The organism is Streptomyces sp. NPDC051940 (assembly GCF_040680895.1).
In the GTDB taxonomy this organism is placed as follows: Bacteria; Actinomycetota; Actinomycetes; order Streptomycetales; family Streptomycetaceae; genus Streptomyces.
In genome coordinates this window covers 113,319-169,961 of record NZ_JBFAXR010000003.1, presented here as the reverse complement: position 1 = coordinate 169,961, position 56,643 = coordinate 113,319, and the positions used below count along the sequence as shown (strand labels likewise).

The window sequence follows — 56,643 nt, the reverse complement described above, 5'->3', positions numbered from 1 at the left end:
CGCCGCGCTGACGCGCCGACAGGTGCTGCAGGGCGGCGGCGAACGCCAACCGCAGACTGCTGCGGTCGACCGCGGCAGCGGCCGGATCACCCGCGTCCAGCAACGCGTCCGGCAACGGCTGCAGCCAGACGGCGTTCTCGCCCCGCACCAGTGGCCCGAGCGGGTCGGAGGCCGCCACCAGCCCCGACGGCAGCGGCCGGCGGCCGCGGACGTCCAAGGCCGTCAGGCAGACGTTCGTCGCGATCCGGTACAGCCAGGTGCGCAGAGAGGCGCGCGTCTCGTCGTACTGCTCCCGTGCCCGCCACGCCCTCAGGAACGTGTCCTGGACCAGGTCCTCCGCGTCATGGGCCGAGCCGAGCATCCGGTAGCAGTACGCCAGCAGCTCCGTCCGGAACGGCTCGAGCAGCCGATCGAAATTCCCGACCTCCGCCGACATGCCCCCGCCCTCCGACACTCCACCCGCGGCCACTATAACCAGCGCCCAGGCGGGCGGCCGGTCCCCCCTTCGCCGTAACTGAGCGACGGCGAGGGAGAGTTAGGGTCTGCCCTCGGGGCGACTGATCCACTCCAGGACGCACCGCCCCGGGCTGACCGCACGTCCCGGACCCCGCGTCTCGGGATCCGGGGGTTCGGGACGTAACCTGCCGGTCGGCGTCGTAGGCACGCGATCGTGGTTGGCCATGACGGCGGCCCGGGGTCTAGGCAGGGAGCGCAGAGCATGAAGATCTTCATCTCCTCCGACATGGAGGGCACGGCGGGCGTCGTGGACTGGGACCAGTGCCGGCCCGGTGCGGGCGACTACGAGCACTACCGCGGTCTACTGCAGCGCGAGGTCAACGCGGCGATCACCGGCGCGCAGGCCGGCGGAGCGCGGCGGTTCCTCGTGAACGACTCGCACGGCCGGATGGCCAATCTGCGCCCCGAGCAGCTCGCCGGCCGGGCCCGGTACCTGTCCGGGCGGCACAAGCCGCTGTACATGATGCAGGGTCTGGACGAGACCTTCGACGGGGTCTTCTTCGTCTCCTACCACGGCTCGATGTCGTGCCCGGGGGCGGCGCTGTCGCACACCTACAACCCCCTGGCCATCAGCGAGGTGCGGCTGAACGGCGTGATCGCCGGGGAGAGCGGCATCAACTCCCTGGCCGCCCTGGGAGTGGGTGTCCCGGTCGTACTCATCACCGGCGACCGCGCCACCGCCGAGGAGATGAGGCCGTACAGCCCGGGCGTCGCCACCGCGGTGGTGAAGGAGTCCCTCAACCGCTTCGCCGCCGACAGCCTGCACCCCGACGACGCCTGCGCCGTCATCGAGCAGGCCGCGCGCACGGCGGTGGAGACCCTGGAGCACGCCCGGCCGCCGCAGATCACCCTCCCGGCCACCCTGACGGTCCGCTTCCGCAACCCCGACCTCGCGGAGATGGCACACTGGATCGAGGGCGTGGAACGCGACAGCGACGAGGCGACGGTCGTCCATCTGACGGACGAGGACCCGCTGCGGCTGTTCCGCCGGTTCGTCACGGTGGTGGTGCTGACGCGGGGCATCGCGGAGTAGCGGGGCCTCGGGGACCCCCCGTCGGAGGCCGTGCAGGTGGCACGCGGCTGCCGCCAGCTGGTGTTTTGTCATTCGGTGAGCATGTGGGGCGGGTTCGACCGGGCAATCTGACGCTTCATCAGATCCGTCGTTTCGGCTGTCTTGACTTCTTTCACCCGGCGATCGTCAATGGCCGCCCGTGGGCACAGCCGGACCCGTGAGCCGCTGTGCCCCCACCCGCAGGAGGGGGCGAACATGGCAATCCCGCGTTCACCGGGGCGCAGACGCACCGGCCGGCGACGCCGTTGGACCGCGGTGCTGGGGGTGGTCGCCCTTCCGCTTGCCGGGGGTGGGCTCCTCGCCCCCTCCGCCGCCGCGTACGGGACCGCGTCGGTGGCGGTCGACTTCCCGACGCACTGCGTACCGCCGGCCATCGCCGGTCTCCCGCCCATCGACGGCACCACGACCGCCGAGATCACCGTCGACGACCCCGCGCCCGAGGTGGGCGACACCGTCACGGTGACGTACAAGGTGCTCAGCCCGGCGGCCGGCAATCCGGTCGACGTCGCGCTGCCCGCCGACATCATGACGCCCACCGGCACGGTCACGCTGACCGGGGCCCAGACCGGCTCCCTCACCGTCGCCGGCCCGAGGAAGAACGCGCCGGTGCCGGGCCTCGGGGCGTTCCCGCCGTTCGAGATGACCGGCACCTTCACGGTCACCGCGCCGGGCGAGATCAGGCTGTCGCCCGGCGACTACAACATCCACACCAGCTACCTCCTCGAGCTGGACACCCCGTGCACGGTGACCGACCCGCCCGCCCCCGTCTCCGGGACGGTCACCGCGACGGACGGCGGGGACCCGGTCAACACCCGGGCCATCACCCTCAGCGCCGCCTTCGGGAAGGCCGGAGAGCGCGTGACCGTCACGGGCGCCGGCTTCAGCCCGGGTGCCGACGTCACGGTGGCCGGCTGGAACGGCGCCGTGCCGACGGCGGACCGCATCACCGCCAAGTCCACGTCCACGGGCACCTTCACCTTCCGGCCCCGGATCAACGACCCGGCGACCGTCGGCATCGTCGCGTTCGAGGGCACGGCCTGGGATCCGGCGAAGGGTGCGGGCCCGGCCGCGTACCGCCTCATCGCCGAAGTGCCGCCGCTGAGCCAGCGCGTCGACGCGTCCGTCACGGACGGCGCCCTGTCCATGACCCAGGCCGGGGACACCGTCACGTTCTCGCCGGTCGACTTCGGCACCGGCGGCCCGTCCACGGGCGGTCTGCGGACGGTCACCGTCAAGGACTACCGCGGCGGTACGACGGGGTGGTCCCTGACCGGCAGCGTCACCGACTTCGCCGGGCCGGGCACGGCAAGCATCGACGCCGGGAGGCTGAGCTGGACACCGGCCTGCGCGGCCGCGCCGGGCAGCCCCAGCGTATGCGTGCCGGGGTCGCCCGGGCCGGTCGGCGGCTCGGGGGCGACTCTGGCGTCGGCCGCCGACGGGCCCTTCACGGGCGGGGAGTTCACGGTCGACGCCGGTCTGTCGGTGGACGTGCCGCGGTTCACGCCGCCCGGCGCGTACTCCGCGGTGCTGACGCTCACCCTGGCCTGACGGCGTACCGCTCCGGCGCCGGAGCAGCCCGTCGTGGGGCTCCGGCGCCACAGCGTCACCGCACGCCGCGCCTACTGGGCGAAGGTGAGTGCCGCGGCGGTCAGATAGCCCACGACGGTGGCCAGGCCCGCGAGCCGGCCGCCATGGCGGAAGGACTCCGGCATCATCGAGTCGGTCAGCATGGTCAGCACCGCCCCCGCCGCGAACGCCTCCGCGTACACCCCCTGCGCCGGCAACTGGTCCGCGAACACATAGCCGACGCCCGCGGTGGCGGCGCAGCCGACCGTCAGCCAGGTCCACATCGTGAAGACGGTGCGCCCGCTGTACCCGGCCGCCCGGAGGCTGGCCGTGCCGGCGATCCCCTGGGGGATGTTGGAGACGGCGATGGCGACGAGGAAGGCCAGGTTGACGGCGCCGCCGAGGGCGAGTCCCAGACCGAGGATGAAGGCCTCGGGTACGCCGTCGAGCAGGGCGCCCAGGAACATCGCCGCGCCGGAACCGCCCGCGGAGGCGTCCGCGATGCGCTGCCGGTCGGTGCCGCCGCGGCGGTCGATCACGGCGTCGCAGACCAGGTACACCGCGGCGCCCAGCAGCACCCCGGCCCCGATCTTCAGGCCGTCGCCGAAGTTCGACGCCGGGATCAGTTCGTACGCCACGGCGCTGAGCAGGGTGCCGGCGCCGAACGCCATGACCAGGCCGGTGGCCCGGGCAGCGCCGGCCATGGGCTTGGCGAGGGCCTGCCCCAGATACAGCGTGGCGGAGGACACCGCACCCCAGAAGACCGCCTGCCACACGCTCATGAGCCCCCTCGCCAGGCGGCCCAGCGCGCCGCAACGCGATCACGCTAGGTCCCGCGTACAACTCCCCCGCAGGACCACACCGGTCAACCGCGCGACATCACCGCATCCGGCGAAACGAGCGATCGCCGGACGATACGACAAGGGCGAAGGGCGTCGACCCGGCAGCGCGAACCGCCTCGCGCGGTAGCCTCGCCGGTCGACCGGCCGGGGAACCCCGCGAGTCGCGATCAGTTCCGCGGCCTTCGGCGGTCGTACTGTCGATAGCCCTGACCGAGGAGGAGGCCCAATGCGCAGCGTGACCTATTCGATGAACGTCTCACTGGACGGCTACATCGTCGGACCGGACGGCGACTTCAACTGGTCGGAGCCCGACGACGACGTCTTCCGTTTCTGGATCGAGGAGATCCGGGGGGTCGGCGTCCACGTGATGGGGCGGCGGCTGTACGAGACGATGCTGTACTGGGAGACCGCCGCCCAGGATCCCGGGCTCGACGACGCGCAGCGCGAGTGGATCTCGTTGTGGAACCCGCTGCCCAAGGTGGTGTTCTCCCGCACGCTGGCGGCGGTGCAGGGCAGCGCCCGCCTCGCGTCCGGCGGACTGGCGGAGGAGATCGAGCGGTTGCGGGCCGAGCCGGGAGAGGGCGAGATCGCGATCGGCGGCGCGACGCTCGCCGCCGAGGCGTCCGCACTTGGTCTGATCGACGAGTACCGGACCGTCGTGTATCCGGTGCTGGTCGGCGGTGGCATTCCGTACTTCCCGCGGGATGAGCGCCGGGTGGATCTCGCCCTCGTGGAGACCCGGGCTCTGACGTCGCAGGTCGCGTACCTCCGCTACCGCGTGGCGCGCTGACTGATCGCCACGCTCGCGGTCCGGCGGGGGCTGGAGCGGAGCCTCGCCCCGTCCAGCCCCCGTCCGGCGTGAGCGCCGGTGGCCCGCGCGCGTGAGCACCGGCCGCCGGATCAGACGCGGTCGGCGGCGATCAGGAGGTACTGGAAGGACCCGTCCCGGTACGAGTTGATGAACGCCTCCTCGATCCCGGTGACCAGGGACGACGTGGCCCTCAGCTCCCAGTAGGGCAGGGTCGCGGCGGTCAGGTCGACGACCGCGTTCGGCACGAGGCGGTTGTCGGCCATGGCGCGCAGGTACTCGCGGCGGGAGTGGATGTTGCACTCGAAGTGCGCGTTGATCTGGGAGACCCACTTCGAGGGCTGGCCGTAACGCGGGTTCCAGCAGCCGGTGATGGTCACGTAGCGGCCGCCGGCCCGCAGGATCCGGGAGTGCTCCGCGAAGAGGTCGGGCAGATCGACGTACATGCTCGACTCGTTGTTCCACGACGCGGCGGCCTGCCCCGTCCCGAAGGGCATGTCGAGCATGTTGCACACGCGGGCCCGGACGCGGTCCTCGATCCGCAGGTCGCGGGCGCGGCCGTTGGCGAAGTCGGCCTGCTTGGCGGAGAGGGTGACGCCCTCGACTGAGCAGCCGAACCGCTGGTGCGCCATGACCATCGAGCCGCCCCGGCCGCAGCCCGCGTCCACGACCGTGTCGCCGGCGCCGACGGCGCCCAGATGGTCCAGGAGGACCTCGGCCTGCGCCGATTCGAGGCGGTGCAGTTCGGCGATCAGCCTCTTCTCGTACTCGCTGTCGGAGGCCGCGCCCAGGGCCGCGCGGTCCACGTCGCCGATGCCGTAGTGATGGTGGTAGAGCCCGTCGACGTCGCCGAGCCGCAGGTTCACGGGCCTGGCCTCCTGGTCCCAGTAGCGGGCGATGTCCCCCTGGTAGGGCGACGCCGGGGCGGGGACCACGGCGGAGGCGTTGCGGGCGGTGGTGGGCTCGGCGATGGCGGCGTGCTCGGTGGTGCTCACAGAAAGATCCGTCCTTACCAGAAGTCGGGCAGGCTGTAGCGGTAGGTGTTGGTCCGGTGCCAGTAGTGGTTGCCGTCGAGCCATACGGCCACTCCCCGCAGGAAGCGCAGCACGGCCGGGGCGGGGCAGGCGGCGGCCAGGGCGGCGGCCTCGGCTTCGAACCCGTGCATCAGCTCGTTGTGGACCTCGACGGCCTTCAGGTACGCCTCCCGGTCGGAGAGGCCCTCGCGGTCGGCGATCACCACGGGCAGGTTCAGGTGCCGGCCGGGACCGGCCAGCTCCTTGGTGTAGGAGTACAGGTCGTTGACGATGGTGGTGGCGTTGCCGGCGAGGGCGATGACCCGCTGCATGGCCGGCTGGGCCTGCAGGTCCGCGGGGAGTTCGTAGCCGCCGACGGTGTCGGTGATGGTGGGACAGGGGCGGAAGTTGTTGAACTGGCGCATCGCCAGGTACTCCCACACCTCGGGCATGTGGTCCGTCTGCGCCCAGGCGGCCTCCGCGAGGTAGCCGAGGTGCAGCCGGGCCATGTCGTGCCGGTACCGGTCCGCCTGGGAGGGGGTGGCCGCGTGGAGGAAGTACGCCATGGCGGAGCTGTACGCGCGCCGGGGGGCGTCCGACCGGAGCGACCCGGCCCACGCGGGCTCGTACTCCTGCGTGGTGTGCAGCGGATCGAGAGCCGTGTGCGCCAGCAGGAGCCGGCCGCCGAGGCCGACGGGCGATCCGCCGTGGTCCTCGCAGTAGCGGTCGTCCAGCACGTTCTCGGCGACCATCAGCCGGGCGGCGATCATCAGGTGGTCGTCGGTGGGGGCGTCCGGATGGCAGGCGACCATGTAGCGGCCGACAGAGAAGCCGTCGAACTGGTCCTCCCACTCCGGGGGATACGCCTGGACCTCGTCGACCGCCCAGGTCTTGATCCTGCGGCCGACCTCCGCGACCCGGGCCGGGTCGGGTTCCGCCACCGGGTGGTGGTAGAGGCCCGGGACCGGGTCGCCCGGCTCGGGTGCGCCGGGCTCCTCGACCGGCGGACGGGCCCGCGGGGCCAGGTGCAGGCTTGCCGTGCCGAGGCCGGTGGGGCCGGACAGGAGCTGGGCGAGGGCCTGGGCAGGCTGCCGCTGCTCGGCGGGGTCCTGCGCGATGAGTTCGTCTGGCTCGGGCATCCCTGGCTCTCCCCTAGTCGCGCCTGCGGGCGATCTGCACGTTCTCCAGTACGCCGAGCGCGTCCGGGACCAGGATGGCGGCGGAGTAGTAGGTGCTGACCAGGTACGAGGTGATCGCCTGCTCGCTGATGCCCATGAAGCGCACCGACAGCCCCGGCTCGTACTCGTCGGGCAGCCCGGTCCGGCGCAGGCCGACGACGCCCTCGTTGTCCTCGCCGGTGCGCATGGCGAGGATCGAACTGGTGCTGTCCCTGCCGATGGGGATCTTGTTGCAGGGCAGGATGGGGACCCCCCGCCAGGCCGGGACCTGCTGTCCGCCGAGGTCGACGTGGGCCGGATAGAGCCCGCGGGCGTTGAACTCCCGGCCGATCGCCGCGATCGTCCGGGGGTGGGCGAGGAAGACCTTGGTGCCGCGGCGCCGGCAGAGCAGCTCGTCCAGGTCGTCCGGGGTGGGCGGGCCGGAGTGGGTCTGGATCCGCTGTTTGAACGCGGCGTTGTGGAGCAGACCGAACTCCCGGTTGTTGACCAGCTCGTGCTCCTGGCGCTCGCGCAGCGCCTCGACGGTGAGCCTGAGCTGCTCCTCGGTCTGGTTCATCGGCTCGCTGTAGAGGTCCGCGACCCTGGTGTGGACGCGCAGCACGGTCTGCGCGACGGAGAGTTCGTACTCGCGCGGATGGAGCTCGTAGTCCACGAACGTGCTCGGCAGCTCCACTTCTCCGGCGTGGCCGGCGGACATCGCGATGTCCGCCTCGCCGTGGCGGTTCTGCCGGGGGCGGGGCACCGAGCGGAGCTGTTCGAGGTGCGCCTGGAGGCCGGGTGCGGCGGCCAGTACGGCGGCGAAGTCGGCGCGGGACAGGGTGAGCTGGGTGCCGGCGGTCTCGGCGACGGCGGTGTGGTCGTAGACGGCGTCGGCGTCCATCAGGGCGCTCTCACCGAACCGGTCGCCGTCGGCGAGTACCGGGCCGTGGACCTCCTCGCCGTACTTGCCGGCGGCGGTCTGGCCGATCCGGCCGTGGGCGATCAGATGGATCTGCTCGGCGGGCGCGCCGCGCTCGGCCAGCACCTCGCCGGCGCGGAAGTCGCGCTGGACGCACCGGTCGGCGATCGCGGTCAGCACCTCGAGGTCGTCGAAGCCGCGCAGCAGGGCCAGTTCGCCGAGTTCCCGGGGGATGACCCGGACGCGTCCGCCGTCCTGGACGAACTCGACGACCCCGTCTCCGACGGTGTGGGTCAGCCGGCGGTTCACCCGGTAGGTGCCTCCGCCGACCTCCACCCAGGGCAGTGCCCGCAGCAGCCACCGGGAGGACTTCCCCTGCATCTGCGGGGCGGACTTGGTCGTGGTGGCGAGGTTGCGGGCGGCCGCGGTGTCGAGGCTGGACTGACGGGTCGGGTCCGGCGGCGCTGCCGGGCTGGTCTCAGCGGTCATCGGGCGGGCTCTCCTTCGCGAGGGTGCAGAGGACAGCATTGGCCGGTGCGCCCCGTTCAACGCGTACGGAGGCCGGAGTTACCCCGATGAAGTGAGCCTGACGGCGCCGTGTTTAGCCCGGCCCGCGGCGGGCTGTCATCCCTGTCCGCCCCCCTCGTCCGGTGCCGCGTCCGGTGCGCCGGAGGCCGCGTCGTCCCGCAGTCCGCCGAGCTTGTCGGGATTGCGCACGATGTACACGTCGGAGACCTGCTCGCCGTCCGGGGTCAGGTCCATCACCATGACCGCGATCGGCGCGTCGTCGGCGAACACCACCGCCGACGGGTCCCCGTTGACCGTGCGGTACCGCACCTCGAAGCCCTCCCGGCGGCGACCCGCGTAGCCCGTGAGTATCCGCGTCACCTTCTCGCGGCCGCGCACCGGGCGCAGCGCCGTGCCGCGGGCCTTGCCGCCGCCGTCGGTCCACACCGTCACGTCGGGCGCGAGGATCCGCATCAGCGCCTCGACGTCACCGCCCAGCGCGGCCTCCACGAACCGCCGCGTGGCCTCCTCCTGCACCCGGGGATGGGCCGGGTAGCGCGGGCGGCGCGCGTGCACGTGGCCGCGGGCGCGGTGCGCGAGCTGGCGGACCGCGGCGGGGGTGCGGCCCAGCATCCCGGCGATCTCCGGGTGCGTGTAGCCGAACACCTCGTTGAGCACGAACACCGCCCGCTCCAGCGGGGTCAGGGTCTCCAGGATCACCAGCAGCGCCATCCCCACCGACTCGCCGCGCAGGGCCGGCTCGGCGGCGTCCGGCGCCTCGTCGGTCGCCAGCGGCTCGGGCAGCCACGGACCGACGTACGACTCCCGGCGGCGGCGCACGGCGGCCTGCCGGGCCAGGGCGTGGTTGACGGCGATCCGCACCAGGTAGGCGCGCGGATTGGTGATCGTCCCGGGCCGCCGCCCGGCCCAGGACAGCCACGTCTCCTGCAGGACGTCCTCGGTGTCGGCGACGCTGCCGAGCATGTTGTAGACGATCGAGAACAGCAGCTCCCGATGGCCCAGGAAGACCTCGGTCGGCTCTGACGTCTCCGGCGCCGGGCTGTCCGGCATGGCATCCCTCCGGTCGTTCGCTTCGCACCGCCACGGGCGGCGGCTGACTCTCCGTACGGCGGCGCCGGGCGGCGTCACCGGCCGCTCCCGCACTCACGAGCAAGAGCGATCCGATCTCCGGAGTGTGACGTCGTGGGCCGCCGTGTGGTCCATGTCTCATCCGCCGCGGCCGCTGTCACACCCCGGACCGTCCCGTCGCTCCTGGGTTCCGTAAGCCCGGGCACACCACCAGTGGCCCGGCCGGATCCGGAGAGAAGACGCATGCTGAACAGACTGAGGCGGCTCCACGGCAACCCCTGGGCGATCCTGATCGCCCTGTCGCTGGGGTTCTTCATGACCCTGCTGGACCTCACGATCGTGAACATCGCGATCCCCGACATGACCGAGGACCTCGACGCCTCCCTGGACGAGATCCTCTGGGTCGTCAACGCCTACACCCTCGCCCTCGCCGTACTGATGATCACCGCGGGCCGCCTCGGCGACCTGCGCGGCAAGCGGAACCTGTTCACCGCCGGAGTGGCGCTGTTCACGCTGGCCAGCCTGGCCTGCGGGCTGGCGCAGGACGCGACCCAGCTGATCGCGTTCCGGGCGGTGCAGGGCCTCGGCGCGGCCCTGCTGATGCCGCAGACGCTCTCGATCATCGCGGACGTCTTCCCGCCGGACAAGCGCGGCAAGGCCATGGGCGTCTGGGGCGCCGTCGCCGGCATCTCGGGGGCGCTCGGCCCGATCATCGGCGGAGCCCTCATCAACTCGCTCGACTGGCGGTGGATCTTCTACGTGAACCTGCCGCTGGGCGCCCTCGTCCTGCTGCTCGCCGTGCTGATCATCCCGGGCGGTCAGCGCCCGGTGCGCCACCGCCTCGACCTGCCGAGCACGGCCGTCGCCTCCGCCGCGCTGTTCTGCCTAGCGTACGCCCTGATCGAGGGGGAGCGCTACGACTGGAACGGCTGGATCTGGGCGCTGCTGGGCGCGGCCGCGCTGCTGCTGGCCGGCTTCCTCGGCTACGAGCGCAGCCGGCAGGACAACGAACCCCTCCTCCCCCTGTCACTGTTCAGGGACCGCAACTTCAGCGTCATCAACTTCGTCGGTGTGACCGTGTCGTTCGGCATCGTCGGCATGCTGCTGCCGCTGACCATCTATCTGCAGTCCGTGCTGGGCTTCAGCGCGCTGAAGTCCGGCCTCGTGCTGCTTCCCATGGCACTCGGCTCGATGGTGACGGCCGGTCCCGCGGGCGCGCTCACGGACCGGATCGGCGGCAAGTACATCCTGATGGGCGGGCTGCTGGCCTGGGCCGCGGGACTGTGGTGGATCGTGCTGGCCGCCGAGGCCGGCTCCACCTGGACGGACGTCGCCCCCGGGCTCGGGCTGGTCGGACTGGGCGCCGGCTGCACGTTCGTACCCATGGCCACCGAGGTCATGCGCCATGTGCCGGCGCGGCTGTCGGGCGCCGCGTCCGGCGTCAACAACTCCCTCCGGCAGGTCGGTTCGGTGGTGGCCGGCGCCGTCATCGGCGCGGTGCTGCAGTCCGGGCTGGCCTCCGCCGGGGGCGCGCCGGACGGTCAGGACTTCGTGGACGCCATGGGCCCGACGATCGGCGTCGCGATCGGCGTCGTCCTCGCCGGCGCCGCCGCCTGCCTGTTCGTCAGGCGCCACACCGGGCCGCCGGCCGACGCGCACGGCCTGCCGGTGGCCGAACCGGAGCACGTATGACGGCCGGCGCACAGCCACTTGGCGACGGCTCACCCTCCCCCGCACCCCACAGGAGCACCCACATGCCCGAGATCGACTTCACGATGATGTACGTCACCCACGACGCCTTCCGCCGCGATCTGGACCGCCTGCTCTCCGCGGCCCTGACCGGCACCGCCTACACCCCCCGGGTCCGGGCGGGCTGGGAGAACTTCAGGGCCCAGCTGCTGCTGCACCACACCGTCGAGGACACGGCCCTGTGGCCGCGGGTCGAGGCCCGGCTCGGCGGCGCGGCGGAGGGTCTGCAGCTGCTGGCCGAGATGGAGGAGGAGCACGGCCGGCTCGACCCGCTGCTGGCCGTCGTCGACGACGCGTTGCGCAACGGCGCGCCCCTGCTGGTGGAGCAGGTCCAGGCGCTGCGCGAGACGCTGGTGCTGCACCTGGAGCACGAGGAGCAGAGCGCCCTGCCGCTGATCCAGGACGTGCTGCCGCCCGCCGACTGGCGCGCGTTCGGCGCCGCCATGCGCGAGGCGCAGGGCATGAAGGGGGCGGCGGTGTACGTGCCGTGGATCGTGGACGGTATGGGAGGCGACGACCGCAACCGGTTCCTGGACCGGATGCCGATGCCGGTACGCGTACTCAACAGGCTGCTGTGGGAACCCCGCTACCACCGGCGGGGGATGTGGCACGCGCCGGCGGTCTGAGGGTGGCGCACCGAGCGCACCGAGCGCACCGGGCGCGCCGGGCGCACCGGCGTGCTGTCGCGCGGCCCGGTGACGCACCGGGGCCGACGTGCCCCGGGCGCGGTGCCGGCGGCACCGCGCCCGGGGCTCGTCCGGTCTCCTCCGGTCAGGCTTCCTTGGCCGCGACCGGGACGTCCTCGGCCGGGTGGCCGTCGGGCGCCTCGTGGGCGGCAGCGGCCGGAAGGCGCTGGGGCAGCCTCGCCGCGATCACGATCGTCAGCACCGAGAGGGCGGCCGCGGCCCCGAAGCCCAGCTTCATCCCGCTCACCTGGGCGGGGACCGCCGCGACGCCGTCCGCGATCAGGCCGCTCGTACGGGACGACATCACGGTCACCACCAGCGCCGTGCCGAACGCCGCCGCGACCTGCTGCAGCGTGCCGAGCATCGAGCTGCCGTGGGCGTACAGCTGCGGGGGCAGCGCGCCCATGCCGAGCGTGAAGATCGGGGTGAACATCGCCGCCAGGCCCACCATCAGCAGCACGTGCAGGCCCAGGATCTGCCAGTACGGCGTCGTCATCGAGATCTGGCTGTACCCGGCGAGGGAGAGCGTGATCGCGACCGAGCCGGGCAGCACCAGCAGCCGGCTGCCGAACCGGTCGAACGCCTTGCCCACGGACGGGCCCAGCAGGCCCATCGCCAGACCGCCCGGCATGACCAGCAGACCGGTCTCCAGCGGGCTGAGGCCGCGAATGTTCTGCAGGTACAGCGGCAGCAGGATCATCGAGCCGAGCATCGTCAGGAACCCGATGGCCATCACGGCCAGGGACAGGGTGAAGGTGGCGTGCCGCAGCGTGCGCAGGTCCATCAGCGGCGTGCCGGTGCGCTGCAGCCTCAGCTGGCGGAACACGAAGACGCCGATGGCCGCGACGCCGGCGACCGCGATGCCGATGCCGAGCCCCCGCCGGTCGCTGTCGCCGACCAGGCTCAGGCCGTACACCAGTCCGCCGAAGCCGAGGGTCGCCACGCCGACGCTGAACCAGTCGATGGACGTGACGTGCGGTTCGCCGATGTCCTCCAGCTTGCGGAGCCCGAAGACGGTCACCGCCGCCGCGATCGGCAGGACGACGGCGAACAGCAGCCGCCAGGAGCCGGCCTGCAGGATGATGCCCGACACGGCGGGGCCGAGCGCGGGCGCGACGGACATCGCCAGGGTGACGTTGCCCATCACCCGGCCGCGGTCCTGTTCGGGTACGACGGTCATCAGCGTGGTCATCAGCAGGGGCATCATCACGGCCGTGCCGCCGGCCTGCACGATGCGCCCGGCCAGCAGCACCGCGAAGGTCGGCGCGAGGGCCGACAGGACGGTGCCCGCGAGGAACGTGCCCATCGCGATCGCGTAGGCGCGGCGGGTGGTCACCCGCTGCAGGAACCAGCCTGTCACCGGGATCACGGCGGCCATCGTGAGCATGAACGCGGTGGACACCCACTGCGCGGACTGCTCGGTGACGTGCAACGACTCCATCAGCCGCGGGATCGCGTTGATCATGATGGTCTCGTTGAGGATGACCACGAAGGTGGCGAGCACGAGCAGCCGCACCACCATCGGTGTGCGGCCAGTCCGCACGGCCGGACGGTCGGGTATCGCAGCTGACATGTTCCTACCTCGCTGAAGGGTTGCGGTCGGTTGCACCGGGTGAGACCGGCGGGCGCACCGGAAATCATCGGCCGCGCCGAGTGTTCCTCACGCGGCCGATGATTTCCTCCCCATTTCCCACCCGGTCCGGCGCGTCCCAACTCCGGCAAGTCGCCCTCCGCTGGCTGGAATCGGATCGTGCTCAAACGCTTGACCAGATGTAACACGACCTTTACGCTCCTGCTCAAACGTTTTAGCAAGGGGGTCGTAGTGCAGCACCGTGTGTTCTTCCAGCCGACCGACGGCTGGGTGGGGGATGTCATCCCGTTCGAGCAGGACGGGGAGCTGCGGCTCTTCTATCTGCACGAGCGGCGGGAGACGCCGAAGCCCGGCACTCCCTGGTCCCTCGTCACCACGCGCGATCTGGTGAACCTCGAGGACCACGGCACCGCGCTCCCGCACGGCACACCGGACGACGCCGACTTCAACGCCTACACCGGCAGCGTGGTGCGGGACGCCGACGGCGTGCACCACCTCTTCTACACCGCGCAGAACCCGGCCCGTACCGGCGCCGACGGCCTGCCGCTCCAGCTGGTCGCGCACGCCACCAGCACCGACGGCGCGCGCACCTGGGTCAAGCACCCCGGGCACACCTTCGGCGCCCCCGCCGGCTACGAGAGCGCCGACTGGCGCGACCCGTACGTCTTCCGCGACGAGCGGCACGGCGTGTGGCGGATGCTGATAGCCGCCCGGCACCTGAGCGGACCCGAGCGCCGGCGCGGCGTGATCGCCCAGTGCGTGTCGGACGACCTGGTGCGCTGGACGCCCGCCGAGCCGTTCTGGGACCCGCGCCGCTACATCACCCACGAGTGCCCGGAGGTCTTCCGCCTCGGCGACTGGTGGTACCTGGTCTACTCCGAGTTCTCCGAGTCCTTCACCACCCGCTACCGGATGGCCCGCGGCCCCGAAGGCCCCTGGCTGGTGCCGGACCGCGACACCGTCGACGGCCGCGCGTTCTACGCCGCCAAGTCCGCGGAGCTGAACGGCCGCCGCGTCTTCGCCGGCTGGATCGCGACCCGCGAGGGCGGCACCGACGACGGCGCCTGGCAGTGGGCCGGCACGATGTCGCTGCTGGAGGCCGTGCAGAATCCCGACGGCACCCTGGGCTTCCGGATCCCCGAGGAGATCGTCGCGGTCTTCGACCAGGAGCTCCCGGCCGGCATCCCGCCCACCGCGCTGGACGCCTCCGACGGTTACGCCGACACCGTCGGCACCGAACCGCTGCCCGCCCAGTACTACGTGCGCGCGGAGCTGGACATCGCCCCCGGCACCACCGAGTGCGGTCTGCTGCTCAAGGCGAGCGCGGACGGCGACCGCGGCTACCGGATCCGGCTGGAGCCGAAGCGCGGCCGCCTCGTCCTGGACCGCTGGCCCCGCCGCGGCACCGGCGACGCCCAGTGGCAGATCTCCGGCGACGTGCCCTTCCAGCTCGAACTGGAGCGCCCCGCCGACCTCGGCGGCGGGTCCCACGTCCTCGAGGTGCTCGTCGAGGGCGACATCGCCGTCGTCGTCCTGGACCGCCAGGTCTGCCTCAGCACCCGGCTGTACGACGACACCCACGACCGGCTGGGTGTCTTCGCGGGCGAAGGCTCCGTGAAGGTCCGCGACCTGCGGGTGCGCCGGCGCACCGCCACCACCGACGCGTAGACCCGTACACCCGTACGCCAACACCCGTAAGCCCGTATGCCCGTAAGCCCGCACAAAGGAGAACGCCGATGAAGAGAGTGCTCCGTTCGGCCTGGGTGACGGCCGCCGTCGCCCTGACCCTCACGGTCGCCGGATGCGGCGGCAGCGGCGGCGCCGACCCCGGGGACGTGAACCCGTCGGGCAGCGTCAAGCCGCGGGAGATCTCCTGGTTGCTCTCGCGCCCGGCGGACGGCGCGGTCATCCGGACGATGACCGAGCTGGCCGGCGAGTACGCGCAGGACCACCCGGGGTTCAGGCTGAACCTGATCACGACCCCGGACCGGCCGTCGTACATCCAGAAGTACGAGACGCTCGCCGCGGCGGACAAACTGCCCGAGCTGTTCGACACCGACGCCACACCGTTCGCTCAGAAACTGGCGAAGCAGGGCCGGATGATGGACGCCGCGAAGCTGCTGGAGAGCCTCGGGGTGTACGACACGTACCGCAAGGCGGCGCTGGACTACCAGCGGTTCGACGACGGCTCGCTCTACATGATCCCCTTCGAGTACCAGCTGGAGTTCTTCTGGTACAACAAGGCCCTCCTCGCCAAGGCCGGCGTCGGCGTGCCGAAGTCCCTCGACGACTTCCCCGCGCTGTGCACCGCGCTGCGCAAGGCCGGTGTCACGCCCATCGCGCTGGACGGCCAGGACCAGTGGCCGCTGGAGCGGTACGCCGCCTACCAGCCGTTCCGCACCGACGGGTCGTCGTATGTGCGCGATCTGAAGAAGAACGGGGCGAAGTTCGCCGACCCGGCCGGTGAGAAGGCCGCGAAGTGGCTGAGCGACCTGGGCAGGGCGGGCTGCTTCGCCGAGGGCTTCTCCTCCACCGGATACGCCGACGCCCAGAACCAGTTCACCACCGGCAAGGCCGCCGTCTACAACATCGGCACCTGGGAGCTGGCGAGCCTCGCGACGGACAAGCTCAACCCCGCCGTACGCGACGACGTCGACTTCTTCACCCTCCCGACGACGGCCGGCTCGGCGACCGCCGCCGACGAGTTCGTCGCCCCCTCCGGCATCGGCATGGCGGTCAACGCCCGTACGTACGACCCGCTGGTGCGCGACTTCCTGAAGTTCGCGCTCACCGAGTACCCGCAGCGCTACGCCGCCACCGGCGAGCTGTCCCCCACGACGAACGCCGAGACCACCGTCCCGGCGAACGCCACGCCCCTCTACCGGCGTGCGGTCGACGCCGCCGACGAGGTGGGCGACGAGCTCGCCATGCCGTGGGACACCCAGCTCGACCCCACCACCAACACCCGGCTCCAGCACGAGCTGGTGCTGCTCGTGCAGGGCGACGTCACGCCGGCCGAGTTCGTCTCGACGATGGACGACGCGCTCGCACAGAACGCCCCGAAGTACTTCAAGTGATCAGAGCCGTCGGGGGTCCGCGCCGCGCGCCCGGACCCCCGCCCGGAAAGGCCGCCATGCTTCCCAACCGCTCCAAGTTGTCGGTAGCAGTCTTCCTTCTCCCACCGCTGCTGCTGTACGGCGCCGCGGTGCTGCTGCCGATCGTGCAGTCGCTGGTGCTCAGCTTCTTCTCCTGGGACGGCATCACCGACATGGAGTTCGTCGGGCTGTCGAACTACCGGTACCTGCTCACCGGCGACAGCACCTTCTGGACGACGTTCACCAACCAGCTCGGTTACGTCGTGATCTGCCTGGTGCTGCAGCTCGGCGGCGGGCTGCTGGTGGCGAGCCTGCTGAGGTCGCTCACCCGGGGCCGCGAGGTCGTCAAGGTGCTGTACCTGCTGCCCGCCGTGATCTCCACGATCGCCATCGCGTTCCTGTTCCAGCGCGTCTACTCGATGGAGCCGGTGGGCCTGCTCAACGAACTGCTGCGCGCGGTGGGCCTGGGCGGCCTGGAGCGGCCGTGGCTGTCCGACACCAGCACCGTGCTGGCCGCGGTCTCCGCCCCCGAGGGCTGGCGGTTCATCGGCCTGTACACGGTCATCCTGTACGCGGCCCTGCTCACCGTCCCCCGGGAGATCGAGGAGGCGGCCCGGCTCGACGGCGCGAACGCGTGGCAGATCTTCACCCGGATCCGCTTCCCGTACATCCGCCCCGTGTGGCTGACCACGACGATCATGGCCACCACCTACGCCCTGCGCGGGTTCGACATCCCGTACCTGCTCACCAACGGCGGCCCCGGCCAGTCCTCCGAACTGGTCACGACCCATATGTACAAGACCGCCTTCACCAGCACGGACTTCGGCTACGCGAGCGCCATGTCGGTGTTCATCGTGGTCGAGTGCCTGGTCGCCGTCGGTCTGATCCTGCTCGTCCTGAGGCGGAAGGCCGTCTGATGTCCACGCAAGTCCTCCCCCGCACCCCCGCCCCACCCGCGGACGGCCGCCCGGCGGCGCCGCGTCCGGCCCGGCGGCGGCCGGACGTCCCCCGGGTGCTGTCCCGGGTGGTCGTCTCGCTGCTGGTCGTCGTCCAGGTCTATCCGCTGCTGTGGCTGTTCCTGACCAGCGTGCGCGACGAACAGGACTTCGCCTCCGGCAACCCGTTCGGACTGCCGACGTCGTTCACCCTCGACAACTTCTCCCGGGCGTTCGAGCAGGGCGACCTCGGCCGGTACATCCTGAACAGCCTGATCGTCACCGCGGGCGCGAACGTGCTGATCGTGGTGTGCGGCATGATGGGCGCGTACGCGATCCAGGTGCTGGGCTTCCGGTTCTCCCGGGCGGTGCGCGGCATGTTCCTCGTCGGGATCATCGTGCCGGTGCAGATCGCGCTCGTACCGCTGTTCATCGACTACACCGAGGTCGGCCTGCTCGACACCTACCCGTCGATGATCATCCCGCTGGCGGGCTTCTCGCTGCCGATGTCGGTCTATCTCTTCTCGTCGTTCTTCGAGTACATCCCGCGCGAGACCTACGAGGCCGCCTCGCTCGACGGGGCCGGGCCGTACCGGGTCTTCCTGCGGATCACGGCGCCCATGTCGGTCAACACGATCGTCACCGTCGTCATGGTCAACAGCATCTTCATCTGGAACGACTTCGTCTTCGCCAACACGTTCGTGCTGTCGGAGGACCTGAAGACGATCCCCCTCGGCCTGCAGAACTACATCGGCGCGATGGGCAAGACCGACTGGACGGCGACGTTCGCCGCCGTCTGCGTGACGGTGACTCCCCTGCTTCTTGTCTTCCTCGTTCTCAACAGGGCCATGATCTACGGACTGGAGAGCGGAGCGAACAAGGGATGAGTCGGATGGACGAGAGCTCGCCACGTGCCGTGACCATGCGCGACGTCGCGCAGGCCGCCGGGGTGTCGGTGTCGACGGTGTCGCACGTCGTCAACAACAAGAAGGGCGCACGGATCGGCAAGGACGCCTGGGAGCGGGTCCAGCGCGCGATCGAGGAGCTGGGGTACCGGCCGAACGCGATGGCCAAGGACCTGGTGAAGGGCCGCTCGCGGTTCATCGGCCTGGTCGCGGACGCCATCGCCTCCACCCCGTTCGCGGGGCAGATCATCCGCGGCGCGCAGGACGAGGCGTGGCGGCACGGCTATGTGCTGCTCGTCGCCAACACCGAGGGCAACGAGGCCGCGGAGACCGAGGCCCTCGCCATGATGCTGGAGCACAAGGTGCGCGGCGTCCTGTACTCGGCCTGGTACCACCGGGAGGTCGAACTGCCCGCCGGGCTGACCGAGACGGACTGCGTGCTGGTCAACTGCTTCGCCTCGGACAGCGACATCCCCGCCGTCGTACCCGACGAGGTCGCCGGCGGCCGGCAGGCCGCGCGGATGCTGCTGGCCGCGGGCCACCGGCGGATCGGCTTCATCAACACCACCACCCCCTCCCCCGCCCACGACGGCCGGCTGCGGGGCTACCGCGAGGCGCTCGACGAGGCCGGGGTGCCCTTCGACCCGGCGCTGGTCGTCGACGCCCGGCCCGACCAGGAGGGCGGCTTCGAGGCCGTCGGCCGGCTCCTCGACCGGGGCGTGACCGGCGTCTTCTGCCACAACGACCGCGTCGCGATGGGCCTGTACGACGGGGTGCGCGAGCGCGGGCTGCGCGTCCCGGACGATCTGGCCGTCGTCGGCTTCGACAACCAGGAGGTCATCGCCGCCCATCTGCGCCCGCCGCTGTCGACCGTGGCCCTGCCGCACTACGAGCTGGGCCTTGCCGGCGTACGGCTGCTGCTGGGCCTGGACGAGCCGGCGCCCGGCGGCCGCGTCGCCGTCGACTGCCCGCCCGTGCACCGCTCCTCCGTGACCGCCGCCCCACCCGGATAGGGGCCTGTCTTCAAACTCCCGTCGTCCGCGCGGAGACAGGCCCCTAGCCCCGACAGGAAGGACCCGCACCGTGCCGAACCCCTCCCGACGCACCGTCCTGCGCGCCGCCACGGCCGCCACGCTGCTGGGCGCGGCCACCCGCGTCCCCGCCGCGGCGGCCGCAGGCCCGTCGCTGCGCGCCGTGTACCACCTGACGCCGCCGGCCGGCTGGCTGTGCGATCCGCAGCGGCCGGTGCACACCGGCGGCGCGTACCACCTGTACTACCTGCACAGCGCCGAGAACAACGCGCCCGGCTGGTGGCAGCACGCCACGACGACGGACAACGTCACCTTCACGGACCGGGGCACGGGCATCCCGATGGGGCCGGACTTCCCCGTGTGGACGGGCTCCGGCGTGGTCGACACGAACAACACCGCCGGCTTCGGGGCGGGCGCGGTCGTGGTCCTGGCCACCCAGCCGACCGGGGGCGACCGGTACGACCAGGAGCAGTATCTGTACTGGTCCACCGACGGCGGGTTCACCTTCACCGCGTACGGGCCGCCGGTCATATCGAACCCCGACCACAACGACTGGTTCCGCGACCCGAAGATCCACTGGGACGGGGTGCGGAACGAGTGGGTCGCGGTCATCGGGCGCTGGCAGTCGATGTGGTTCTACACCTCGCCGGACCTGATCCACTGGACGTACAAGTCGGCGTTCGGCTACGCGACGCCGAACATCGGCGGCATGGAGTGCCCCGACCTGTTCGAGATGACCGCCGACGACGGCACCAGCCACTGGGTGCTCGCCGCCAGCACCCAGGGCGACTACAGCGGGCTGCCCGACACGTACGCCTACTGGACCGGCACCTGGAACGGCACCTCCTTCACCACCGACAGCCCCGACCCGCAGTGGCTGGACTGGGGCTGGGACTTCTACGCGGCCGTCACCTGGCCCGACGTCGCCGCCCCGGCGACGAGCCGGTTCGCGATCGCCTGGATGAACAACTGGCACTACGCGGCCCGCGACGTGCCGACGGACGCCACGGACGGCTACAACGGCCAGATGTCCGTGGTGCGCGAGCTGCGGCTGGCCCGTCAGCCCGGCGGCTGGTACACGCTGCTCTCCCAGCCCGTCCCGGCGCTCCGCGACCACGTCACCCGCACCCTCCCCCTCGCCGACGTCACCACCTCCGGCAGCGTCGACCTGCCGTACCAGGGCACCGCCTACGAGCTCGAACTCGACGTCAGCTGGGAGCAGTCGACCAACGTCGGCGTGTCCGTCGGCAAGTCCGCGGACGGCAGCCGCCACACCAACATCGGCGTCTACCAGGGCAGCGTGTACGTCGACCGCGGCCCCTCCGACCGCCCGGCCTGCTCCTTCGGCGCGTACCGGCAGAGCAACGCGCCCATCGACCCGGCCGCGCGGCTGGTCCATCTCCGGGTGCTGGTCGACAGGCAGAGCGTCGAGGTCTTCGTCAACGCCGGGCACACCGTACTGTCGCACCAGGTGTACTTCGAGACCGGCGACACCGGGATCTCCGTGTACGCCGACGGGGGGACGGCCACGTTCTCCGGCATCACCGTGCGCGAGTTCGGCTGAGCGGCGTGTCCGGTCCCCACTTCCCCGCGGTCCATCCGCGGCCGCCCCGCCACTGGGTCAACGACCCCAACGGCCTGGTCTTCCACGACGGCCACTACCACGTCTTCTTCCAGTACAACCCGCACAGCGTGCGGCACCGGGACATGCACTGGGGCCACTACCGCAGCGCCGACCTGCTGCACTGGGAGGAGCTGCCTGTCGCGCTGGCGCCGACGCCGGGCGGCGACGACGCGGACGGCGTCTGGTCGGGCAACGCGGTCGACGACGGCGGGCGGCTGGTGGCGTTCTACTCCGCCCGGCGCGAGGACCGCTGGTGGCAGCCGGTGACGTCTGCCGTGTCGTACGACGGCGGGCTCACCTTCGCCAAGCGCCCCGGGCTGCTCGTCGCCGAACCCCCGCCGGGCACCTCGATGTTCCGCGACCCGTACGTCTGGCGGGACGGGGAGCGCTGGCGCATGCTCGTCGGCTCGGCCCTCACCGACGGCAGGGGCGCCGCCCAGCACTACGTCTCCGACGACCTGGAGCACTGGACGCACCTCGGCCCCTTCCTCGCCCGCGCCCCCGAACCGCTGCCCGGGGGCGGGGACACCGAGGAGGGCTGGGAGTGCGTGCAGTACGCGGCCTTCCCCGACGGCCGCGGCGTGCTGCTGCTCTCCGCATGGGACCCGGAGGGGGGCGCCGCCCGCACCGCCGCCTACGCGGGCCGGGACGACGGCACGTCCTTCACCGCCGGGACGCCCCAGCGCCTGGACCACGGCCCCGACTTCTACGCCCCGGCCCTGCTGCCCGCCCCCGACGGCCGGTGGCTGATGTGGGCCTGGTCGTGGGAGGCTCGCGACGCGGAGCGGGTGGGTGCGCCCAGCACCTGGACCGACGAGGCCGGCTGGGCCGGCCTGCTCACCCTGCCGCGCGAGCTGACCCTCGCCCCCGACGGCACGGCTCACCAGCGTCCGGCGCGCGAACTCCACGCCCTGCGCGGCGCGGAGACCGTACGGGCGGAGGGCGCCGCCCCGCCGGGCGCTCCGTACGACCTGGGGCCGGTCGGCCGCGCCTTCGACCTGGCGGCACGGCTGCACCGCTCGCCCGACGGCCGGTCCGCGTCGGGCATCCGCCTGGTGATGTCGCCGGACGAGTACCTGGACGTGGCGCTCGATCCGGCCACCGGCGATCTGGTCGCCGACCGTACGCACGCCTCGCGTTCGGCGCGGGCGCGGGGCGGTTCGTGGCGGATCCCGGGGGCGGCCGCGCCCGGCGGGTCCGCGGAGGTACGGCTGCTGGTCGACCACTCGATCGCGGAGGTGTTCCTCGGCACCGGGGAGTCGCTCACCCTGCGGTTCTATCCGCTGGGCGCGGATCCGTGGCGGCTGCAGGCCCGTACGACGGGGACGGGGGCCGCGCCGTTCACGGCCCGGGCGTGGCCGCTGTCGCCGGACCGTGCGCGCCGCCCCCTCCCCACGGCGGTCAGCCGGCCAGCAACTCCGCCTTCAGCCGGCCGACCTCCGCGGCGTCCAGGCCCAGGGCCTGCTTCTCGTACGCCGTGAAGGAGCCGTACGTCTGACGGATCTGCGCGAAGCCCGCGTTCAGGTACTCGGGGCGGACGTCCAGCAGCGGCTTGTACACCGCGGCCTGCGCCGGCTGGAGGGCGGCGAGGGCCGCGGCGTTGGCCTCGGCGCGGTAGTCGTTGGAGGCCAGGTAGTCCGCCATCACCGTCTCGCGCGGCACGCCGAGCGCGGTGAGCAGGGCGGCGCTCGCCCACCCCGTACGGTCCTTGCCGGCCGTGCAGTGGTAGAGCACGCCGGCCGCGTCGCCGTCGGAGAGGTCGGCGAACACCGTGCCGTAGGCGGCCTTCGCGGTGTCCGAGGTGACCATGGCCCGCTCGCCCTCGACCATCATCCGCTCGGACTCGGCGGGCGTCGTCGGCATGGTGAAGGAGCCGCCGCCCAGGACGTCCGCGACGACATAGCGGGCGCCCTCGGGCACGCGGTCCGGGGCGGCGGCGCGTTCGGACGTGGTGCGGAAGTCGTAGTCGGCGCTGATGCCGAGGCGGCGCAGCTCGGCCAGGTCACCGTCGGTCAGCCGGTCCAGGGCGTCGGAGCGGTAGACGGCGCCCATCCGCACCCAGCGGCCGTCGGTGGTGCGGTAGCCGCCCACGTCGCGGAAGTTGACGGTGCCGTCGAGCCTGATCAGCCGGTCGGCGAGGTGCAGCCCGCCGCCGTGGTCGGGGACGAGGTCGAACCACTGCCGGTCGGCGGCGGGCAGCCCCGTCACCGTGACCGTGCCGGAGGCGGCGCCCGCGGCGACGGTGCGTCCGCCCGCGCGGATCTCGACGCGGCGCACGCCGGGCGCCCGCCAGGCGATCTCGTACGAGCCGTCGTCCTGGGCCGTCACCGTCGCCTCGGTGAACGGGATGCGCTGCCCGTGCGCGGGGGAGGCGAGCGCGGTGGGCGCGGCGAGCAGGGCGGCGGCTGCCGAGAGCGTGCAGGCCAGGGCGGTGACACGTGTCAGTGAGGTCATGGCGGCATCGTTGGCGGGGCGGACGTCGGGCCGGCCAACCGCCGGTGAACGGGGCGCGGCGGGCGGGCGGCGCGATCACGCGCCGCCGCCCCTCACGCCGGCGGCCGCACCGCCGTGAAGCGCACCGGCAGTGCGCGGAGCGCGCGGTGGAACGGCCCCGGCCGCCAGGAGAGTTCGGCGGCGGGGATCGCGAGGGTGAGGTCCGCGAGCCGGCTGATGAGGTGCTCGATGGCCGTCACCGCGATGAGCGTGGCTGGCGCCTGCGCCGGGCAGCGGTGCGGGCCCGCCGCCCAGGCGAGGTGGGCGTTCTCGCCGCCCTTGTCCGCGTCGGCGGGCGAGTCGGGCGCGGCCTGGGTGTTGGCGGCGGCGTAGCTGATCAGCACGAGCTGGTCGCGGCGGATGCGCACGCCCTGCAACTCCACGTCGGCGCGCGGGTAGTGCGCCGAGAACGTGGCGAGCGGCGGCTCGTGCCACAGCGTCGCCGTGATGGCCTGCCGGGCGGTCATCGCACCGGAGTAGAGGGAGCCGGCGTAGCGGTCGTCGGTGAGCATCCGCAGCAGGGCGTTGCCGATGAGGTTGGCGGTGGGTTCGTGCCCCGCGGACAGGGTGAGCGTGATGTGCCGGGCGGCCTCCTCGTCGTCGAGGTCCGCGGGGTGGGCGAGGAAGGCGGAGATGAGATCGCCCCGCGGCGCGGCGCGGCGCTCGGCGACGAGCGCCGACACCGTGGCGGTGAAGTCGGCGTACGCGGCGGTGGCGTCCTCCCCGGACTCCACCACGCTGGCCAGGGTGCTGGTGATGCGGTCGCTGACCGCGTCGGGGATGCCGTACCAGGAGTTCAGGACGAGGGCCGGCAGCCGGCGGGCGTAGCGGGAGATGAGCTCGGCGTGCCCGCTGGGGCCGAATTCGCCGATGAGGCGTTCGGCGACGGCCGCGACCTGGCGCTGCAGCAGATGCGGCTCGATGATCCCGAGGCTGTCGGTGATGACCTGCCGCAGGCGCGCGTGCGCCGGTCCGTCGGCGAACAGCGCCGTGGGCTGCCAGCCCAGCATGGGCAGCACGGGGCTGTCCGGCGGCAGCGCCCCCTGCCAGGGCCGGGCGTCGCGGGACCAGGTCTCGGTGTCGCACAGGATGCGCAGGGCCAGGGCGTAGTCGGTGACCAGCCAGGCGTCGACGCCGGGGACGATCTCGACGGGCGCGACGGGCCCCCACTCCCGCAGATACCGGTAGTGGGTGTGGGGGTCGGCGGCGAAGGCCGGGGCGTGCAGCGCGATGCGGGTCACGGTTCGGGCTCCCGGGGCAGACGGTCGAGGACGTGGGCGGTCAGCGCGATCAGGACGTCCAGGCAGCCGCGGCGTTCGCGGGCGTCGCACAGGACCAGGGGCGTGGCGGGATGCAGGTCGAGGGCGGCGCGCAGATGGTCGGTGCGCGCGGGCGGCGAGGAGGGGAAGCGGTTGATGGCCACCGCGTAGGGCAGCCCGGCCTCCTCGATGAGGTTCATCGCCTCGAACGACGCCTCCAGCCGGCGGGTGTCGGCCAGCACGAGCGCGCCGAGGGCACCGCGGGCGATGTCGCTCCACAGCGGGAGGAAGCGCTCCTGGCCGGGCGTGCCGAAGAGGTACAGGACGATGTCCTCGGGGAGGGTGAGGCGGCCGAAGTCGACGCCGACTGTGGTGGTGGCCTTGCCGGGCGGCATGCCGGTGAGGTTGTCCAGCGGGGCGCCCGCGAGGGTCATGGTCTCGTCGGTGTGGAGGGTGGGGATCTCCGACAGGGAGCGGATGAAGGTGGTCTTGCCGATGCCGAAGGGGCCGGTGACCATCAGCTTCATCAGCAACTGCGCGGTGTCGGCGAGGTAGACGGTCCCGGCGGGAGCACCGGACGGCCGGTCGGCCGGTCTTTCGGCAGGTCCGGCGGCCGGTCTGTCGACAGGTCCGTCATCCGGTCTACTGAAGGGCGCGGAGGCCACGGAGGACCCTTTCGACGAGTGTGCGGTCATCGGACGGCTCGGCGGTGCGCGGCGCGGGCTCGCGGACCTGCAGCGCGCCGGCCTCGATCAGGTCGGCGGCGAGGAACACCGTGGCGCTGACGGGCAGCCCGAGATAGGCGGCGGTCTCCGCGACGGTCAGCGCCCCCGGTCCCAGCAGGTGCAGCAGCCGCCGGTGTTCGCCGCCGAGATGGGCGGGCGCGTGGCGGGAGGCGGCGTGCAGCACGCTGAGCCGCTCCAGCCCCGTCGCGGCGGGACGGGCACGGCCCCCGGTGGCGAGGTAGGCGGGCACGAGCCGGCGCCGCGCGCTGGCGCTCATCGCCCGTCGCCGGGCCGGCGGTCGGGGGTGGACATCACCCGGGCCAGCGCGGCGACCTGGACCTGCATCCGGTACGCGATGGTGCCCAGGTCCGCGCCGGGCGCGGCGAACACCGCGAGCGCGGTGTTGGTGCCGGCCGGGGTGACGATGACGAACCCGAGGTCGGACTCCACGACGGTCTGCGCCGGCCGCGGCGCCTCGTGACCGGTGAAGGCGGTGGTCACCGCCCGCGCGGCGGCGTGCAGCGGAGCCGTCATCGCGGCGACGCGGTCGGCGTCGGCGCGGGTGAGCGAGGTGCTGTGGGCGGTGGGCAGTCCGTCGCCGGTGGCGATGAGGGCGTGCTCGACGCCGGGGAGTTCGAGCAGGGGGTCCAGGATCCAGGCGATCTCGGGTCCGTGGCGCGGGACGGGAACGGGAACGGTCATGGGCGGGTGTCGATTCCTTCCGGGACCGTGTCGTCGGTGTGCGCAGCGCGGGCGGCGTCGCGTCCGGCGGTGGAGCCGGACTGTAAGGCGCCCCAGCTGGAGCGGGCGCTCTCGGGCACGCTCGTCGGCCCGTCGTCCGGCGCGCTGTGGTCGTGCCGCACGGTCGCGGCGCCGCGGCGGCGCCGGGCCGGCAGCCCGCCCGTCTCGGCGGCCGGGAGCGTGGCGGCGGCGGCCGGGCGCAGGTTCCGGGCGCCGAGCGGCTCGGGCGCGAGCACCGACTGCGTACGGCTGTCCGCCACCTGGGTCAGCAGCGCCTCGGGCAGCCGCAGCAGCACGCGCACCCCGCCGTACGGGGAGGGCTCGACGTGGCAGGCGAACCCGTACTGCCGGCACAGCAGTCCGATCACCGCGAACCCGGCCTGCGGCGGGTCCCCGAGGTCGGTGAGGAGCACCTGCCGGTTCCCGGCCAGCAGGTCGCGGGCGTGGCGCAGCTGCTCCTCCCCCATGCCCACCCCCATGTCGTCGATGACGACGAGGGCGCCGCTGTGCCCCTGCTCGATGGAGACGTGCACGGCGGTCTGCGGATGGGAGTACGCCGTGGCGTTGCCCAGCAGTTCGGCCAGGGCCAGCGCGACGGGCTCGGCGGCGCGCGCGACGACGGCGGTGCCCGGCTGGCGCAGATGGTTGTCGATCCTGACCCGGGAGTAGCCCGTCACCCGGGACTTGGCCCCGGCGACCACGTCGGCGAGCACCGAGTCCGTACGGACCAGCCCGGGCCAGGCCCCGCACAGCACGGCCAGGGCCTGGACCCGGGCGAGGGCGAGTTCGTTGCGGAAGTCCAGTGCCAGCAGCCGGGGATCGTCGATGCCGGTCTGCAACTCCTCCACCTGGGCGCGGATCTGGATGAGCAGCGTCTGGATCTTCTGCCCGATGCCGCGCAGCCCGGCCCGGGCGGCGGCGTCGACCCGCTGCGCCTCGGCCTGGACGACGGCGTCGGAGGCGGCCAGCACCGCGGCCAGGGCCTCCTCCAGCGGCAGCCCGCCGAAGACCTCGGGGTGCAGCAGCCCGGGCACGCCCGTATGGCGGTGTCTGCGGGCGGTCGCGGCGGCGGGCAGCCGGGCCGCGGCCAGATGGGAGACCTCGGCGACGGCCGAGTGGAGCAGCCGCTCCGCCCGCTCGGCGCGCAGTTCGGCGGCGCGGACGGCGTGCTGCCGCTTGCGGACCGTGAGCCAGCACGGGAGAACGGCCAGCAGCGCCCCGGCTGCCAGGGCTCCCACGAGGTGCAGCATGAGCTCGTATCCCTCCGTCGAAGGCGACGGCCGCGGGGGTGTGCGGTCGTGGTGGGACCTCGTGCGTGGGGCGAAAGGCGTCCCGGCGGAGGCTCGACGGATCTCATGGGCGCACGCAGCACCGGGTCACCCTCACCCTCGCGCATGCGTTCGGAGTGAGCGCCTTGACCGAAGTATGCATACTCTTCGTCAACGCTGTAACCACATTGAGTGATTGAAGTCGCGGAAATTGCACGAGCCGGTACACACAGTGACCGAAATCGGGCGAAGCCGCCTCCCGGGCAGCTCCGCGAAACCGCCCGCGACGCCTCCGCTCCAGCACGCCGCGCCGCTCGATTCAACGGTCGTTGAAATCCCTTTTGTACCGATCTAGGTTTCGGCCCATGCGCGCGATGGTGCTCAAGGAGTTCCTGGAACTCCGCCGGGACAAGCGGACGATGGCGATGATCGTCGTACTGCCGATGGTGCTGCTGCTCATCTTCGGTTACGCCGCGAGCTTCGACGTGACCAGCCTCGGCACCCAGGTCGTCGGCCCCCGGGCCGAGCAGGCGGCCGCACAGCTCAAGGACCCCTTCGACGTCACCGAGGTCGACCCGTCGGCAAACGCCGACGACGCGGAGGACCGGCTGCGGGCCCGCGAGGCGGACGTCGTCTTCGTCACCGGCGACGACGGCGCGCCCGTCCCCGCGTACATCGACGGCTCCGACCTCTTCGCCGCCCAGTCGGCCCAGGCCGCCGTGGCGCGCCTGGGCGGCGCGGCCGTGCCGAGGGTGCTGTTCAACCCGGACCTGAAGACGTCGTGGGTGATGGTGCCCGCCCTCGTCGGCATGATCCTCGCCTTCATCGGCACCATCGTCACCGCCATCGGCCTGGTACGGGAGCGGGCGGCCGGCACACTCGAGCAACTCGCCGTGATGCCGTTCCGGCCCGTCGACGTGATCGCCGGGAAGATCGTGCCGTACTTCGTGCTGGCGTCCGTCGACATGATCCTCGTGACCGTGCTCGGCTGCCTGCTGTTCGGGGTGCCGTTCTCCGGGTCCGTGTTCGTCTTCGCCCTCGGGGCCGCGCTGTTCCTCTTCGCGGTGCTCGGCATCGGCGTACTGATCTCCACCCTGTCGCAGACCCAGGGGCAGGCCATGCAGATGGCGCTCATGGTGATGATGCCGCAGATCCTGCTCTCCGGGATGATCTTCCCGCTGGAGTCCATGGCTCCCGGCGTGCGGTGGATCGGCTATCTGCTGCCGCTGACCTGGTTCAACATGATCGCCAACGGGGTGATGCTGCGCGCCGCGCCGATCTCCTCGCTCTGGCTGCCGCTGCTCGTCCTGGCCGTGATGGCGTCCGCCATCTTCGCCGCCGCCGTACTGCGCTTCCGCCGCGACCTCGCGCCGCGCATGCCCACCGTGCCACCCGTCCGCCAGGAGGCCGGATGACCCCCGGCGGCGCCCCGTACGACCGCACCGGCGCGGGCCCGACGACCGGCACGTGGGGCGCGTACGGCCTCACCGTCGCGTACCACGGCCGCCCCGCCGTCGACGACGTCACCCTCGCCGTGCCGCGCGGCCAGGTCACCGCCGTGGTCGGCGGCGACGGCGCCGGCAAGACCACCCTGCTGCGCACCCTCGTCGGCGGCATCGCCCCGGCCGCCGGGACCGTCAGCGCGCCGCCGCGCGAACACCGCGGCTTCATGCCCACCGGCAACGGCGTCTGGCGGGAGCTGTCCGTCGACGAGAACATCGACTTCGTCGCCGCGGCGTACGGCCTGCGCGGTACGGAACTCAAAGAGCGGCGCGCGGAGTTGCTGGCCGCGGCGGGCCTGACGCAGGCGCACGGGCGGCTCGCCGGACAGCTCTCCGGCGGGATGCGGCAGAAACTCGCCTTCTGCCTGGCCATCCTGCACCGGCCCGGGCTGCTCGTCCTGGACGAACCGTCCACCGGCGTCGACCCCGTCAGCCGCGTCGACCTCTGGCGGCTCATCTCCCAGGCCGCCGCCGGCGGCGCCGCGGTGGCCATGGCCACCACCTACCTCGACGAGGCCGAACGGGCCTCGTACGTACTGGTCCTGGACGAAGGGCGCGCGCTGGCCGCCGGCACCCCCGCCCACGTCATGGCCTCGACCCCCGGCACGCTCACCACCCACCGCCCGCCGCCCGCCGACCCCGGGCGGTCCTGGCGCCGCGGACGGCTCGTCCACGCCTGGCAGCCGGAGGGGACGCGCTCCCACGGGGAGCCGGTCACACCCGATCTGGAGGACTCCGTGATCGCCCGTACGCTCGCCGACCGGGAACGGCGGACCGCCCCCGGCAGCCGCCCGTGAACGGGGACGGCCGTCCGCCCCTGGCCGAAGCCCATGACGCCACCCGGCGGTTCGGCGACCTCACCGCCGTCGACCGCGTGTCCCTGAGCGTCCGCCCCGGCGAGATCCTCGGCCTGCTCGGCGCCAACGGCGCCGGCAAGACCACCCTCATCCGGATGCTGCTCGGCCTCCTCGTCCCCACCGGCGGCGGGGTGCGGATGTTCGGCCGCGCCCCCTCCACCGCGACCCGCACCCGCCTCGGGTACGTCCCCCAGGGCCTCGGCCTCTGGGAGGGGCTCACCGTCCACGAGAACCTGGCCTTCGCCGCCAGCGCCTACCGCGACGGCGCCGGAATCCCGCTGCCGGACGCGCTCGAGCGGGCCCGCCACCGGCTCGTCGGCGACATCGGGCTGGGGCTGCAGCGCCGGCTCGCGTTCACCGTCGCCCTCGCCCACCGCCCCGACCTGCTCATCCTGGACGAGCCCACCTCCGGCGTCGACCCGCTGTCGCGCGCCCGGCTGTGGGACACCATCCACGAACAGGCCGAGTCCGGCGTGGGCGTACTGGTCACCACGCACTACATGCAGGAGGCCCAGCAGTGCGACCAGCTGGTGCTGATGTCCCGCGGCCGGCGCGTCGCGGCCGGCACGGAGGCGGACATCGTCGGCGGCACCACGGCGGTCGAGGTCGACACCGACGACTGGGCCCGCGCCTTCGCCGCCCTGGACGCCGCGGGCCTGCCCGTCACCCTCGCCGGCACCCGGGTCCGCCTCGCGGACACCGCCCCCGAGCGCGTACGGCAGGCACTCGCGAAGGCGGGGCTCACGGCACGGACCGAGGAGGTGAGGGCGACGCTGGAGGAGAAGATGACGGCGCTGGACCGCGAGGGAGGGGCCGGCTGACCGGCCGGCCGCCTCCGGTCACGTTCGCTTGCGCACGCGCTCCGTGGTGACGATCAGGCACACGCCCGACACCACCACCGCACCCCCGAGGACCACCGACCACGTCAGCGCCTCGTCGAGGATCAGCGCCCCCAGCAGCACCGCCACCACCGGATTGACGTACGCGTACGTCGCCGTCAGCGACAGCGGGGCCGAGTGCAGCAGCCAGACGTACGCCGTGAAGGCGACCAGCGAGCCGAACACCACCAGATATCCGAGCGCGAACCACGAACGGCCGGAGATCTCCCCCAGCACCAGATCGTGCTGCTCGCCCCGCCCGAGCCCCATCAGCAGACAGCCCAGACCGCCCGCGACCATCTCCAGCGCGCTCGCCGCCAGCGGATCCCGGGGCATCGGCAGCCGCCCGGACGCGAACGACCCCAGCGACCACAGCAGCGTCCCCGCCACCACGGTCAGCACGCCGCCCAGCCCCACGTCCCCGCTGAACCCCGGCACGGTCAGCACCGCGAGCCCCGCGACCCCGAGCCCCACACCGCCGAACGTCGCCGCCCCCGGCCGCTCCCCCGACAGCCGCCGCAGCAGCACGATCCACACCGGCACGCCTGCCACCAGCAGCGCCGCCAGCCCGGACGGCACCGACGTCTCCGCCAGGACGACCAGCCCGTTGCCGCCGAGCAGCAGCAACAGCCCGACCAGCGCGGCCGACGCCAGCTGCCGGCCCGTCACCCGCAGCGCGCCGGCGCCCCGCCGCCAGGCGACGATCGCCGCGAGTATCAGACCGGCGACGACGAAGCGCCCGCCGGCGGACAGGAACGGCGGCACGGTCTCGACGGTGACCCGGATGGCGAGATACGTCGAGCCCCACACGACGTACACGATGGCGAGGGCTCCCCAGACGGCGGCGCCGGTCCGCTGCGGGGCGGGAGGGTGCGTACCGCCGCCGCCACCGGAGGCCGCGGGGGCGGCGGAGGACGCGGAGGAAGCCGGTGTGGTCATGGCGTGGATCGGGCCCTCTCGTACAGTGGCGGAGTCAGGCATGATCGTAGGAATCCGGGCCGGGTTTGCCAAATTATTTGCCCGGTATCGGGCACGAACGCACCGATCGCCCCGGCGGGTTCGCGGGTTCGCGACACGGGCCCGCCGGGTGGGGAACCTCCCTCCCCGTTTACAGCGGCGCTCCGGAAGGGATTTGAATCCTCCCCCTCGTGGGCGAGGGGGATTCCTGGCTCAGGCTGCCTGCGGGAGCGGCGCTCCCGGAGGTCTTGCGCCCTCGGCACCAGCCGGGTTGAGACCAGCCCGGAGGAGTATCACGCGGGCGGAGTTCTTGTCCCGGGGGGACACGGCTCCGCACGCGGTGCAGGTGTAGGTACGTTCGGAAAGGGGCAGTGCGTGCTTGGTTCTCGCTCCGCACTGTGCGCAGTCCATGGTGGTGTGCGCGGGATGCACCAGACGGATGTCCCGCCCGTGCTTGCGGCCCATCTCCAGCAGGGCCGTCTTCGTGGCGCCGATCGCCGCGTCCGCCGCCTTGCGGGCCATCGTGGTCTTGGCAAGGAACCTCGGCCGGAAGTCCTCCACCGCGATCACGTCATAGTCGGCGACGACGCGTTTGGCCCACTTGCGAGCGGTGTCGGTCCGCTGCCGGGCCACCTTCCGGTGCAGCCTCGCGGTCCGCTTCTGCGCCGTGCGGTAGCCCTTGGACGCGGCCTGTCCCTTGCCGGGTTTGCGGCGGGCCATCATCCGCTGGTAGCGGGCCAGCTTCTGGGCGGCGTTCTTGCCGTGCTGCGGGTGAGGGAGGTCGTAGGCGTCGGAGGTGGTCGTGGCGGTCTGCGCCACGCCCCAGTCCACGCCCAGCACCCGGCCCGTGGCCGACAGCGGCGCAGTCTGTACGGCGACGACGAACGAGGCGTACCAGTGCCCCACCGCGTCCCGGTACACCCGCACCGAGGACGGCACGGACGGCAGGTCACGCGACCACACCACGCTCAGCACGAGCCCGCCGGCCAGATGCAGCCGGCCGTCCTTTAGCCGGAAGCCCCGGGTGGTGTAGTTCAGCGTCGGGAGAGCTTCGCGCTTCTTCTTGTGCCGGGGCATCCCGGCCCGCCGGCGTACCGGCAGCTTCGCCGTGGTGTCCTTGAGCGCCTTGGAACGGGACTTGGCGAAGTCCCGGATGGTCTGCTGCTGCGGCACGCTCGCGCCCTCACCCAGCCACGGCGTCGCGGCGCGGGCCTCGGTCAGCATCCTGTCGAGCTGCGCCGGGCCGCACGTCAATTGGTCCCCAGGGCACACCGTGTTGTGCTCGTGCACCTGACGGGACTTGGCCACGCATTCGTTCCACACCCACCGGCAGCGGTCCCACTCGGCCAGCAGGGCGGTGCGGGCACTCGACGACACACGGAGCCGGAACGTGTACCGGGCACACCCGAAACCCTCCGCCTTCGCTACCGCAGCCATGCACACCAAGCTATCCGGGAGCACTGACAATCGACTCCGCTCGATCTTCGCGGTGTCCCTCACCCGCATGGTCGGCGGACGCCGGATCGCCCTGGCGATCCGGCCCCCCCTGCCCCGCTGCGCAGGAGTCCGATTCCTCCGCGGCCTGCAGGTCGGGGCATCTTCGGAGGTTCCAGTGGCCAGCGCGCCGTTCCCGTGTCAAGGGACGGACCATGGGGCCTGTTATTCGTGCGCTTGTTCGGTGGGCTCATGGGTGCGACACGTCGTACCGCTGGTGGTGGCGGGTTGCGCCGGAGATATCCTCTTACCTCCCCAGCGATCACCAGGAGCGTGCATGTCCACTGCCGTCGACGAGTCGGTCTCCACTCCCTCCGTTCCGGAAGCACGAGGCACCGAAGGCACCGAAGGCGCCGTGACGGCGCCGGGCCTCGACGGGGGCGAGTGGGTCGAGCCGGTGGCGGAGGAGGGTCCCGAGGCCGGGGACGCGGGCACGGGCACGGAGGCAGACGCCGAGGCCGACGTCGACAGTGTCGTCTCCGAGGCCGTCGCGCGGGACGCCAAGGACTTCGGGGTCTACGCCAAGACCGGTGGGTGGACCTTCGCCCTCAAGGTCGCGCGCAGTGTGCGGCCCGGGGGTACGCCGGTCGGTGAAGAGGGCGGGAAGGTCTCGGCGAAGGCGTTCGCCCGGCTCGCGGGCTGCTCCCCCGAGCGCGTGATGCGCTTCTGGCGTGCCTGGGACGCCGCGGCGGACGACGGCCGCGTCCCGGTCTTCGAAGCCCTCGAGCCCGGCACGGACGTCGACCTGCCCGACGCGGACGTGTGGGTGACGTACTACACCTCGCGCTCCAGCGGCAGCTCCCCGCGCGGCCACGCGATCGCCGCGGTCGCGGAGGCGGAGGGCATCCGCCCGACGAAGGCCCTGGAGGTCGCGGAGAACCCCACCGCCCTGCGCGCCGCGATCCTCGCAGACCCGGCGACCGCACAGGCGGCGCGTCACGCGCTGATGGACCGCCTGGAGGACGACCCGTCCCTGGCGGCCGAGCTGGCCCGCGACATCGCCCAGGCCGGTGAGCTGAAGAAGGCCGTCGCCGCGGAGGCCAAGGTCGCCGACCGGCTCGACTTCGTCCGCCAGGTCGTGGAGACCGGCGAGGTGAAGACGCCGAGCGGGCAGAAGATCCCCGCCCCCGAGCCGGTGCTCGAGGAGGCACGCCAGCATCTGGCGCTGATGGAGGACCTGGCGGACGAGGAGGTCGGCGGGTACGCGGCGGACGCGTACGGCGCGCTGCAGACGCTGGTCGTCGAGGCCGTCGAGTCCGATCCGCAGCTGCGCGCGCACGAGCGGCGTGCGCGCTTCCAGGCGAAGGTGCAGAAGGCGGCGAAGGCGTTCGAGGAGCTGACGCTGGACGACGCGGCGGCGGTGTACGAGGAGGAGATGCTGCAGCAGTTGGAGAAGCTGCAGGCGTCGATCGCCGCATGCATCGCGGAGCTTCGCCGGGCCGCGTCGGAGGACGCCCCCGAGGACGCCCCGGAAGACGACGCCTGAGGGCACCCGCACCCCCGCCCCCGCCCGAAAACCCGTTGGCCCGCCGCGCGGCGCCCCCCCCCATCATGCTGGGCGATGAGGATTGAACTCGCAGGCGGCGTCACCGTGGCCGGCCGCCGGGCATGGGCCGCCGGGGCGGCCGGCCCCGTGGCGCTGGGGGAAGGGCAGGGCGCGGATCCGGGCACACCGGTCGCCCTGGGTCCCGCCGAGGCCGGCGGGGCCGACGCCCGGGCCGCGGTCACCGCGCTGCGCCGGCTCACCGCCGCGGGCGGTGACCTCGCCGCAGGCGCCGGCGTGGACCTGGGTGCGGGCTTCCGCTCCGCGCGGCTCGCGGGCGCGCGGGGCGACCAACGGGACGCCGTGCTCGCCGCGTTGCGGGCGCTGGGGCCCCGGGACGCCGACCGGCTGGGCGAGCGGGCCGCCGTACTGGTCGCGTTGTTCGGCCCCGCGGCCACCAAGCCCGTCGGCGCCGCCGCCGCTCAGGCCGTCGCGGACGGGCGCTGGCCCGCCGTACACCTGGCGTCCGCCGCCAGCGACGTCCTCGGCCCCGAGCAGCTGGAGCGGCTCCTCGCGCTCGGCGCCCCGGGGGGCTTCGACCCCGTCGGCGGCGGGCTGCCCTCGGCGCTGGCCGCGCAGCTGCGCCCCGTACTGGAGCCGCTGCCGGCACCGCGCCGGCTCGCGCTGCTCCTCGACCTGTGGGAGCGGGTGCTGGCGCGGCACGCGGAGGCCGAACGGCGCCGGCGGCTGAAGGCGACGCAGTCGAAGCAGGATCGTCGCGAGGCCCTGCGGAAGCGGCGGCAGCGCCACGACGACGACGTCTTCCTCGCCGAGTTCACCGCCCAGCGCCGCACCCATGAACCGGCCACGCTGGCCGAGGCGGCCCGCTGGGTGCCGTCGGACCGCCTCCTGGGCATGCACCTGGACCGCCTGGTCGCCGACGCGCTGGGCGCGACCGCCCTGCTGCACACCGCCGTCGCGGTCACCGATCACGGTGTCGCCGAGGGGCTGGCCCGGGTACGGCCGCTGCTCGAGGCCACCGCGAAGAGGTTCCCCGAGTACGACGTGTACCACGCCAACCGCCGGATACCCGGCCTGATCGGCATCCCCGCCCGGCCCGGAGTCGAGGTGCGCGCCCTCGTGCGTCTCCTCCACCCCGACCGGGCCAGGGACGAGCGCTTCGAGAGCACCGTCCGCGGTCACCTCACCCACGCCCGGGACTACGCCCTGGTGGTCCTGGAGGCGATCGGCGACCTCCTGGAAAACGACTGGTACCGGATCCCGAACTGGGTGGTGCGGAACTGGGTCACCTCCTCCCTGGCCTCCTGGCGCGCCGACGTGGGCCGCCTCTCCGCCGACGACCCCGCCGGTCTCCCCGTGCCCCCGGCCTGGATGCGGCAGCAGCTGGGCATGACGGACACCCTCGCCGAGCGGCCGGGAGCCGCCGACGAGAACGAGATCGTCGGCGACCTGCTCTGGTACGACGAACTGGGCGACGCCCTCGCGCTGCTGGACGGCCACACCCGGGCCGCCGACCGGCGCGGCGCGAACCCGGTGTGGCGCGACCACGCGCCCGAGCCCGCCCCCGACCCCCTCGTCCCCCGCCTCGACTCCGTCGCCCTCGCCGTCTCCGGCGCCGCCCAGCTCGTCGCCCTGGGCGGGCGGCCCGAGAAGGCCGCGGACTGGCCCGGGTTCACGGCCGCCCTGTACGCGGGGCTGGACGTGGCCGAGGCGCTCGACGGCGAGTTCCGCGTCGCGCCGGAGGTCGCCGCCCTCGACGGCACGGTCGTCCCCGGCACCCGGGCCCGGTTCCGGGTCGCCCGCGGTGCGCGCACGCTGGCCGACTGGTCGGCGTACATGGGCAACTGCATCGCCGGCCCCCACTACCGTGAGGGTGCCGCGGCCGGGCGCCGCGTGCTCGCGGCGCTGTACGGCGAGAACGGCGCCGTCCTGGCCAACATCGAGCTGATGCCCGCGCGTCCCGCCGTACGCGGCTGGTTGATCAACGAGATGTCCGGGCGCTTCAACGACTCCCCCGACCCCGAACTCGCCCGCCACTTCCGCGCCTGGGTCGCCACCATCCCGGGGCGGGCCCCGCAGCCGGTGCCCGTCCCGGAGCCGGCTGACGCGGCTGGGGCCCCCGCCCGCCGGCGTACGGTCCCGCACGTCGCCGACGCCGTGGGGCCCGCGCTCACCGAGCTGGTGCGGGAGAGCCGGCAGCAGCAGGCCGCCGACGCGGTGCGCGAGGTCTACGCCGAACTGGCGGGGACCGGACCGGAGTCCGCCCTGGTGCGCCTGCGCCGGATGGACGCCGACACGCTGACCGCCGCGGTACGCCGCGTCGTCGGGCAGCCGGGACCGGGACTGCCCGGCCTGTGGACGGCCACCGGCAGCCGCCCGCTCGCGGCCGCCGTCGAGCGGCTCGACCCCGAGCTGCGCGAGCGCTACGACCAGCTCTCCCTGCTGGCGCGGGACGCCCCCCTGCCCAAGTCGCTGCGCCGGCTGGTGCGGCAGCACGCACTGGCGCCCTCGTACGCCATGAGCGTGCTGGCCCTGCGCGTGCGCGCGGCGCTGGGCCGGCTGGCGTACGAGGACGATCCCGCGCTGGCCGCCGCGCTCTCGCGGCGGCCCACCGTGCCGCTGCTGTGCGCCTTCGCCGTGGCGGCGGTCTGCCGGCCGCCGGCCACGCGCCTCGCCGTGGTGCTGGAGCCCCGCCGGATCAGCGTGCCGGGCTTCCCGGCGACCAGCCTCGACGACCGGGAGGGGCCGTGGCAGTCCGCGCTCCCCGCCGCGCGTGAACTGGGCGCGGACCCGGACGTGTTCTGGGAGCGGATCGCCGCGGACGGGCTGCGCGTCCCGTACTCCTGGACGGCGCGGGGCGGCTGGCCCGCCCTGTGGGCCCGCGCGCAGTGACGGGACCGCGGGTGGTCACTCCTGCGCGCGCTGGGTCACCGGGGAGTCGGAGCGGTCGCCGAGGAACTCGTACCAGCGGCGCTTGAGGCATACGTACCGGCTGTCCGCCTCGGCGAGCTGGAGGAAGTACTCGACCGTGTCCGACAGACGCTTGCGCAGGGCGGTGTCCGCGAGGTCGCCGTCCTCCGTGAACGCCTCGTGCGCCGCGGCGAGGCTGAACATGTCGGGGTAGACGCGCGTGCCCAGATGCTCCAGCGGCACCCGCAGCGCCCACAGGCCGCGGTTGCCGCCGACGAGCGAGGGCGAGGCCGAGACCAGCAGCGCCTGCTTGTCCTGGAAGGGCTGGGGGCGGATCCGCGACACCCAGTCGACGGCGTTCTTCAGCATGCCGGGCACGGAGGCGTTGTACTCGGGCGAGGCGATGACCAGGGCCTGGCACGCCTGGATCCGTTCGCGCAGCGCCAGCGCGCCCTCGGGGACGCCGCCGGCGGCCTCGGCGTCGCCGTCGTACAGCGGCATCGGGAAGTCTCCCAGCCGGGCGACGTCGGCCATCGCGCCGTGTTCCTCCACGAGCCGGGCGACGAGGGCGGCCAGCCGCGTGTTGAGGGAGCCGTCGCGCAGCGAGGCGGACAGGATGAACACCCGGATCGGCGGGGGCGGGTCCTGCTGGGGGTCCGTGCTCATGACGTCCTCGGGTGCGCGGGGCTCTGGTCCCGCCATCGTCGTCGCCGGGCCCGCCCGACGCCTGCGGACGGCCGCCGAACGGGCGAGCGCGGCCGGTCCGGCGGCGGTGCCGGCCGTACGTCCGTGTCCGTTCCGGTATGCCACGCCCCGTTCCGCACGGGCGGCAAATGGTGTGTACTGCCGCCTGGTTGCAAGAAAACGCACAAGGGGAGAGATTCATGCTCACAAAGCTCAGATCGACTGCCCTGCTTGCCGCCGCCGCGGCGCTCAGCCTGTTCGCCACCGCTTCGCCGGCGAGCGCCATAGTCGGCGGTACGGACGACAACGCGAACCGCTACGCCGCCGTGGGCGCGCTCCAGGCGAGCGTGGGCAACGGGCAGTTCCCGGTGTTCTGCTCCGGGACGCTCATCAGGCCCGACGTGGTGCTCACGGCCTCGCACTGCCTGGACTTCTTCACCGCGCCCGTCGGGGCGCCGGGTCTGGGTGTGGACGACCTCAGCGTGTCCTTCGCCGTACAGGCCGACGAGACGAAGGCCGGGTCGGCGGCGGCCCAGCGCATCGTCCTGCATCCGGACTGGCTGACCGCCGATCCGGGCAGCGGCAACTCCAAGGAGGGCTTCCTGTCCCCCGGCCACGAGGACATCGCCCTGATCTTCCTCAAGGCCCCGGTGCCGGGCGTCACTCCGGCCGCGGTCGCCACGGCGGGCTATCTGGACGGTCTCGACCTGACGTCCGTCACGCTCACCCCGGTCGGCTACGGCACGGACGCGTTCATCACGGGCAGCGCGGGCTCGCCGAAGGCGATCACCGTCTTCGACGCGAAGCGCAGCTTCCGCGACGTCTCGGTGATCACCGAGCACGACGCGTTCCCGGACCGGTTCGTGAAGATCACGAAGAGCGTCTGCTTCGGTGACTCCGGCGGTCCGCTGTTCCACGGGAACACCGTGGTCGGCATCAACACCTGGACGTTCAGCTACCGCTGCGACGGGCCGAACCTCGAGTACCGCACGGACTCGGCGCCCGCGCAGGCGTTCCTGGACGCCAACCTCTAGGACCCTCGGCGGTACGCCGCCAGGGCACCCCCCACGACTTCACAGGCCGCGGTCCGCGCCCCGGACCGCGGCCTGCTGTGGTTCGCTGAACCCTGTACGCGACCCGACCGAGGAGTGCCGCTTGTTCCCCGCCCTGCACCGCACCCCGCAGCGCCCGGCGCTGCGCTTCGGCGACACGACCCTGACGTACGGCGAACTGGCCACCGCCGCGGGCGCCCTGGTCCGCCGGCTGGCCGGGGTCCGGCGCGTCGCGGTGTGGGCGACGCCGGAGCCGGAGACGGCCGTGGCCGTGGTGGCGGGGCTGCTGGCCGGGGTGGCCGTGGTGCCGGTCAACCCGCGGACCGGGGAGCGGGAGCTGACGCACATCGCGGGCGACAGCGCCCCCGAGGCCGTGCTGGCGGCGGCCGGCGCGGAGCTGCCCGCGGGGCTCGCGGGGCTCACGCGCCTCGACGTGGCGCTCACGGGGGACGCCGAGGCGCCCCGGGCCGCGGTCGACCCCGAGACCCCCGCGTTCGTCGTCTACACCTCCGGCACCACCGGACCGCCCAAGGGCGTCGTCCTCTCCCACCGCGCGGTGACGGCCACGCTCGACGACCTGGCCGAGGTGTGGGGCTGGTCGGACGCCGACACCGTGGTGCACGCGCTGCCGCTGTTCCACGTGCACGGACTGATCCTGGGCGTGCTGGGCCCGCTGCGCCGCGGCGGTACGGTGCGCCATCTGGGCCGGTTCTCCCCCGAGGGCGTGACGGAGGCGTTCGCGGACGGCGGGACGGTGCTGTTCGGCGTACCGACGATGTACCACCGGCTCGCGGAGCGCCTGGCGGACGACCCGGAGCTGGTCAAGGCGCTGGCCGGGGCGCGGCTGCTGGTGTCGGGCTCGGCGGCGCTGCCGCTGCGCGACCACCGGCTCCTCACGGCGGCCACGGGGCGGCGGGTGGTGGAGCGGTACGGCATGACGGAGACCCTGATGAACACCAGCGTGCTGCCCGGGGACCCGGACGGGGCCGGCACGGTCGGCGTGCCGCTGCCGTCGGTCCGGGCGCGGCTGGTGGACGACGCGGGCAGTCCGCTGGAGGCCGCCGACGCGGAGACGGTCGGGGAGATCGAGGTGCGCGGCCCGAACCTCTTCTCCGGCTATCTGAACCGGCCCGACGCCACCGAAGCGGCGTTCCGCGACGGCTGGTTCCGCACCGGCGACATGGCGGTGCGGGACGCGGCGGGCCGCTATCGCATCGTGGGGCGGCGGGCCACGGACCTGATCAAGAGCGGCGGCTACAAGATCGGCGCGGGTGAGATCGAGAACGCCCTCCTCGAGCACCCGGCGGTCGCCGAGGCGGCGGTCACGGGCGAGCCCGACGACGACCTCGGGGAGCGGATCGTCGCCTGGATCGTCCCGGCGGGCGAACCGCCCGCGCCGCAGGAGCTCGCGGACCACGTCGCCCGCACCCTGGCCCCGCACAAGCGCCCGCGGGCGGTCCGCTTCCTCGCGGAGCTGCCGCGCAACGACATGGGCAAGGTCATGAAGCGGTCACTGGGCGGCTGAGGGCGGGCAGGACCTCCACCATCCGCCGCTCCTCCCCCGCCTTCGCGCGCAGCACCCGGCACGCCACGAACGCCGCCGGCCCGAAGAAGATCTGCGCCGGGACCAGCGAGGGCAGATGCCCGGTGAACGCCTCCCACACGACGGGCGTGAGCGGCGTGACCACACAGCCCAGCAGGACGACAAGAGCGAGCGAGGTCCGCAGCCCCGTACGCCCGTACGCCTTGTACGCGACCGTCGTGAACAGGGCGTACACCAGCAGGTCGCCCATCCCGACGAACGCCCCGAGGTCCCCGATCCGGATCGACGCGGACGGCGCGAACGCGTAGCCCTGCATGGCGTCGGCCAGTTCCTGGGTCAGCGGGACCACGGTCGCGAAGAACGCGTCGTACACCGCGAGGGCCAGCGCGAACCACGACACGTGGACCAGTCGCAGCCCGCCCTGGGCGCTGAGGTTGGCGGCGGAGACGATCAGGGTGAGCACGAGGGCGCTGTTGAGCACCCAGTACGGGCCCGCGGCCGGCCAGGAGTCCTCCGCGAACCGCGAGGCGGTGAAGTCGGCGGCCAGCAGCGCGAGGATGCACAGCCAGCGGACCCGCGCGCGTGCCACCACCGTGCCGTAGCCGATGGTCAGCCCGCCCGCGAAGGCGAGGCCGAGGACCACGGGGACCAGCCAGGACGGCAGGCCCAGATAGAGGTACGGCAGGACCACCACGAAGCCCAGCATGATCACGACGTCGCGGCCGTTGAACACCCCGATGGCGGGCCGCGGCAGCCGCACCCGGCGGAAGAACAGCACCGCGAAGCCCGCGGCGGCAAGCGAGAAGGCGAGGGTCATCGCCATGAGGAAGACCGTCTGCTGTGCGCTCACTTCGCCCCCCGAGTGAACGTGGTCTCGCGCAGATCCGAACGCAGCGGCCGCAGCCGCCGCGCGGCGTCGGCGTCCAGGTCCGCCACCTCCACCGCGGCGTCGATGCCCGCGTCGGCGAGGCCCTTGACGAGGTCGGCCCGGTCCAGCCCGGCCAGGTTCGACCGGGGCACGGTGAGGTGGACCCGGCCCTCGTCCAGCCGGGCGGCCCACCGCCACGGCCAGACGCCGCCGGGCAGCGCGTCCAGCGCCTCGGCGATGTCGCGCGGGGTGACGAGGCCGTCGGCGGTGCGCAGCGCCTGGCTCGCCTTGCCGAGGATCTGACCGGTGGCGGGCATGCCCGCCTGGTCGCAGCCGAGCGGCTCGTCGGGCAGCCGGCGCACCAGGTCGCGGGTGTCGTAGCGGAACACCGGCATGCACTCGCGGTACGGGTAGTAGGGCGTCACGGCGAGGGTGCCGATCGCGCCCGGCTCGGCCGGCTCGCCGGTGTCCGGGTCGAGGACCTCGGCGTATCCCATGTTCGCGTCGGGGTGCAGATGGCGGTGCGAGCAGGTGCGGCCGCCGGCCGGAAGCAGCTCGGTCATGCCGAAGGTGTCGCTGATCCGGGCGCCGAAGGTGTCAGACGCAGTGGTCCACAGGGCCGCGGTGAGCGGTTCGCCGGCGACGACGACGCTGCGCAACGGGAAGTCGTCGGGGCGCAGGCCACGGCGCCGAGCGGCGGTGACGAGTTCGGCGAGATAGCTCGGATAGGTCGACAGGACGGTGGTGGGCTGCCCGCCGTGGTCGTCGAGGAGGTCGTCGATGGTCTCGTCCGGGGGTACGAGACCGATCAGCCGGATCCCGGCGCCGATGAGCGCGAGCGCGCGCACGTCCTCCTGGACGGCGGCGGTGGCCCGCAGGCTGATGTGCAGCGCCATGACGTCGCGGTCGGTGATCTCGGCCCGCAGCACGAGGCCGATGGCGATGAGCGCCGGCCAGAGCTCGATCTCGTGCCGGGAGAGCCAGACCTCGGTGGGCCGGCCGGTGGTGCCGGTGGTGCGGGTGGCCAGATGGCGCGGCGCGCACAGGAAGTCCGCCGCGCGGGCGGCGAGGTCCGCCTTGACGGTCGGCGGCACCCGCTCGATCGTCTCCGTCGTCATCTTCCGGGCGTCCACGCCCGCGGCGGCGAACCGCTCGCGGTAGAACGGGGCGAGCCGGTCGAGCCGTTCCGCGGTCCGGGCCAGGGCCCGGTCCTGCAGGCTGCGGCGCATGGCCGGGTCGGCGTACGGGCCGTCGAGCACGTCCTCGACGTCCGTGCCGGGGGCGCCGAACTCGGCGAGCGTGGCGCGGGCGTCGGCCACCAGCCGTTCCAGGGAAGTGACGTCGAAACGCCGCCCCAGCACCATGGACAGCACGGTGCGCATCTGTCGGATCCCGGTCTCGAGCATCCCCGCCCCTTCGGTCCGGTTCGGCAGCTGATCAAGGAACAGCGGGCCGGCGGTTCGCACCGCCGGCCCGCTGTCATGGAGTCAGGAACCCGAGCAGGTGCTGAAGAAGACGGCGGCGAGGGAGCCGACGACGTACTTGCTGTGCTTGAGGCTGCAGATGAGAGCGGACATGGGTCCTCCAGCTATTCGACGGGATGGTGCAGACAGAACCGTTCGTCGAGCTGCAGTCAGCTTCGAACCAGGGCTCACACCTGTCAAGGGCGTGTCAAGACCGCCAACTAGCTGGGGATAAGCGGCACTTGGGGTCGACTAAAGGACACCTTGGAGGGAGTCGGCCGCCGCCGCCCGCAGCCCCGGGAGCACCGGATCCACGGGCCGCCCCGGCACCAGCTCCCCGCCGTCGGCGAAGCCCTCGGGCCGGCCGGCCAGCTCACCGGCGAGCCGCTCGCGCCAGAGCTTCAGCCGGGGCGCGGCGTCGGGGTCGGCGGCCAGGTTGGTCAGCTCGCCCGGGTCGGCGGCGAGGTCGAAGAGCTGCTCCAGCCCGTCGCCCGAGCGCCAGACGTACTTCTCGCGCCCGTCGGTGAGCCACTGCAGCGACTGGCCGAAGAGCACGTGCTCGCCGTGCAGCCACGGCCGCAGCTCGCCCTCCCCGCGCGCGGCCGGCAGCGCGCTGCGGCCCTCGACCGTCTCCGGTACGGCCACGCCCGCCGCGTCCAGCAGCGTCGGCATCACGTCCCGCAGTTCGACGACCTCCTCGCACACCGCGCCCTGCGGCACGCCGGGGCCGGCCACCAGGAACGGCACCCGGGCCGAGCCCTCGTACGGATAGCCCTTGCGCCACATGCCGTGCTCGCCGAGCATCTCGCCGTGGTCGGAGACGAAGGCGACGACGGTGTCGTCCTGCAGCCCGAACTCGGCCAGCGACTGCAGGAAGCGGTTGATCTGCAGATCGATGTGCGCCATGTGCCCGTAGTAGCCGGCGCGCGCCCGCTGCCAGCTGACGGGGTCCATCCGGCCGACGAACGCGTCGTGCACGCCGTCGCGGCGCCAGGCGGCGTAGTCGTCCTCCCAGTCGCCGACGGGCGGGCCGTCCCCGGCCGGGGCGGCGAGGTACTGCTGGAACGCCCAGTCCGGCGGGTCGTACGGCGGGTGCGGGCGGTGGTAGGAGAGGAACAGGAAGAACGGCGCGGTGGTGTCGCGGCGGTGCAGGAAGTCGACCGCGCGCATGGTGGCCCAGTTGGTCGGGTGCAGGCGTTCGGGCTTGTCCCAGGGGCGGGCCACGTTGGAGTTGCAGTTCAGGCCGTGGTCCGTGTAGTCCTCGGCGGCGCCGGTGCCGGCCTGGTCGGCGAGCCAGCCCAGGTAGTCGTCGTGGCCGCGCGGGTCCCGGCCGCCGATCCGGGCCTGGTGCAGGTAGCCGTCGTGCAGCTCGATGTCGTCGAAGCCGAGGCGGTGGCGCTCGGGGTAGACGTGCATCTTGCCGACGCACTTCGTCTGGTACCCGGCCGCGCGGAAGCTGCCGGCGAGCGTCGTGTCGTACGGCGTCCAGGCCACGCCGTCCTCGTAGCCGACGCGCCCGTGCCCGGTCTGCGACAGACCGGTGTGCAGGGCGGCGCGGGCCGGGACGCAGGTGGGGGTGGCGGAGTAGGCGCGGGCGAAGCGGGTGCCGCGGGCGGCCAGCTCGTCCAGGTGCGGGGTGCGGACGACGGGGTGGCCGGCGGCGGACAGGCAGTCGCCGCGCCACTGGTCGACGCAGATCAGTACGACGTTCTTCGACACCCGCTATTGATCTCCCGGGCGGCCCGCGGATGTCAACGGGGGCCGCCCGGAAGTTCAAGAACCCGCCCCGAAAGTCCATCCGGGGCGGTCGGCCCGTCGTCGTGTCACCCCGCCTTGTTCGACCGGTCGGCACTCCCGGCACGGGTCTTGCCCACCGGCAGCGCGCTCAGTACGTTGGCGCAAGCGCTTACTGGGAAGCGCTTTCTGGCGGACCCGAGACACGAGGTGAGCCTCATGCGCAGGATCGTGCGAATCCGGTTGACGCTAGCCACCGCCCTCTTCGCCCTGGTCGCGGCAGCGCCCGTGGGCAGCGCGGCGGAGGCGGGGCTGCCCGTGCCGGACGTACTGCCGAGCCTGAAGCCCGATCTGGTCGCGTACTACGACTTCGGCCACCCCTCCGCCGCCGATCCGGCGATGGAGGCGGACCAGGGCTTCTCCGGCACGGACATCCGCCTGGTCAACGGCGGCGAGCAGATGCGGGTGCCGGACGCGGCCTTCCCCGGCAGCGGGACGGCGGTGCAGCTGCAGCAGGTCAGCCCGGGCGTGTCGAGCAACGACGACTGGAAGGCGGGCGTGTACGGCGCGGACGGCGTGCCCAGCCTGCGCGCCTTCAACGGGGCGAAGCAGACGACGGTCATGGGCTGGTTCAAGATGACCGGCGAGAACCCGAGCCCCAACTCCCCCACCACCAAGTACGGCGCGATCGGCCTCGCGGGCGTGCTCTCCGGCAACTCCAACGGCCACGACGTACGGGCCCTGCTGGAGCTGATCAACGTCAACGGCGAGATGAAGCTCGTCGCGCTGGGCCGCCGTGTCGACGGCGCCAACTCGCAGACCTTCGCGGCCGAGGCGCCCTGGCAGTCGCTGCTGCCCAAGGGCGAGTGGGTGTTCCTGGCGGCGACGTTCGACTTCGACAAGGGCACGATGGCCCTCTACCGCAACGGCGAGCCGGTGCCGGGCTTCTACGTCCGCGACGACGACCCGTGGGCCGTCGGGGGCCTCCCGGAGCCGGACCTCGCGTCGGCGACGGATCCGCGCGGCATCAAGATCGGCGGCAGCTACCCGCAGAACACGCGCGAGGGCAACCCGTGCAACTGCCGCATGGACAGCCTGATGTTCCTCGACCGGGCGATCAGCCCCGGTGAGATCCAGAGCCAGTACTGGCTGGCCCGCAACGGGAGCTGACGGCCCGCAGGACCGGAGCGGGAGGCCGCACGGCCGCCGCCTCCTACTCCGGCGCCACCACCAGCCGCGCCGCCAGCCCCGCGAAGACCGTGCCGCTGAAGACGCTCAGCGCGCGGGCGAAGCGGCGGCTGCGGCGCAGGCTGTGGGAGAGGCGGCCGGCCAGCAGGCCGACGGTGCCGTCGACCAGCAGGCCGAGCACGGTCAGGGTCACGCCGAGGATCAGCAACTGTCCCGCCACATGGCCGAGTCCGGGGTTCACGAACTGGGGCAGGAACGCCACGTTGAAGAGGATGACCTTGGGGTTCAGCAGGTTGGTGACCATGCCCTGCCAGAAGGCCCGGGCCCGCGCCGGGCGCGGCGCGCCCGCTGTCGTACCGCCGGAGCCCTCCGCGAGCGTGTCGGAGCGGTCCCGGAACGCCTTGACGGCCAGCCACACCAGATAGGCCGCACCGGCCCAGCGCAGCGCGTGGTAGAGCGCCGGGAGCGAGGTGAACAGCGCCGACAGGCCCAGCATCGCCGCCAGCGCGTGGACGAAGGCCCCGGTGGCCACGCCCACGGCCGCCATCACCCCGGTGGCCGGGCCGCCGCGGCCGCCCATCGCGACGATGAAGAGCATGTCGGGCCCCGGCGACAGGCACAGCGCCAGCGCGGCGACGACGAAGGCGGCGTAGAGAGACGTGTCGACCATGCGGTCAGCCTCCGCCTGCCGGACCGCGCCGCGCACGGAATTCCACTATCCGAGAAGCGCGGACGAACTTCCCGGTGCCGGACCCGCGGACGGCCGGGTTCCGGCGCCGGGTGAACTCCCCGCAACATGCGCGGGGCCCGCCGACGCCCCGCCCGCCGCCGGGCGCAGAATGAATCGCATGGATCTTCGCATCTTCACCGAACCCCAGCAGGGCGCCACCTACGACACGCTGCTCACCGTCGCGAAGGCGACCGAGGACCTCGGCTGCTTCAGCGCGTTCTTCCGCTCCGACCACTACCTCCACATGGGCGACGTCAGCGGTCTGCCCGGCCCGACGGACGCCTGGATCACGCTGGCCGGGCTGGCCCGCGAGACGCGGCGGATCCGGCTCGGAACGCTGATGACCGCCGGCACCTTCCGGCTGCCCGGCGTGCTGGCGATCCAGGTCGCGCAGGTGGACCAGATGTCCGGCGGCCGGGTGGAGTTCGGGCTCGGCGCGGGCTGGTTCGAGGCGGAGCACACGGCGTACGGGATCCCCTTCCCGAGGGAGAAGTTCGGCCGGCTGGAGGAGCAGCTGGCCGTCATCACCGGGATGTGGGAGACGCCGCCGGGCGAGACGTTCGACTTCGACGGCACGTACTACCGGCTCAAGGACTCCCCCGCCCTGCCCAAGCCCGCCCAGTACCGGATCCCGGTGCTCGTCGGCGGGCACGGCGCCCGGCGCACGCCCGCGCTGACGGCCCGGTTCGCCTCGGAGTTCAACATGCCCTTCGGCTCCCTCGAGGAGACCCGGACCCAGTTCGGCCGGGTGCGGGAGGCGATGCGGGAGGCCGGCCGGGACCCCGGGGAACTCGTCTACTCCAACGCCCTCGTGGTCTGCGTCGGCAAGGACGACGCGGAGGTGGCCCGCCGGGCGGCGGCCATCGGCCGCGAGGTCGGCGAGCTGAGGCAGAACGGCCTGGCCGGCACGCCGGCGGAGGTCGTGGAGCGGATCGGCCAGTGGCAGGAGGTGGGCTCCCAGCGGATCTATCTGCAGGTCCTGGACCTGTCGGACCTGGACCATCTGGAGCTGATCGCGTCGGCGGTGGCACCGCAGCTGGGCTGAGGAGGCCGCAGCCGGGCTGAGGGCGCCGGAGCCGGCTCCGAGCTCGCGCTGAGGACGCCACACCCGGCTCCGGGCCCGTACGGCAGAGGGGGCGCCGGTTCGCACCGGCGCCCCCGTCGTCGTGCCGGAGCCCCTCAGCGGCGCAGGGCCGTCTCCTGCTTCATGTGCGACAGCTTCTCCGGATTGCGGACCACGTACAGCCCGGTGACCAGCCCGTTGTCGATGCGCAGCGCCAGGACGGTGTCGACCTCCCCGTCCCGGTGGATGACCAGGGCGGGGTGGCCGTTGACCAGCGCCGGCCACAGCGGCCCCGAGGGGCCCTCCCCGTCCGGCCGGTTCGCCAGCAGGGCGGCCACCCGGTCGGCGCCGACGATGGGCTCCGTGAGGGCCCGGACGACCCCGCCGCCGTCGGACAGCAGGACGACGTCCGGCGAGAGGACGTCGAGGAAGCGCTGCAGGTCGCCTGTTTCGAGCGCCTGCTTGAACGCTTCGAGGGCGTCCTTCGTCTCGGCCGCCGTGACGTCGCCGCGCGGGCGGCGCGCCGAGACGTGGGCCCGGGCCCGGTGGGCGATCTGGCGTACGGCGGCCGGGGTCTTGTCGACGGCCTCGGCGATCTCGTCGTACGGCACGTCGAACACCTCGCGCAGCACGAACACCGCGCGCTCGGTCGGCCCGAGGGTCTCCAGCACCAGCAGCATCGCCATCGAGACGCTGTCCGCCAGCTCGACGTCCTCCGCCACGTCGGGCACGGTCAGCAGCGGCTCGGGCAGCCAGGGGCCGACGTAGGTCTCCTTGCGCCGGCCCAGGGTGCGCAGCCGCATCAGGGCCTGGCGGGTGGCGATCCGTACGAGGTAAGCGCGGTGGTCCCGCACCGTGTCCAGGTCGACCGCGGACCAGCGCAGCCAGGTCTCCTGCAGAGCGTCCTCCGCGTCGGCGGCCGAGCCGAGCATCTCGTAGGCCACGGTGAAGAGCAGGTTGCGGTGGGCGACGAAGGACGCGGTGGCGGCGTCCGCGGCGCCGCCGGGCGGCGGCTCGCCGGCCCTTTGCTCGTCCGTCGTCCGCTCGTCGCGTTCGTCCATTGCCCGGCTCCTGACTCTCGGATCTTGACGGTGTCACACACGGGATGCCGGTCCCCACTCGTTTGTGACAGGCGGCCCCGGTGGCATACGTCACATCCCGCCGCCGTCACACGGCCCGTGGCGGCGGCATCTCGTGTTCGTCAGGACGCCGCACGGAGTGTCCGACCATCGCCTTGAAAGGAACACCGTGAACGCATCGCTGGAAACCCTCCGCCGCGACTTCGGCGGGGACATCATCGGGCCGGACGCCGCGGAGTACGCGACAGCCCGCCGCTCCGTGCTGGTCGAGGGCAGCCCCGCCTGGGTGCTGCGGCCCAAACGCGTCGCGGACGTGCAGGCCGCCGTGCGCTTCGCCGCCGGTTCGGGCCTTGCGCTGTCCGTACGCGGCGGCGGCCACAGCTTCCCCGGTTTCGGCACCAACGACGGGGGTGTGGTGATCGACCTCGGCCACCTCTCGGACGTGGAGGTGGTGGACGAGGAGCGCGGGCTCGTCCGCATAGGCGGCGGCGCCACCTGGGGGCAGGTCGCGGCCGTCCTCGCCCCGCACGGACTGGCGATCTCGTCGGGCGACACCAAGAGCGTCGGGGTCGGAGGGCTGACGCTCAGCGGGGGCATCGGCTGGAAGGCGCGCAAGTACGGCCTGGCGCTGGACGCCGTGGTGGCCGCGGAGGTCGTCACGGCCGGCGGCGAGGTGCTGCGGGCGAGCGCGGCGGAGAACCCGGAGCTGTTCTGGGCGCTGCGCGGGGGCGGCGGGAACGCGGGGATCGTCACCGCGTTCGAGTTCGCGGCGCACCGGACGACGGACGTGTTCCACGGCCGCATCTCCTTCCCGGCGGCGGAGGCGGCGCAGGTGCTGCAGGGCTGGGCGGCGTACATGCGGACGGCGACCGAGGACCTCACCACCATCGCGACGTTCGCCAACCCCTTCGCGGGCGGGCCGAACGCTCCGGTGGAGATCCTCGTGGCCTTCGACGGCGACGACCCGGAGCGCGCGGCCGAGGCGATCGACCCGATCCGCCGGCTCGGCACGGTGCTCGACGACAGCGTGGTGCTCAAGCCGTACCCGGACACCCTCGAGGACGGGCTCACCCCGCCGCCGGGCATCCGGCTCGTGACGCGCAGCGCCTTCGCCGGCGGCGGGTCGGTGCCCGAGGTGCTGCGGATCCTGACCGAGACCGGGGCGGCCCCGGGGTCGCCGTTCATCGTCGTACGGAGCGTCGGCGGCGCGGTGTCGCGCGTACCGGCGGACGCGACGGCGTACGCGCACCGCGGGGCGGAGCTGATGCTGGTGACGACGACGGCCGGCCCGGCGCCGGCGCTGGAGGCGGCCCGCCCCGCGCTGGACGCCCTCTGGTCCCGTCTCGCACCCCACGTGTCGGGCGCGTACGCGAACTTCCTGGCCTCCGCGGCGGAGGAGGACGTGGCGGCGGTCTACCCGCGGGAGACGTACGAGCGCCTCGCCGCGGTGAAGCGGGCGCACGACCCGGCCAACCTCCTCGCCGGCAACCACAACGTCCGGCCCCGGTAGGCGGCCCGGATAATCCGGTGGCCCATGGTGACCCGCGCGGTCACCATGGGCCCATGTCGTACGCGGAAGAACTGGTCGTCAAGCACACGATCCTGGCCGTCGTGGCCGGGTCGCGGTCCTTCGGGCTGGACACCGACGCGTCCGACACCGACCGGCGGGGGGTGTACGTCGCGCCCACCGCCGACTTCTGGCGGCTGGCCAAGCCGCCCACGCATGTGGAGGGGCCGCTGGACGAGCAGTTCAGCTGGGAGGTGGAGCGCTTCTGCGCACTCGCGCTCGCCGGGAACCCCAATCTGCTCGAGGTGCTGCACTCGCCGGTCGTCGAGCGGTGCACGGAGCTCGGCGAGGAACTGCGCGCCCTCGGGCCCGCGTTCCTGTCCCGCCGCGTGCACCGGACCTTCGGCCGCTACGCCGACCGGCAGCTGGCGAGGGCCGAGTCGCGCCGGGAGCGGGACGGGGGGCCGAAGTGGAAGCACGTGCTGCATCTGCTGCGGCTGCTCCTCAGCGCGGAGCACCTGCTGCGGACCGGCGGGATGGACATCGGCGTGGGCCCGTACCGCGAGCGGCTGCTCGCGGTCGGGCGCGGCGAGACGGACTGGGACGACGTCCTGGCCTGGCGCGGTGAGCTGGTGCGGGGTGTCGACGCCGCGCTCGAGCACTCCCCGCTGCCGGAGGAGCCGGACACGGCGCGCGTGGAGGCGTGGCTGATGTCCGTACGGAGAAGAGGGCTGGAGTGATGGCTGATGTCCGTACGGAGAAGGAGGCTGGGGCGATGACCGACGTACTGACCGCGGCGGGCGTGCCGGAGGCGGGGCTGGCGGAGGTCGTCGGCGCGTACGAGCACGCCGTCGTCTTCGCCACCGTCTCCGGCGCGCACCTCTACGGCTTCCCGTCCGACGACTCCGACATCGATCTGCGCGGCTGCCATCTGCTGTCCCTGCGCGAGGTCATCGGCCTGCGCGCGCCCCGCGAGACCGTCAGCCGGATGTGGGACGAGGACGGTGTGGAGATGGACCTGGTCACGCACGACCTGGCCAAGTTCGCCCGGCTGCTGCTCAAGCGGAACGGCTATGTGCTGGAGCAGCTCCTCTCGCCGCTCGTCGTCCACTCCACCCCCGCCCACGAGGCGATGGCCGACCTCGCGCCGGGCCTCGTCACCCGGCACCACGCCCACCACTACCGCGGCTTCGCCCGCACCCAGTGGGGCCTGTTCGAGAAGTCCGGCGAGCTGAAGCCGCTGCTGTACACCCTGCGGGTGCTGCTCACCGGCATCCACCTGATGCGCTCCGGGTCCGTGCTGGCCCATCTGCCGTCGCTGGCCGAGCAGGTGCGCGAGACCCCGTCGTACGTCGGCGAGCTGATCGCCGCCAAGGTCGCGGCGGAGCACGGTGCGCTCGGCGCCGTACCGGGGGCACCCGACCGGGAGCGGCTGGCGGCGGACGTGGCCGCCCTGCACGTCGTACTCGACGAGGCGCAGGGCGCGACCTGGCTGCCGGACATGCCGTCGCCCGAGGGGCGGGAGGCTCTGGACTCGGTGGTGGTGGAGGAGCGCCTGCGGGCGGGCTGAGCGGGCGCCGCGGCACACCTGCGCGGCGCCCGCCCCTTACAGCAGCCCCGCCGCCGCCAGGTGCTTCCCCACGTACTCCACCTCGCTCCCCGACAGGGGGATCTGCGGCACGGCAGTCACCGGGCAGTCGATGATCCCCCGCAGATGCAGCGCCGCCTTGAACGCGCCCAGGGCCGAGGAGCTCATCCCCATCCGCCCCGGATCCCCCGCGTGGATCATGCGGAACAGCGCCAGCAGCCGCTCCTGTTCCTCCCGCGCCTCCTCCCAGTCCCCGGCCCGCGCCGCCCGGTACAGCCGCACGTACCCCGCCGGGTCGACGTTGCCGAGACCGGGGACGACACCGTCCGCGCCCATCGCCAGCGCGCTGTCGACGGTCAGTTCGGAGCCGGTCAGCACGCTGAAGCCGGACAGCTCACGGGCGGCCAGTACCACCGCGCGGAAGGAGCCCTCGTCGCCGCTGGAGTCCTTCAGCCCCGCCAGCACACCCTCCCCGGCCAGCTCGGTGATCAGGGAGGAGGGCAGCTTCAGCGGTACGGAGACGGGCTGGTCGTACGCGAAGACGGGGGCCCCCGTACGCGCCGCGACCTCGCGGAAGTGGCGGGCGACCTCCGCCGGATGGGTGCGCGTGTAGAAGGGCGCGGTGACGACAAGGGCGTCCACGCCGCCGGCGAGCGCGGTGCGCGCGTGCTCCACCACCCGCAGGGTCGTCATGTCGATGACGCCGGCGAGCACCGGCAGCTGTCCGGCCACATGGCCCACGACGGTGTCGATCACGGTCCGCCGCTGCCGGTCCGGGAGATACGCGACCTCGGACGTCGAGCCGAGGATGAAGAGTCCGTCGGAGCCTCCCTCCACCAGATGGTCGACCAGTCGGATCAGGGAGGCGGTGTCCACCTCGTAGTCCGGCGTCAGGGGTGTGCAGACGGGCGGGACGACGCCGGTCAGACGGGATGGAAGTGTCATGCGCTCTCCTTGGCCTGGGCAACCAGTGCGACGGTGGACTCGTCGGCGGACACGGGGTGGTGGCAGCGGTAGCGGTGGGCGTCGGCCCCCTCGAACTCCGGCATGGCCGCCGCGCACACGGCGCTCGCCCTCCAGCAGCGGGTACGGAACGGGCAGCCGCTCGGCGGCCGGGTGGCCGAGGGCACGGGACCGACGAGCGGGATCGGGTCGATCGGGTCGAGCAGCCCGGGCGTAGCGGAGAACAGCGCCCGGGTGTACGGGTGCCGCGCGCCGGACGCGGACGCGGGCGCCTCCTCGACGATTCTGCCCAGATACATGGTGACGACGCGGTCGCTCATCCGCCGCACCGTCTGGATGTCGTGGGAGACGAAGACCAGGGCGAGGCCCAGGCGTTCCTTCAGGTCGAGGAGGAGGTTCAGGATCTGCGCGCGTACGGAGACGTCGAGCGCGCTGGTCGGCTCGTCGGCCACGACGAGGGCGGGGTCCAGGGCCAGGGCGCGGGCGATGGCGACGCGCTGGCGCTGGCCGCCGGAGAGCTGTCCGGGCAGCGCCTGGGCCAGCACCGGCGGCAGTCCGACCAGCTCCATCAGCTCCCGCACCCGGGCGTCGCGCGCGGCGGACGTGCCGACGCGGTGCACGTCGAGCGGATCGCGCAGGATCTGGCGTACGGGCAGCCGGCGGTTGAGGGCGGTGGACGGGTCCTGGAAGATCATCCCGATCCCGCGGCCGACGGCCGACCGGCGGGCGGCGCCGGCCATCGACCACAGGTCGGCCCCGCGCAGCGCCACCGTCCCGGCGGTCGGCTTCTGCACGCCCACCAGCACCTTGGCCAGGGTGGACTTGCCGCAGCCGGACTCGCCGACGACGCCGACGGTCTCCCCCTCGGCGACGGTGAGGGACGCGCCGGTCAGGGCGTGGACCCGGTCGCGGCCGAACAGGCCGCCGGAGCGGGCCTTGTGCACCACGTGGGCGTCGGTCAGCGTGATCAGGTCGGTCATGACAGGGCCTCGTTCCTCGTGATCAGGTCGGTCATGACAGGGCCTCGTTCCTCGTCCGTGCCGGCGGCACGCTCTCGGTGAGTGCGCCGGCCGGCACGAGGTTCTCGGCCGGGTGGTGACAGGCCGCCGCGTGCCGGACGCCGTCGCCGGCGAGCGACGGGGCCTCGCGGTGGCAGACGGCGCTCGCGAGCGGGCAGCGGTCGGCGAACCGGCAGCCCCGGGGGAAGTCCGCAGGCGACGGTACGACACCCTTGATCTGCGTCATCCGCTCCGCGCCGGACTCCAGCGACAGCACCGATCCCAGCAGCCCGCGCGTGTAGTGGTGGGCGGGGGCCTCGACGAGGTCGGCGGTGACGCCGGTCTCGACGATCTGCCCGCCGTACATCACCACCACCCGGTCGGTCACGTCGGCGACGAGCGCCAGATCGTGGCTGACCAGGATGAGGGCGAAGCCCAGTTCGGCGCGCAGCCGCAGCAGCAGCTCGATGACCTGGGCCTGGACGGTGACGTCGAGGGCGGTCGTCGGCTCGTCGGCGACGATCAACTTGGGGTTGCGGGACAGGGCCATGGCGATGAGGACGCGCTGGCGCTGGCCCCCGGACAGCTCGTGCGGGTAGCTGCGCAGGGTGCGCTGCGGGTCGAGGCCGACGAGTTCGAGCAGTTCGACGGCGGTACGGGCGCCCCCGCGCCGGATCAGCTGCTTCAGCTGGGCGCGGACGGTCATCGCCGGGTTCAGGGACGACAGGGCGTCCTGGTACACCATCGCCATGTCGTGTCCCAGCAGCCGTCGGCGGCGTTGGGCGGGCATGCCGACGAGCTGCTGTCCGTCGAAGACGATGCCGCCGCGGATCCGGGCGTCCGCCGGCTGCAGCCCCATCACGGTGAGCGCGGTCAGCGACTTGCCGCAGCCGGACTCCCCGACCAGGCCGAGCACTTCGCCCGGGCGGACGTCGAAGCTGATGCCGTCGACGATGTCCACGCCGTCGTGGCGGTCGGCGAAGCCGATGGCGAGATCCCGTACGGACAGCACGGGCTCCCCGCCGGGCAGCGGCCGCGCGCGGGCGCGCAGCCGTCGCGCGGCCTCGGCGAGGCCGGGCAGTTCCAGGACGGTGCCGGTGCCGGGCCGGGCGGTCTCGAGCGGGTCCTCCGTGCTGTCGCCGATCTCCTTGCGGATCTCCTTACGGCGGGCGGTGGGCGCCGCCCACGCGTCGGAGATGCCCTCGGCGAGGATGTTCAGCGACAGCACCGTCGCCAGCATCAGCAGGCCGGGGAAGACGGTCGCCCACCAGCCGCCGATCAGCACCATGTTCTTGCCGTCGGCGATGACCGACCCCCAGGAGGGGTCGGGCGGGCGCACCCCCGCGCCGATGAAGGACAGCGACGCCTCGAAGACGATCGCCTCCGCCACCTGCACGGTGCAGAACACGAGGATCGGCGCGGCGCAGTTGATGGCCACGTGCCGGACGATGATGTGCGGCGCGCGGGCGCCGACGATCCGCTCGGCGGTGACGTAGTCCTCGCCGTACTGGTCCATCACGTTGGCCCGTACGACCCGCGCGATGGGCGGGGTGTAGAGGAAGGCGATCGCGCAGATCAGCACCGGCAGCCCACCGCCGAACACCGCGACCAGCACGGCCGCCAGGGCGATGCCGGGAAAGGCCATGACGACGTCGAGGCTGCGCATCACGGCCTCGTCGACCGCCTTGCGGGAGGTGGCGGCGACGGCGCCGAGGACCGCCCCCGCGATCAGGCCGAGCACGGTGGCGCCCAGTCCGATGGCGAGCGACCAGCGGGCGCCGTACATGAGCCGGGAGAGGATGTCACGGCCGAGGCTGTCCTGGCCGAGCCAGTGGTCGGCGGACGGCCCGCCGGAGACGCCGGACTGCTCGTACGGGTCGCCGGGCGCGATCAGCGGGGCGAGGAGCGCCGTCAGGACGACGACGCCGAGGACCGCGCTCGCGATCCGGGCCTGGAGGGGGAGGCGGCGCAGGCGCACGCCGGGGCGGGAGAGCGCCTCGGCGAGCTTCTTCCGGGACAGGAGCGTCGTCATCAGGCAGCACTCCTCAGCCGCGGGTTCACCAGGAGGTAGAGGATGTCGATGGCGAGGTTCACCACGACGAAGCCGACGGCCGTGGTGAGCACCACGCCCTGCACGACGGCCGGATCGCCGTCCCGCACCGCGTTGATCATCAGGGTGCCCATCCCCGGCAGGGCGAAGATGGTCTCGATGACGACCGCGCCGCCGAGCAGGTAACCGACGCGCAGACCGAGGACGGTGAGCGGGTTGATCAGCGCGTTGCGCAGCACGTTGCGGCCCACCACCACGACCGGTGGCAGCCCGCTGCCGATGGCCGTGCGGACGTAGTCCTTGTCCAGCTCCTCGACCATCGCCGTCCGTACGATCCGCGTCAGCTGCGCCGCGACGGGCAGCGACAGGGCGAACGCCGGCAGGGTCATCGTCTCCAGCCAGCCGCTGAACGAGTCGGCCGGGTTGATGTAGCCGCTGGT

At 73.0% G+C, this 56,643-nt stretch carries 48 protein-coding genes and 1 pseudogene (2 of these 49 running past the window's edge); 24 read left to right on the top strand and 25 right to left on the bottom strand.

Annotated elements, in window-relative coordinates; genetic code table 11:
• Positions 1-436, bottom strand: the start of a protein-coding gene (locus tag AB0M28_RS02760) for a sigma-70 family RNA polymerase sigma factor (RefSeq protein ID WP_365396567.1). 581 nt of this gene lie to the left of the window's left edge; only the first 436 of its 1,017 coding nucleotides appear in the window; it begins with the start codon at positions 434-436; its stop codon lies off the left edge, out of view.
• A gap of 282 nt (positions 437-718) precedes the next feature.
• Between AB0M28_RS02760 and AB0M28_RS02755 the strand changes: the two genes are divergently transcribed.
• Positions 719-1,549, top strand: coding sequence for a M55 family metallopeptidase (locus AB0M28_RS02755; protein WP_365396565.1), 831 nt, complete (start codon positions 719-721; stop codon positions 1,547-1,549).
• A 234-nt stretch (positions 1,550-1,783) separates the two neighbouring features.
• Positions 1,784-3,136 (top strand): beta-xylosidase, encoded by a 1,353-nt coding sequence (locus tag AB0M28_RS02750; protein WP_365396562.1) that lies wholly within the window; start codon positions 1,784-1,786, stop codon positions 3,134-3,136.
• Between the two features lie 71 nt (positions 3,137-3,207).
• Here AB0M28_RS02750 and AB0M28_RS02745 read toward each other — a convergent pair whose 3' ends face one another.
• Positions 3,208-3,936: a hypothetical protein gene (locus tag AB0M28_RS02745; protein ID WP_365396559.1), complete on the bottom strand. Its 729-nt coding sequence runs from the start codon at positions 3,934-3,936 to the stop codon at positions 3,208-3,210.
• Positions 3,937-4,222: 286 nt separating this feature from the next.
• On the opposite strand from AB0M28_RS02745, the gene AB0M28_RS02740 reads away from it, so the two are divergent.
• Positions 4,223-4,786, top strand: a complete 564-nt coding sequence (locus tag AB0M28_RS02740; RefSeq protein ID WP_365396556.1) for a dihydrofolate reductase family protein — start codon at positions 4,223-4,225, stop codon at positions 4,784-4,786.
• 110 nt (positions 4,787-4,896) lie between these two features.
• On the opposite strand, the gene AB0M28_RS02735 is transcribed toward AB0M28_RS02740, so the two are convergent.
• The 4 genes and pseudogenes from AB0M28_RS02735 to sigJ form a co-directional block, all read right to left on the bottom strand.
• A complete protein-coding gene (locus AB0M28_RS02735; protein WP_365396553.1) occupies positions 4,897-5,799 on the bottom strand; it encodes a geranyl diphosphate 2-C-methyltransferase in 903 nt (300 codons plus the stop codon).
• Positions 5,800-5,813: 14 nt separating this feature from the next.
• Positions 5,814-6,893 (bottom strand): annotated as a pseudogene (locus AB0M28_RS02730) (family 2 encapsulin nanocompartment cargo protein terpene cyclase); the annotation flags it as partial.
• Between the two features lie 76 nt (positions 6,894-6,969).
• Complete coding sequence (locus AB0M28_RS02725; RefSeq protein WP_365396550.1) at positions 6,970-8,382, bottom strand: family 2B encapsulin nanocompartment shell protein; 1,413 nt, start codon at positions 8,380-8,382, stop codon at positions 6,970-6,972.
• Between the two features lie 135 nt (positions 8,383-8,517).
• The gene (gene sigJ / locus AB0M28_RS02720) at positions 8,518-9,471 is read right to left on the bottom strand and encodes an RNA polymerase sigma factor SigJ (protein WP_365396547.1); all 954 of its coding nucleotides are present in this window, start codon (positions 9,469-9,471) and stop codon (positions 8,518-8,520) included.
• Positions 9,472-9,732: 261 nt separating this feature from the next.
• Here sigJ and AB0M28_RS02715 point away from each other — a divergent pair, with 261 nt between their 5' ends.
• The gene (locus AB0M28_RS02715) at positions 9,733-11,181 is read left to right on the top strand and encodes an MFS transporter (RefSeq protein WP_365396544.1); all 1,449 of its coding nucleotides are present in this window, start codon (positions 9,733-9,735) and stop codon (positions 11,179-11,181) included.
• A gap of 62 nt (positions 11,182-11,243) precedes the next feature.
• Positions 11,244-11,864 (top strand): hemerythrin domain-containing protein, encoded by a 621-nt coding sequence (locus tag AB0M28_RS02710; RefSeq protein ID WP_365396541.1) that lies wholly within the window; start codon positions 11,244-11,246, stop codon positions 11,862-11,864.
• A 145-nt stretch (positions 11,865-12,009) separates the two neighbouring features.
• Here AB0M28_RS02710 and AB0M28_RS02705 read toward each other — a convergent pair whose 3' ends face one another.
• Positions 12,010-13,497 (bottom strand): MDR family MFS transporter, encoded by a 1,488-nt coding sequence (locus tag AB0M28_RS02705; protein WP_365396539.1) that lies wholly within the window; start codon positions 13,495-13,497, stop codon positions 12,010-12,012.
• A 249-nt stretch (positions 13,498-13,746) separates the two neighbouring features.
• Between AB0M28_RS02705 and AB0M28_RS02700 the strand changes: the two genes are divergently transcribed.
• The 7 genes from AB0M28_RS02700 (at position 13,747) to AB0M28_RS02670 (ending at position 22,586) form a co-directional block, all read left to right on the top strand.
• Positions 13,747-15,183, top strand: a complete 1,437-nt coding sequence (locus AB0M28_RS02700; RefSeq protein ID WP_365396536.1) for a family 43 glycosylhydrolase — start codon at positions 13,747-13,749, stop codon at positions 15,181-15,183.
• Positions 15,184-15,251: 68 nt separating this feature from the next.
• Positions 15,252-16,592 carry an extracellular solute-binding protein gene (locus AB0M28_RS02695; RefSeq protein ID WP_365396533.1) on the top strand — a complete coding sequence of 447 codons (1,341 nt, stop codon included), beginning with the start codon at positions 15,252-15,254 and terminating at the stop codon, positions 16,590-16,592.
• Positions 16,593-16,669: 77 nt separating this feature from the next.
• Positions 16,670-17,527: a sugar ABC transporter permease gene (locus tag AB0M28_RS02690; RefSeq protein WP_365396530.1), complete on the top strand. Its 858-nt coding sequence runs from the start codon at positions 16,670-16,672 to the stop codon at positions 17,525-17,527.
• Complete coding sequence (locus AB0M28_RS02685) at positions 17,527-18,432, top strand: carbohydrate ABC transporter permease (RefSeq protein ID WP_365396527.1); 906 nt, start codon at positions 17,527-17,529, stop codon at positions 18,430-18,432. The genes AB0M28_RS02690 and AB0M28_RS02685 overlap by 1 nt, the downstream gene beginning before the upstream one ends.
• A 5-nt stretch (positions 18,433-18,437) precedes the next feature.
• Positions 18,438-19,463: a LacI family DNA-binding transcriptional regulator gene (locus tag AB0M28_RS02680; protein WP_365396524.1), complete on the top strand. Its 1,026-nt coding sequence runs from the start codon at positions 18,438-18,440 to the stop codon at positions 19,461-19,463.
• Positions 19,464-19,533: 70 nt separating this feature from the next.
• Entirely contained in the window at positions 19,534-21,045 is a 1,512-nt protein-coding gene (locus tag AB0M28_RS02675) for a glycoside hydrolase family 32 protein (RefSeq protein ID WP_365396521.1), read from the top strand.
• A gap of 5 nt (positions 21,046-21,050) precedes the next feature.
• Positions 21,051-22,586, top strand: coding sequence for a glycoside hydrolase family 32 protein (locus AB0M28_RS02670; protein WP_365396518.1), 1,536 nt, complete (start codon positions 21,051-21,053; stop codon positions 22,584-22,586).
• Here the strand turns inward: AB0M28_RS02670 and AB0M28_RS02665 are convergent.
• The 6 genes from AB0M28_RS02665 to AB0M28_RS02640 form a co-directional block, all read right to left on the bottom strand.
• Positions 22,507-23,559: a tyrosine-protein phosphatase gene (locus tag AB0M28_RS02665; protein ID WP_365396515.1), complete on the bottom strand. Its 1,053-nt coding sequence runs from the start codon at positions 23,557-23,559 to the stop codon at positions 22,507-22,509. The two genes, AB0M28_RS02670 and AB0M28_RS02665, sit on opposite strands and share 80 nt — an antisense overlap.
• 92 nt (positions 23,560-23,651) lie before the next feature.
• Positions 23,652-24,839, bottom strand: a complete 1,188-nt coding sequence (locus AB0M28_RS02660; RefSeq protein ID WP_365396512.1) for a cytochrome P450 — start codon at positions 24,837-24,839, stop codon at positions 23,652-23,654.
• Positions 24,836-25,384 carry an ATP/GTP-binding protein gene (locus AB0M28_RS02655; protein WP_365396659.1) on the bottom strand — a complete coding sequence of 183 codons (549 nt, stop codon included), beginning with the start codon at positions 25,382-25,384 and terminating at the stop codon, positions 24,836-24,838. Before AB0M28_RS02655 ends, AB0M28_RS02660 begins: the two co-directional genes overlap by 4 nt.
• Before the next feature lie 115 nt (positions 25,385-25,499).
• On the bottom strand, positions 25,500-25,859 hold the full coding sequence (locus AB0M28_RS02650; RefSeq protein ID WP_365396510.1) for a DUF742 domain-containing protein: 360 nt from the start codon (positions 25,857-25,859) through the stop codon (positions 25,500-25,502).
• Positions 25,856-26,284, bottom strand: coding sequence for a roadblock/LC7 domain-containing protein (locus AB0M28_RS02645; RefSeq protein WP_365396507.1), 429 nt, complete (start codon positions 26,282-26,284; stop codon positions 25,856-25,858). The genes AB0M28_RS02650 and AB0M28_RS02645 overlap by 4 nt, the downstream gene beginning before the upstream one ends.
• Positions 26,281-27,573, bottom strand: a complete 1,293-nt coding sequence (locus AB0M28_RS02640) for an ATP-binding protein (RefSeq protein WP_365396504.1) — start codon at positions 27,571-27,573, stop codon at positions 26,281-26,283. Before AB0M28_RS02640 ends, AB0M28_RS02645 begins: the two co-directional genes overlap by 4 nt.
• 383 nt (positions 27,574-27,956) lie before the next feature.
• Between AB0M28_RS02640 and AB0M28_RS02635 the strand changes: the two genes are divergently transcribed.
• Genes AB0M28_RS02635 through AB0M28_RS02625 form a run of 3 tightly spaced genes read left to right on the top strand, consistent with a single transcriptional unit; the run spans position 27,957 to position 30,771 of the window.
• A complete protein-coding gene (locus tag AB0M28_RS02635; protein WP_365396501.1) occupies positions 27,957-29,006 on the top strand; it encodes an ABC transporter permease in 1,050 nt (349 codons plus the stop codon).
• Positions 29,003-29,890, top strand: coding sequence for an ABC transporter ATP-binding protein (locus AB0M28_RS02630; protein WP_365396498.1), 888 nt, complete (start codon positions 29,003-29,005; stop codon positions 29,888-29,890). The genes AB0M28_RS02635 and AB0M28_RS02630 overlap by 4 nt, the downstream gene beginning before the upstream one ends.
• Entirely contained in the window at positions 29,887-30,771 is an 885-nt protein-coding gene (locus AB0M28_RS02625) for an ABC transporter ATP-binding protein (RefSeq protein WP_365396495.1), read from the top strand. Before AB0M28_RS02630 ends, AB0M28_RS02625 begins: the two co-directional genes overlap by 4 nt.
• An 18-nt stretch (positions 30,772-30,789) precedes the next feature.
• On the opposite strand, the gene AB0M28_RS02620 is transcribed toward AB0M28_RS02625, so the two are convergent.
• On the bottom strand, positions 30,790-31,767 hold the full coding sequence (locus AB0M28_RS02620; protein ID WP_365396492.1) for an EamA family transporter: 978 nt from the start codon (positions 31,765-31,767) through the stop codon (positions 30,790-30,792).
• A 231-nt stretch (positions 31,768-31,998) separates the two neighbouring features.
• On the bottom strand, positions 31,999-33,222 hold the full coding sequence (locus AB0M28_RS02615) for a transposase (RefSeq protein ID WP_365396489.1): 1,224 nt from the start codon (positions 33,220-33,222) through the stop codon (positions 31,999-32,001).
• A 334-nt stretch (positions 33,223-33,556) separates the two neighbouring features.
• On the opposite strand from AB0M28_RS02615, the gene AB0M28_RS02610 reads away from it, so the two are divergent.
• Positions 33,557-34,765, top strand: coding sequence for a hypothetical protein (locus AB0M28_RS02610; protein WP_365396486.1), 1,209 nt, complete (start codon positions 33,557-33,559; stop codon positions 34,763-34,765).
• A gap of 75 nt (positions 34,766-34,840) precedes the next feature.
• Positions 34,841-37,675: a hypothetical protein gene (locus tag AB0M28_RS02605; protein ID WP_365396483.1), complete on the top strand. Its 2,835-nt coding sequence runs from the start codon at positions 34,841-34,843 to the stop codon at positions 37,673-37,675.
• Between the two features lie 15 nt (positions 37,676-37,690).
• Here the strand turns inward: AB0M28_RS02605 and AB0M28_RS02600 are convergent, their stop codons facing one another.
• On the bottom strand, positions 37,691-38,359 hold the full coding sequence (locus tag AB0M28_RS02600; RefSeq protein WP_365396480.1) for an NAD(P)H-dependent oxidoreductase: 669 nt from the start codon (positions 38,357-38,359) through the stop codon (positions 37,691-37,693).
• 218 nt (positions 38,360-38,577) lie between these two features.
• Between AB0M28_RS02600 and AB0M28_RS02595 the strand changes: the two genes are divergently transcribed.
• Together AB0M28_RS02595 and AB0M28_RS02590 are read left to right on the top strand one after the other, a co-directional pair.
• On the top strand, positions 38,578-39,411 hold the full coding sequence (locus AB0M28_RS02595) for a trypsin-like serine protease (protein WP_365396477.1): 834 nt from the start codon (positions 38,578-38,580) through the stop codon (positions 39,409-39,411).
• Between the two features lie 121 nt (positions 39,412-39,532).
• The gene (locus AB0M28_RS02590; protein ID WP_365396474.1) at positions 39,533-40,954 is read left to right on the top strand and encodes an acyl-CoA synthetase; all 1,422 of its coding nucleotides are present in this window, start codon (positions 39,533-39,535) and stop codon (positions 40,952-40,954) included.
• Here AB0M28_RS02590 and AB0M28_RS02585 read toward each other — a convergent pair.
• The 3 genes from AB0M28_RS02585 to AB0M28_RS02575 form a co-directional block, all read right to left on the bottom strand.
• Positions 40,929-41,822, bottom strand: a complete 894-nt coding sequence (locus tag AB0M28_RS02585) for a hypothetical protein (protein WP_365396471.1) — start codon at positions 41,820-41,822, stop codon at positions 40,929-40,931. The two genes, AB0M28_RS02590 and AB0M28_RS02585, sit on opposite strands and share 26 nt — an antisense overlap.
• Positions 41,819-43,246, bottom strand: coding sequence for an AMP-binding protein (locus AB0M28_RS02580; protein ID WP_365396468.1), 1,428 nt, complete (start codon positions 43,244-43,246; stop codon positions 41,819-41,821). The genes AB0M28_RS02585 and AB0M28_RS02580 overlap by 4 nt, the downstream gene beginning before the upstream one ends.
• A gap of 309 nt (positions 43,247-43,555) precedes the next feature.
• The gene (locus AB0M28_RS02575; RefSeq protein ID WP_365396465.1) at positions 43,556-45,022 is read right to left on the bottom strand and encodes an arylsulfatase; all 1,467 of its coding nucleotides are present in this window, start codon (positions 45,020-45,022) and stop codon (positions 43,556-43,558) included.
• Positions 45,023-45,256: 234 nt separating this feature from the next.
• On the opposite strand from AB0M28_RS02575, the gene AB0M28_RS02570 reads away from it, so the two are divergent.
• The gene (locus AB0M28_RS02570) at positions 45,257-46,207 is read left to right on the top strand and encodes a LamG-like jellyroll fold domain-containing protein (RefSeq protein WP_365396462.1); all 951 of its coding nucleotides are present in this window, start codon (positions 45,257-45,259) and stop codon (positions 46,205-46,207) included.
• 43 nt (positions 46,208-46,250) lie between these two features.
• Here the strand turns inward: AB0M28_RS02570 and AB0M28_RS02565 are convergent, their stop codons facing one another.
• Positions 46,251-46,895 carry a LysE family translocator gene (locus AB0M28_RS02565; RefSeq protein ID WP_365396459.1) on the bottom strand — a complete coding sequence of 215 codons (645 nt, stop codon included), beginning with the start codon at positions 46,893-46,895 and terminating at the stop codon, positions 46,251-46,253.
• Positions 46,896-47,073: 178 nt separating this feature from the next.
• On the opposite strand from AB0M28_RS02565, the gene AB0M28_RS02560 reads away from it, so the two are divergent.
• Positions 47,074-48,000 (top strand): LLM class F420-dependent oxidoreductase, encoded by a 927-nt coding sequence (locus AB0M28_RS02560; protein WP_365396456.1) that lies wholly within the window; start codon positions 47,074-47,076, stop codon positions 47,998-48,000.
• Between the two features lie 134 nt (positions 48,001-48,134).
• Here the strand turns inward: AB0M28_RS02560 and AB0M28_RS02555 are convergent, their stop codons facing one another.
• Positions 48,135-49,079, bottom strand: a complete 945-nt coding sequence (locus AB0M28_RS02555) for an RNA polymerase sigma-70 factor (protein WP_365396454.1) — start codon at positions 49,077-49,079, stop codon at positions 48,135-48,137.
• Positions 49,080-49,266: 187 nt separating this feature from the next.
• Here AB0M28_RS02555 and AB0M28_RS02550 point away from each other — a divergent pair, with 187 nt between their 5' ends.
• From AB0M28_RS02550 to AB0M28_RS02540, 3 genes are read left to right on the top strand one after another with little or no spacing between them, the layout of a single operon-like run.
• On the top strand, positions 49,267-50,607 hold the full coding sequence (locus tag AB0M28_RS02550; protein ID WP_365396451.1) for an FAD-binding oxidoreductase: 1,341 nt from the start codon (positions 49,267-49,269) through the stop codon (positions 50,605-50,607).
• A 53-nt stretch (positions 50,608-50,660) separates the two neighbouring features.
• The gene (locus AB0M28_RS02545) at positions 50,661-51,344 is read left to right on the top strand and encodes a nucleotidyltransferase domain-containing protein (protein ID WP_365396448.1); all 684 of its coding nucleotides are present in this window, start codon (positions 50,661-50,663) and stop codon (positions 51,342-51,344) included.
• Between the two features lie 35 nt (positions 51,345-51,379).
• Complete coding sequence (locus AB0M28_RS02540) at positions 51,380-52,174, top strand: nucleotidyltransferase domain-containing protein (RefSeq protein WP_365396445.1); 795 nt, start codon at positions 51,380-51,382, stop codon at positions 52,172-52,174.
• Positions 52,175-52,210: 36 nt separating this feature from the next.
• On the opposite strand, the gene AB0M28_RS02535 is transcribed toward AB0M28_RS02540, so the two are convergent.
• The 4 genes in view from AB0M28_RS02535 to AB0M28_RS02520 are tightly spaced (at most 31 nt apart) and all read right to left on the bottom strand, a layout consistent with a single transcriptional unit that may run on beyond the window.
• The gene (locus AB0M28_RS02535; RefSeq protein ID WP_365396442.1) at positions 52,211-53,137 is read right to left on the bottom strand and encodes a dihydrodipicolinate synthase family protein; all 927 of its coding nucleotides are present in this window, start codon (positions 53,135-53,137) and stop codon (positions 52,211-52,213) included.
• Positions 53,134-54,135, bottom strand: a complete 1,002-nt coding sequence (locus tag AB0M28_RS02530) for an ABC transporter ATP-binding protein (RefSeq protein WP_365396439.1) — start codon at positions 54,133-54,135, stop codon at positions 53,134-53,136. Before AB0M28_RS02530 ends, AB0M28_RS02535 begins: the two co-directional genes overlap by 4 nt.
• Before the next feature lie 31 nt (positions 54,136-54,166).
• On the bottom strand, positions 54,167-56,185 hold the full coding sequence (locus AB0M28_RS02525) for a dipeptide/oligopeptide/nickel ABC transporter permease/ATP-binding protein (RefSeq protein WP_365396436.1): 2,019 nt from the start codon (positions 56,183-56,185) through the stop codon (positions 54,167-54,169).
• Positions 56,185-56,643 carry the 3' portion of an ABC transporter permease gene (locus tag AB0M28_RS02520; protein ID WP_365396433.1) on the bottom strand. 501 nt of this gene lie beyond the right edge of the window, so only the last 459 of its 960 coding nucleotides appear in the window; its start codon lies off the right edge, out of view; its stop codon occupies positions 56,185-56,187. Before AB0M28_RS02520 ends, AB0M28_RS02525 begins: the two co-directional genes overlap by 1 nt.

Bases quoted from the DNA above. Each gene is read 5' to 3' on its own strand.
- AB0M28_RS02570 (WP_365396462.1), top strand. From the start codon at position 45,257: ATGCGCAGGATCGTGCGAATCCGGTTGACGCTAGCCACCGCCCTCTTC.
- AB0M28_RS02655 (WP_365396659.1), bottom strand. From the start codon at position 25,384: ATGAAGCTGATGGTCACCGGCCCCTTCGGCATCGGCAAGACCACCTTC.
- AB0M28_RS02555 (WP_365396454.1), bottom strand. From the start codon at position 49,079: ATGGACGAACGCGACGAGCGGACGACGGACGAGCAAAGGGCCGGCGAG.
- AB0M28_RS02545 (WP_365396448.1), top strand. From the start codon at position 50,661: ATGTCGTACGCGGAAGAACTGGTCGTCAAGCACACGATCCTGGCCGTC.
- AB0M28_RS02725 (WP_365396550.1), bottom strand. From the start codon at position 8,382: ATGACCGCTGAGACCAGCCCGGCAGCGCCGCCGGACCCGACCCGTCAG.
- AB0M28_RS02745 (WP_365396559.1), bottom strand. From the start codon at position 3,936: ATGAGCGTGTGGCAGGCGGTCTTCTGGGGTGCGGTGTCCTCCGCCACG.
- AB0M28_RS02615 (WP_365396489.1), bottom strand. From the start codon at position 33,222: ATGGCTGCGGTAGCGAAGGCGGAGGGTTTCGGGTGTGCCCGGTACACG.
- AB0M28_RS02715 (WP_365396544.1), top strand. From the start codon at position 9,733: ATGCTGAACAGACTGAGGCGGCTCCACGGCAACCCCTGGGCGATCCTG.
- AB0M28_RS02685 (WP_365396527.1), top strand. From the start codon at position 17,527: ATGTCCACGCAAGTCCTCCCCCGCACCCCCGCCCCACCCGCGGACGGC.
- AB0M28_RS02620 (WP_365396492.1), bottom strand. From the start codon at position 31,767: ATGACCACACCGGCTTCCTCCGCGTCCTCCGCCGCCCCCGCGGCCTCC.
- AB0M28_RS02645 (WP_365396507.1), bottom strand. From the start codon at position 26,284: ATGACCGTTCCCGTTCCCGTCCCGCGCCACGGACCCGAGATCGCCTGG.
- AB0M28_RS02605 (WP_365396483.1), top strand. From the start codon at position 34,841: ATGAGGATTGAACTCGCAGGCGGCGTCACCGTGGCCGGCCGCCGGGCA.
- AB0M28_RS02595 (WP_365396477.1), top strand. From the start codon at position 38,578: ATGCTCACAAAGCTCAGATCGACTGCCCTGCTTGCCGCCGCCGCGGCG.
- AB0M28_RS02650 (WP_365396510.1), bottom strand. From the start codon at position 25,859: ATGAGCGCCAGCGCGCGGCGCCGGCTCGTGCCCGCCTACCTCGCCACC.
- AB0M28_RS02665 (WP_365396515.1), bottom strand. From the start codon at position 23,559: ATGACCTCACTGACACGTGTCACCGCCCTGGCCTGCACGCTCTCGGCA.
- sigJ (WP_365396547.1), bottom strand. From the start codon at position 9,471: ATGCCGGACAGCCCGGCGCCGGAGACGTCAGAGCCGACCGAGGTCTTC.
- AB0M28_RS02635 (WP_365396501.1), top strand. From the start codon at position 27,957: ATGCGCGCGATGGTGCTCAAGGAGTTCCTGGAACTCCGCCGGGACAAG.
- AB0M28_RS02705 (WP_365396539.1), bottom strand. From the start codon at position 13,497: ATGTCAGCTGCGATACCCGACCGTCCGGCCGTGCGGACTGGCCGCACA.
- AB0M28_RS02535 (WP_365396442.1), bottom strand. From the start codon at position 53,137: ATGACACTTCCATCCCGTCTGACCGGCGTCGTCCCGCCCGTCTGCACA.
- AB0M28_RS02750 (WP_365396562.1), top strand. From the start codon at position 1,784: ATGGCAATCCCGCGTTCACCGGGGCGCAGACGCACCGGCCGGCGACGC.
- AB0M28_RS02580 (WP_365396468.1), bottom strand. From the start codon at position 43,246: ATGCTCGAGACCGGGATCCGACAGATGCGCACCGTGCTGTCCATGGTG.
- AB0M28_RS02560 (WP_365396456.1), top strand. From the start codon at position 47,074: ATGGATCTTCGCATCTTCACCGAACCCCAGCAGGGCGCCACCTACGAC.
- AB0M28_RS02640 (WP_365396504.1), bottom strand. From the start codon at position 27,573: ATGCTGCACCTCGTGGGAGCCCTGGCAGCCGGGGCGCTGCTGGCCGTT.
- AB0M28_RS02630 (WP_365396498.1), top strand. From the start codon at position 29,003: ATGACCCCCGGCGGCGCCCCGTACGACCGCACCGGCGCGGGCCCGACG.
- AB0M28_RS02680 (WP_365396524.1), top strand. From the start codon at position 18,438: ATGGACGAGAGCTCGCCACGTGCCGTGACCATGCGCGACGTCGCGCAG.
- AB0M28_RS02540 (WP_365396445.1), top strand. From the start codon at position 51,380: ATGACCGACGTACTGACCGCGGCGGGCGTGCCGGAGGCGGGGCTGGCG.
- AB0M28_RS02610 (WP_365396486.1), top strand. From the start codon at position 33,557: ATGTCCACTGCCGTCGACGAGTCGGTCTCCACTCCCTCCGTTCCGGAA.
- AB0M28_RS02710 (WP_365396541.1), top strand. From the start codon at position 11,244: ATGCCCGAGATCGACTTCACGATGATGTACGTCACCCACGACGCCTTC.
- AB0M28_RS02600 (WP_365396480.1), bottom strand. From the start codon at position 38,359: ATGAGCACGGACCCCCAGCAGGACCCGCCCCCGCCGATCCGGGTGTTC.
- AB0M28_RS02530 (WP_365396439.1), bottom strand. From the start codon at position 54,135: ATGACCGACCTGATCACGCTGACCGACGCCCACGTGGTGCACAAGGCC.
- AB0M28_RS02740 (WP_365396556.1), top strand. From the start codon at position 4,223: ATGCGCAGCGTGACCTATTCGATGAACGTCTCACTGGACGGCTACATC.
- AB0M28_RS02565 (WP_365396459.1), bottom strand. From the start codon at position 46,895: ATGGTCGACACGTCTCTCTACGCCGCCTTCGTCGTCGCCGCGCTGGCG.
- AB0M28_RS02525 (WP_365396436.1), bottom strand. From the start codon at position 56,185: ATGACGACGCTCCTGTCCCGGAAGAAGCTCGCCGAGGCGCTCTCCCGC.
- AB0M28_RS02755 (WP_365396565.1), top strand. From the start codon at position 719: ATGAAGATCTTCATCTCCTCCGACATGGAGGGCACGGCGGGCGTCGTG.
- AB0M28_RS02695 (WP_365396533.1), top strand. From the start codon at position 15,252: ATGAAGAGAGTGCTCCGTTCGGCCTGGGTGACGGCCGCCGTCGCCCTG.